General features: G+C 36.4%; 53 protein-coding genes, 1 pseudogene and 2 riboswitches (2 of these 56 running past the window's edge). Of the genes and pseudogenes, 25 read left to right on the top strand and 29 right to left on the bottom strand.

Annotation, left to right across the window (positions count from 1 at the left end):
- Together G7Y65_RS02350 and G7Y65_RS02355 are read left to right on the top strand one after the other, a co-directional pair.
- A protein-coding gene (locus G7Y65_RS02350) for a ketopantoate reductase family protein (RefSeq protein ID WP_137600348.1) crosses the window boundary here: on the top strand, positions 1–719 show its 3' portion. 208 nt of this gene lie to the left of the window's left edge; 719 of the gene's 927 nt are visible here — the last part of the coding sequence; its start codon lies off the left edge, out of view; its stop codon occupies positions 717–719.
- A gap of 82 nt (positions 720–801) precedes the next feature.
- Positions 802–1,305 carry a YbhB/YbcL family Raf kinase inhibitor-like protein gene (locus tag G7Y65_RS02355; protein ID WP_141926959.1) on the top strand — a complete coding sequence of 168 codons (504 nt, stop codon included), beginning with the start codon at positions 802–804 and terminating at the stop codon, positions 1,303–1,305.
- A 61-nt stretch (positions 1,306–1,366) separates the two neighbouring features.
- Here G7Y65_RS02355 and G7Y65_RS02360 read toward each other — a convergent pair whose 3' ends face one another.
- Both G7Y65_RS02360 and G7Y65_RS02365 read right to left on the bottom strand, forming a co-directional pair.
- On the bottom strand, positions 1,367–2,359 hold the full coding sequence (locus G7Y65_RS02360) for a D-2-hydroxyacid dehydrogenase (protein ID WP_042492240.1): 993 nt from the start codon (positions 2,357–2,359) through the stop codon (positions 1,367–1,369).
- Between the two features lie 19 nt (positions 2,360–2,378).
- Positions 2,379–3,551: an aminotransferase class I/II-fold pyridoxal phosphate-dependent enzyme gene (locus G7Y65_RS02365; protein ID WP_081839280.1), complete on the bottom strand. Its 1,173-nt coding sequence runs from the start codon at positions 3,549–3,551 to the stop codon at positions 2,379–2,381.
- Positions 3,552–3,973: 422 nt separating this feature from the next.
- Between G7Y65_RS02365 and G7Y65_RS02370 the strand changes: the two genes are divergently transcribed.
- The gene (locus G7Y65_RS02370; RefSeq protein WP_042492245.1) at positions 3,974–4,570 is read left to right on the top strand and encodes a sugar O-acetyltransferase; all 597 of its coding nucleotides are present in this window, start codon (positions 3,974–3,976) and stop codon (positions 4,568–4,570) included.
- A gap of 91 nt (positions 4,571–4,661) precedes the next feature.
- Here the strand turns inward: G7Y65_RS02370 and G7Y65_RS02375 are convergent, their stop codons facing one another.
- The 3 genes from G7Y65_RS02375 to G7Y65_RS02385 form a co-directional block, all read right to left on the bottom strand.
- Positions 4,662–5,267 (bottom strand): sugar O-acetyltransferase, encoded by a 606-nt coding sequence (locus G7Y65_RS02375; protein WP_042492246.1) that lies wholly within the window; start codon positions 5,265–5,267, stop codon positions 4,662–4,664.
- A 151-nt stretch (positions 5,268–5,418) separates the two neighbouring features.
- Positions 5,419–6,516 (bottom strand): SLC13 family permease, encoded by a 1,098-nt coding sequence (locus tag G7Y65_RS02380; RefSeq protein ID WP_042492249.1) that lies wholly within the window; start codon positions 6,514–6,516, stop codon positions 5,419–5,421.
- Positions 6,509–6,691, bottom strand: coding sequence for a hypothetical protein (locus G7Y65_RS02385; protein WP_042492251.1), 183 nt, complete (start codon positions 6,689–6,691; stop codon positions 6,509–6,511). The genes G7Y65_RS02380 and G7Y65_RS02385 overlap by 8 nt, the downstream gene beginning before the upstream one ends.
- Before the next feature lie 446 nt (positions 6,692–7,137).
- Here G7Y65_RS02385 and G7Y65_RS02390 point away from each other — a divergent pair, with 446 nt between their 5' ends.
- Positions 7,138–8,736, top strand: a complete 1,599-nt coding sequence (locus G7Y65_RS02390; protein ID WP_042492254.1) for an APC family permease — start codon at positions 7,138–7,140, stop codon at positions 8,734–8,736.
- 101 nt (positions 8,737–8,837) lie between these two features.
- On the opposite strand, the gene G7Y65_RS02395 is transcribed toward G7Y65_RS02390, so the two are convergent.
- Entirely contained in the window at positions 8,838–9,434 is a 597-nt protein-coding gene (locus tag G7Y65_RS02395) for a TVP38/TMEM64 family protein (RefSeq protein ID WP_052348378.1), read from the bottom strand.
- Positions 9,435–9,573: 139 nt separating this feature from the next.
- Here G7Y65_RS02395 and G7Y65_RS02400 point away from each other — a divergent pair, with 139 nt between their 5' ends.
- The 3 genes from G7Y65_RS02400 to G7Y65_RS02410 all read left to right on the top strand — a co-directional run bounded on the left by G7Y65_RS02400 (position 9,574) and on the right by G7Y65_RS02410 (position 12,916).
- Positions 9,574–10,536, top strand: coding sequence for a 2-hydroxyacid dehydrogenase family protein (locus tag G7Y65_RS02400; protein ID WP_137600344.1), 963 nt, complete (start codon positions 9,574–9,576; stop codon positions 10,534–10,536).
- Positions 10,537–10,756: 220 nt separating this feature from the next.
- Positions 10,757–11,905, top strand: coding sequence for an aminotransferase class I/II-fold pyridoxal phosphate-dependent enzyme (locus tag G7Y65_RS02405; RefSeq protein WP_042492260.1), 1,149 nt, complete (start codon positions 10,757–10,759; stop codon positions 11,903–11,905).
- 15 nt (positions 11,906–11,920) lie between these two features.
- Positions 11,921–12,916, top strand: coding sequence for a D-2-hydroxyacid dehydrogenase (locus tag G7Y65_RS02410; RefSeq protein WP_206222673.1), 996 nt, complete (start codon positions 11,921–11,923; stop codon positions 12,914–12,916).
- A 220-nt stretch (positions 12,917–13,136) separates the two neighbouring features.
- Here G7Y65_RS02410 and G7Y65_RS02415 read toward each other — a convergent pair whose 3' ends face one another.
- A complete protein-coding gene (locus G7Y65_RS02415) occupies positions 13,137–14,444 on the bottom strand; it encodes an NCS2 family permease (protein WP_137600343.1) in 1,308 nt (435 codons plus the stop codon).
- Between the two features lie 263 nt (positions 14,445–14,707).
- On the opposite strand from G7Y65_RS02415, the gene G7Y65_RS02420 reads away from it, so the two are divergent.
- Positions 14,708–15,391: a DUF6198 family protein gene (locus G7Y65_RS02420; protein ID WP_137600342.1), complete on the top strand. Its 684-nt coding sequence runs from the start codon at positions 14,708–14,710 to the stop codon at positions 15,389–15,391.
- Between the two features lie 56 nt (positions 15,392–15,447).
- Here G7Y65_RS02420 and G7Y65_RS02425 read toward each other — a convergent pair whose 3' ends face one another.
- Genes G7Y65_RS02425 through G7Y65_RS02435 form a run of 3 tightly spaced genes read right to left on the bottom strand, consistent with a single transcriptional unit; the run spans position 15,448 to position 17,249 of the window.
- On the bottom strand, positions 15,448–16,161 hold the full coding sequence (locus G7Y65_RS02425) for a hypothetical protein (protein WP_042492268.1): 714 nt from the start codon (positions 16,159–16,161) through the stop codon (positions 15,448–15,450).
- Positions 16,161–16,868 carry an ABC transporter ATP-binding protein gene (locus G7Y65_RS02430; protein ID WP_042492270.1) on the bottom strand — a complete coding sequence of 236 codons (708 nt, stop codon included), beginning with the start codon at positions 16,866–16,868 and terminating at the stop codon, positions 16,161–16,163. Before G7Y65_RS02430 ends, G7Y65_RS02425 begins: the two co-directional genes overlap by 1 nt.
- A 9-nt stretch (positions 16,869–16,877) precedes the next feature.
- Entirely contained in the window at positions 16,878–17,249 is a 372-nt protein-coding gene (locus tag G7Y65_RS02435; protein ID WP_042492271.1) for a GntR family transcriptional regulator, read from the bottom strand.
- 127 nt (positions 17,250–17,376) lie between these two features.
- Between G7Y65_RS02435 and G7Y65_RS02440 the strand changes: the two genes are divergently transcribed.
- Positions 17,377–18,075: a ribonuclease H1 domain-containing protein gene (locus G7Y65_RS02440; RefSeq protein WP_042492274.1), complete on the top strand. Its 699-nt coding sequence runs from the start codon at positions 17,377–17,379 to the stop codon at positions 18,073–18,075.
- 231 nt (positions 18,076–18,306) lie between these two features.
- Here G7Y65_RS02440 and G7Y65_RS02445 read toward each other — a convergent pair whose 3' ends face one another.
- Entirely contained in the window at positions 18,307–19,125 is an 819-nt protein-coding gene (locus tag G7Y65_RS02445) for a Cof-type HAD-IIB family hydrolase (RefSeq protein ID WP_042492276.1), read from the bottom strand.
- 37 nt (positions 19,126–19,162) lie between these two features.
- Complete coding sequence (locus tag G7Y65_RS02450; RefSeq protein ID WP_042492277.1) at positions 19,163–20,506, bottom strand: TrkH family potassium uptake protein; 1,344 nt, start codon at positions 20,504–20,506, stop codon at positions 19,163–19,165.
- Positions 20,507–21,241: 735 nt separating this feature from the next.
- Here G7Y65_RS02450 and rlmH point away from each other — a divergent pair.
- Positions 21,242–21,721 (top strand): 23S rRNA (pseudouridine(1915)-N(3))-methyltransferase RlmH, encoded by a 480-nt coding sequence (gene rlmH, locus G7Y65_RS02455; protein WP_042492279.1) that lies wholly within the window; start codon positions 21,242–21,244, stop codon positions 21,719–21,721.
- Positions 21,722–22,161: 440 nt separating this feature from the next.
- A complete protein-coding gene (locus G7Y65_RS02460) occupies positions 22,162–23,031 on the top strand; it encodes a formate/nitrite transporter family protein (protein WP_081839282.1) in 870 nt (289 codons plus the stop codon).
- Between the two features lie 96 nt (positions 23,032–23,127).
- On the opposite strand, the gene G7Y65_RS02465 is transcribed toward G7Y65_RS02460, so the two are convergent.
- On the bottom strand, positions 23,128–23,265 hold the full coding sequence (locus G7Y65_RS02465) for a hypothetical protein (RefSeq protein WP_155982497.1): 138 nt from the start codon (positions 23,263–23,265) through the stop codon (positions 23,128–23,130).
- Between the two features lie 201 nt (positions 23,266–23,466).
- On the opposite strand from G7Y65_RS02465, the pseudogene G7Y65_RS02470 reads away from it, so the two are divergent.
- Positions 23,467–25,221 (top strand): annotated as a pseudogene (locus G7Y65_RS02470) (thiamine pyrophosphate-binding protein).
- Between the two features lie 54 nt (positions 25,222–25,275).
- On the opposite strand, the gene G7Y65_RS02475 reads toward G7Y65_RS02470, so the two are convergent.
- Genes G7Y65_RS02475 through G7Y65_RS02485 form a run of 3 tightly spaced genes read right to left on the bottom strand, consistent with a single transcriptional unit; the run spans position 25,276 to position 27,666 of the window.
- The gene (locus G7Y65_RS02475; RefSeq protein WP_141926962.1) at positions 25,276–25,845 is read right to left on the bottom strand and encodes a DapH/DapD/GlmU-related protein; all 570 of its coding nucleotides are present in this window, start codon (positions 25,843–25,845) and stop codon (positions 25,276–25,278) included.
- A gap of 54 nt (positions 25,846–25,899) precedes the next feature.
- On the bottom strand, positions 25,900–26,910 hold the full coding sequence (locus G7Y65_RS02480) for an alpha/beta hydrolase (protein ID WP_137600453.1): 1,011 nt from the start codon (positions 26,908–26,910) through the stop codon (positions 25,900–25,902).
- A gap of 21 nt (positions 26,911–26,931) precedes the next feature.
- A complete protein-coding gene (locus G7Y65_RS02485) occupies positions 26,932–27,666 on the bottom strand; it encodes an SDR family oxidoreductase (RefSeq protein ID WP_137600338.1) in 735 nt (244 codons plus the stop codon).
- Positions 27,667–27,757: 91 nt separating this feature from the next.
- Here G7Y65_RS02485 and G7Y65_RS02490 point away from each other — a divergent pair, with 91 nt between their 5' ends.
- A complete protein-coding gene (locus G7Y65_RS02490; protein ID WP_042492289.1) occupies positions 27,758–28,162 on the top strand; it encodes a MerR family transcriptional regulator in 405 nt (134 codons plus the stop codon).
- 27 nt (positions 28,163–28,189) lie between these two features.
- Here G7Y65_RS02490 and G7Y65_RS02495 read toward each other — a convergent pair whose 3' ends face one another.
- The 6 genes from G7Y65_RS02495 to G7Y65_RS02520 form a co-directional block, all read right to left on the bottom strand.
- On the bottom strand, positions 28,190–29,416 hold the full coding sequence (locus G7Y65_RS02495; protein ID WP_042492291.1) for a dicarboxylate/amino acid:cation symporter: 1,227 nt from the start codon (positions 29,414–29,416) through the stop codon (positions 28,190–28,192).
- A gap of 1 nt (position 29,417) precedes the next feature.
- The gene (locus G7Y65_RS02500) at positions 29,418–30,605 is read right to left on the bottom strand and encodes a Zn-dependent hydrolase (protein ID WP_165314520.1); all 1,188 of its coding nucleotides are present in this window, start codon (positions 30,603–30,605) and stop codon (positions 29,418–29,420) included.
- 13 nt (positions 30,606–30,618) lie between these two features.
- The gene (locus tag G7Y65_RS02505) at positions 30,619–31,389 is read right to left on the bottom strand and encodes a thiazole synthase (protein WP_165314521.1); all 771 of its coding nucleotides are present in this window, start codon (positions 31,387–31,389) and stop codon (positions 30,619–30,621) included.
- 10 nt (positions 31,390–31,399) lie between these two features.
- Positions 31,400–32,050 carry a sulfur carrier protein ThiS adenylyltransferase ThiF gene (gene thiF, locus G7Y65_RS02510; RefSeq protein ID WP_042492298.1) on the bottom strand — a complete coding sequence of 217 codons (651 nt, stop codon included), beginning with the start codon at positions 32,048–32,050 and terminating at the stop codon, positions 31,400–31,402.
- A gap of 16 nt (positions 32,051–32,066) precedes the next feature.
- Positions 32,067–32,264: a sulfur carrier protein ThiS gene (thiS, locus tag G7Y65_RS02515; protein ID WP_042492300.1), complete on the bottom strand. Its 198-nt coding sequence runs from the start codon at positions 32,262–32,264 to the stop codon at positions 32,067–32,069.
- Between the two features lie 44 nt (positions 32,265–32,308).
- Positions 32,309–32,397: riboswitch (TPP riboswitch) on the bottom strand.
- 95 nt (positions 32,398–32,492) lie between these two features.
- Positions 32,493–32,584, bottom strand: a riboswitch (TPP riboswitch).
- A 70-nt stretch (positions 32,585–32,654) separates the two neighbouring features.
- The gene (locus G7Y65_RS02520; RefSeq protein ID WP_137600336.1) at positions 32,655–33,491 is read right to left on the bottom strand and encodes a DUF368 domain-containing protein; all 837 of its coding nucleotides are present in this window, start codon (positions 33,489–33,491) and stop codon (positions 32,655–32,657) included.
- 177 nt (positions 33,492–33,668) lie between these two features.
- Between G7Y65_RS02520 and G7Y65_RS02525 the strand changes: the two genes are divergently transcribed.
- Positions 33,669–34,193: a GNAT family N-acetyltransferase gene (locus tag G7Y65_RS02525; protein WP_042492304.1), complete on the top strand. Its 525-nt coding sequence runs from the start codon at positions 33,669–33,671 to the stop codon at positions 34,191–34,193.
- Between the two features lie 387 nt (positions 34,194–34,580).
- Here G7Y65_RS02525 and G7Y65_RS02530 read toward each other — a convergent pair whose 3' ends face one another.
- Both G7Y65_RS02530 and G7Y65_RS02535 read right to left on the bottom strand, forming a co-directional pair.
- Positions 34,581–35,942, bottom strand: a complete 1,362-nt coding sequence (locus G7Y65_RS02530; protein WP_042492306.1) for an amino acid permease — start codon at positions 35,940–35,942, stop codon at positions 34,581–34,583.
- A 290-nt stretch (positions 35,943–36,232) separates the two neighbouring features.
- Complete coding sequence (locus G7Y65_RS02535; RefSeq protein ID WP_042492309.1) at positions 36,233–36,901, bottom strand: potassium channel family protein; 669 nt, start codon at positions 36,899–36,901, stop codon at positions 36,233–36,235.
- Between the two features lie 207 nt (positions 36,902–37,108).
- Between G7Y65_RS02535 and G7Y65_RS02540 the strand changes: the two genes are divergently transcribed.
- The 5 genes from G7Y65_RS02540 to G7Y65_RS02560 are packed head-to-tail and all read left to right on the top strand — an operon-like array spanning position 37,109 to position 44,663.
- Positions 37,109–41,383, top strand: coding sequence for an NEAT domain-containing protein (locus tag G7Y65_RS02540; protein WP_141926965.1), 4,275 nt, complete (start codon positions 37,109–37,111; stop codon positions 41,381–41,383).
- Between the two features lie 4 nt (positions 41,384–41,387).
- Positions 41,388–42,173, top strand: coding sequence for an NEAT domain-containing protein (locus G7Y65_RS02545; protein WP_165314522.1), 786 nt, complete (start codon positions 41,388–41,390; stop codon positions 42,171–42,173).
- Positions 42,174–42,179: 6 nt separating this feature from the next.
- Positions 42,180–43,040 carry an ABC transporter substrate-binding protein gene (locus G7Y65_RS02550; RefSeq protein WP_165314523.1) on the top strand — a complete coding sequence of 287 codons (861 nt, stop codon included), beginning with the start codon at positions 42,180–42,182 and terminating at the stop codon, positions 43,038–43,040.
- An 8-nt stretch (positions 43,041–43,048) separates the two neighbouring features.
- A complete protein-coding gene (locus tag G7Y65_RS02555; protein WP_042492317.1) occupies positions 43,049–43,990 on the top strand; it encodes a FecCD family ABC transporter permease in 942 nt (313 codons plus the stop codon).
- Positions 43,977–44,663, top strand: a complete 687-nt coding sequence (locus tag G7Y65_RS02560) for an ABC transporter ATP-binding protein (RefSeq protein WP_042492320.1) — start codon at positions 43,977–43,979, stop codon at positions 44,661–44,663. The genes G7Y65_RS02555 and G7Y65_RS02560 overlap by 14 nt, the downstream gene beginning before the upstream one ends.
- A gap of 148 nt (positions 44,664–44,811) precedes the next feature.
- Here G7Y65_RS02560 and G7Y65_RS02565 read toward each other — a convergent pair whose 3' ends face one another.
- From G7Y65_RS02565 to rpmH, 5 genes are all read right to left on the bottom strand, one after another.
- Positions 44,812–45,615, bottom strand: a complete 804-nt coding sequence (locus G7Y65_RS02565) for a sugar phosphate isomerase/epimerase family protein (protein ID WP_042492321.1) — start codon at positions 45,613–45,615, stop codon at positions 44,812–44,814.
- 415 nt (positions 45,616–46,030) lie between these two features.
- Positions 46,031–46,660 (bottom strand): signal peptidase I, encoded by a 630-nt coding sequence (lepB, locus tag G7Y65_RS02570; protein ID WP_042492322.1) that lies wholly within the window; start codon positions 46,658–46,660, stop codon positions 46,031–46,033.
- Between the two features lie 141 nt (positions 46,661–46,801).
- Complete coding sequence (locus tag G7Y65_RS02575; protein WP_042492325.1) at positions 46,802–47,635, bottom strand: YidC/Oxa1 family membrane protein insertase; 834 nt, start codon at positions 47,633–47,635, stop codon at positions 46,802–46,804.
- Between the two features lie 26 nt (positions 47,636–47,661).
- A complete protein-coding gene (gene rnpA, locus G7Y65_RS02580) occupies positions 47,662–48,018 on the bottom strand; it encodes a ribonuclease P protein component (protein ID WP_042492326.1) in 357 nt (118 codons plus the stop codon).
- Between the two features lie 109 nt (positions 48,019–48,127).
- On the bottom strand, positions 48,128–48,262 hold the full coding sequence (rpmH, locus tag G7Y65_RS02585; RefSeq protein WP_002828338.1) for a 50S ribosomal protein L34: 135 nt from the start codon (positions 48,260–48,262) through the stop codon (positions 48,128–48,130).
- A gap of 691 nt (positions 48,263–48,953) precedes the next feature.
- Here rpmH and dnaA point away from each other — a divergent pair.
- From dnaA to gyrA, 6 genes are all read left to right on the top strand, one after another.
- Positions 48,954–50,366, top strand: a complete 1,413-nt coding sequence (gene dnaA, locus G7Y65_RS02590; RefSeq protein ID WP_042492330.1) for a chromosomal replication initiator protein DnaA — start codon at positions 48,954–48,956, stop codon at positions 50,364–50,366.
- Positions 50,367–50,567: 201 nt separating this feature from the next.
- Positions 50,568–51,698, top strand: coding sequence for a DNA polymerase III subunit beta (dnaN, locus tag G7Y65_RS02595; protein ID WP_042492332.1), 1,131 nt, complete (start codon positions 50,568–50,570; stop codon positions 51,696–51,698).
- 196 nt (positions 51,699–51,894) lie between these two features.
- Positions 51,895–52,128: a S4 domain-containing protein YaaA gene (gene yaaA, locus G7Y65_RS02600; RefSeq protein WP_042492335.1), complete on the top strand. Its 234-nt coding sequence runs from the start codon at positions 51,895–51,897 to the stop codon at positions 52,126–52,128.
- On the top strand, positions 52,128–53,267 hold the full coding sequence (gene recF, locus G7Y65_RS02605) for a DNA replication/repair protein RecF (RefSeq protein WP_042492337.1): 1,140 nt from the start codon (positions 52,128–52,130) through the stop codon (positions 53,265–53,267). The genes yaaA and recF overlap by 1 nt, the downstream gene beginning before the upstream one ends.
- A gap of 23 nt (positions 53,268–53,290) precedes the next feature.
- A complete protein-coding gene (gene gyrB, locus G7Y65_RS02610; protein WP_042492338.1) occupies positions 53,291–55,237 on the top strand; it encodes a DNA topoisomerase (ATP-hydrolyzing) subunit B in 1,947 nt (648 codons plus the stop codon).
- A gap of 44 nt (positions 55,238–55,281) precedes the next feature.
- Positions 55,282–57,671, top strand: the 5' portion of a protein-coding gene (gene gyrA, locus G7Y65_RS02615; RefSeq protein WP_137600332.1) for a DNA gyrase subunit A. The gene runs 190 nt beyond the window's last position; the window shows 2,390 of its 2,580 coding nt (coding positions 1–2,390); its start codon is at positions 55,282–55,284; the stop codon falls past the right edge of the window.

Below are 57,671 nucleotides of genomic sequence, written 5' to 3' on the forward strand. Positions count from 1 at the left end.
ATTTGATCTTATTGTTCACCAAAGCCATGCAGCTTGAAGATATGTTGCAAAAGATTTCTCACTTATTGGATAAAGACACAGCAATTCTTTGCCTATCTAACGGTATCGGTAACCTAGAAACAATCCAAAAGTTTGCACCAAAGTCACCTTTATTAGTGGGAACGACCCTATGGACTAGTGAATTAGTAGGACCCGGTTCTATCATTTTAAATGGTTCAGGTTATATTGAATTCCAGGCAATTGATAATGTTTCACATGAAACATTGAACGCGATTAATGACGCATTAACTAATGCGAAATTAAATCCGCGCGTAAGCGACAATGTTTTATTATCAATTTGGAAAAAAGCTTGTCTTAACAGTGTATTAAATACTTTTTGTACCTTACTAGATTGCAAAGTAATGGATCTAAACATGAGTCACTATGTGCCTACTTTAACAGATAAAGTGGTCCTTGAATTCGAAGCAGTAGCGAAAGCCAAAGGTATTCCACTAACTGAAAAGCTTGCCTTAACGACAATTAACGCCGCCCTTGCACCTGATCAAGCCGGTGATCATTATCCATCAATGCATCAAGATATTGCGTCTGGACGACGTACCGAAATAGATTATCTAAATGGCGCAATTGCTCGTATGGGTAAAGAACTAAATATTCCTACACCTGTTAACGAATTAATTACTGAATTAATTCATGCTCGTGAGGATGTTACTTTAAATTAATTAAACAAAATAATCAATCTCACAATTAACAATCATTATTATGATAAATTGACTTTAGTAAATAAGGACGGAGGCTATTTTTATGAAAATTCATGTATCCCTAGATGATAATCATTTTTTACCTGATAAATATGCAAAATTTGCACCCGCAGAAAACCGATTAGATGATACACCAACAACCAACTTTCCAATTAAAGTGACTGACATACCAACTGGTACTCGGTCACTTGCGGTTGTTTTTGTTGATTATGATTCAGTTCCAGTGGCAGGTTTTGTTTGGATTCACTGGTTAGCTGCTAATTTACCTGTCGCAGATATTCCAGAAAATATAGCTCACAGTGACATTTCATACGTACCAGGAACCAATTCAAAGTATGCGCAATATCATCAAGATAATCCAGCACTTACACAAGGATACGTTGGACCAATGCCTCCTGATAAAACACACGATTATACATTAAAAGTATTTGCGCTAGACGATCAATTGGATTTGACACCCGGTTACTTTTTAAATGATTTCAGACGAGCTATTAACGGTCATGTATTGGCAGATGCTTCATTAGATCTACCTGCTCGTAGTCGCTAATGTTTCACATGAAACATAATCAAAAGCCTAATCTCTTTTACGAGATTAGGCTTTTTCTATATTATCCAACTAAGTGTTTACAATTACCCTCCGTAATGATTGCTAAGGTATCGTCTAAACTAATATCAATCATATTTTGTACAGCAATATTTGTATAAAAACCAACGTGTGGTGTAATAATAACATTATCAAATTCACGTAATCGGATTAAATTTTCATTAGGTAATACTTTACCTCGTAAGTCGAAATTAAAGAACGTTTCTTCACCAACCATTGTGTCCAGTGCTGCCCCACCAATACGCTTATTTGCCAATGCCTTAATCAACGCATCAGTATCCACAACTGGTCCACGACATTCATTTACTAAATAAGCAGTTGATTTCATTGATGACAAAGCATCTGCATCAATTAAATCTATTGAGGTTTCGTTTAAATCCACATGCAAACAAATAACGTCAGCTTGTTGCAACACCTCTGTTAATGATTTAAACGTTAAAATATCATCTAAGTCATGATTAGGCTTAATATCATAAGCAATGACGTTCGCTCCTAATGCATGAAATAATCCTGCTGATGTACCTCCAATACGTCCAGCACCAATAATACCAATTGTTAGCGAATGAATTTCGCTACCTTGTAACCCGTCCCAGCGAAAATCTTGTTCACGCACACGTTGATCCACTAATTCTTGTTTCCTAATTAAACGCATCGTATGTGTCAAAGCCAACTCTGCTACTGAACGTGGTGAGTACGCAGGTACATTACTAACGACTAAATCATTTGCTTGTGCTGCTTTTAGATCAATTACATCGTAGCCAGCTGTTCTTGTGGTAATCTGTTTAACACCTAAGGCATGCAAACGTGGGTAAACATCTGCTTCAATTTGACTACGTTGTTGAATTACTAAACCATCATATCCGGCAACTTGTTCAACCGTATCGGAATGTAATTCTGCTTCTGACATTGTAACATCGATATCTGGATGTCGTTGCGCCCATGCGTTGATTGCAGCTCGTTCATCTGGTCGTACACTCAATAATAATATTTTTGTCATTTTATCTCCTAGTTTTGAATTATTCTGTACGTTGTCGTGCAACATAATTTTTCAAATTAGTCATACCTTGCTTAATTTCAGCCATACTCGTTGCATAACTCAAACGTAAGTAATGCTCACCACCTGGGCCAAAATATGAACCTGGTACTGCAGCAACTAATCCTCTTTCTGCTAAATCATAAGCAAATTTTTCATCGTCTTGTTCCAAATCTGGTGCAATTTTTGTATAAATGTAAAATGCGCCTTCTGGTTTAACCGTTATAAACCCTAAATCATCTAATGTCGCCAAAATATAATCACGACGTGTACTATAGGCATCTCTCATAGGTAACGCATCATCTTTTCCTTGCCCCAAAGCTGAAGCCGCAGCATCCTGAGTCACCGTTGCTGTACTTGTAATCGTAAATTGATGAATCTTACTTAATTCGTTAATTAATGATTGTGGTGCACACAATAAACCAATTCGCCAACCCGTCATAGCATGTGATTTAGACACACCGGTTACTAAGATTGTTTGTTCTGGTAAATAAGCACTTAATGACGCATGTGGTTGATCATAATGTAATTCACTATAAATTTCATCACACAATGCAAAAATTGGCTTATCACGTAGTACATCTGCTAAAGCTTTTAACTCTTCTGGTGAGTACACAACACCCGTTGGATTACTTGGATAATTCAAAATAACCATCTTAACAGCTTCACCTTCACGGGTAATCGTTTCTGCTAATAACTCAGGTGTTAGTTTAAATCCTGTCGCTGCTGTATTAACCAATACTGGTTGCCCACCAGCTACCGTAACATCTGCAATGTATAAGGGAAATGTTGGTGTTGGAATAATAACTTTATCACCAGGATTTAAAACTGACACAATTGCAGTATAAAGTGCTTCTGTTGCCCCTTGCGTCACAATAATTTCATCCGGTGTATAGTGTTGTTGATATTTATTTGCCAAAAACGTACTAGCATTTTCACGTAAAGCTAATGTACCGTTTGCTGGTGCATAATGTGAATGATCATCATGAATACTTTGAATTGCTGCCTGTTTAATATGTTCTGGTGTATTAAAATCAGGCTCCCCCAATGTGAAGTTAATAATATTTGGAATTTGTTGTGCAAAATTTGCAAAATTCAAAATATCAGAAGCTTTAACACCTGCTAATTGTCGATTTAAATAGTTTGTCATTTCCATTATGTTTTACCTCTTTGGTTATTTTCATTACAACAAGCGCCAATAATACAAAAAAGACCCACCAGATAGAAATAATCCGGGGGTCATCCATAACCAAATATAATTCCCCTACAGATTTTTCCTAAACCTGCAGGATCTTTTAAAGCCACTCTAAATAGCTTTCATTTCCCACAGGTGCAAACATGTGTTTCGTGTTTGCACCTGTATTAATGTGATGCAAACACTACATAAAGAAACGAAAGTAATAACGCCAACTATTTACTTGTGATATACGATGATTTTTCATAATATAACTCCTTCGGCTTTAATTGTATTCTCATAATAATCTAATTTAAAATCATTTGTCAACCTATTTGTTATTATTTAGCCAGCAAAGATAATTATGCTATGCTAGTTATACTTATAATTTTGGGGGATATATAATGAATTTAGATGAAAAATTCACCTATATGGCCACGGGTAAAACATATAATGATTTGGATCCAATCCTAGTGGCCGAGCGCAAGCAATCTACAAAGCTAACCAACGAACTCAACCAAGAAACAGACCCAGTGAAAAAAGAGCAACTAATCCGTCATTTATTTGGAAGTGCCGGTCTACAACCTGATATTAATCCAAATTTCCGTTGCGAATTTGGTCGTAATATCCATGTGGGCGACTATTTTTATGCCAACTATGATGCGGTCATCTTAGATGGCGCTAAGGTCACCATTGGGAATCGTGTTTTATTTGGTCCAAAGGTCGGTTTGTATACAAGCAACCATTCATTTGATGCTCATGAACGTGAAATTGGCGGGTGCATCGCCAAACCAATTACGATTGGCAATCGTTGCTGGTTAGCCGCCAACGTTACGGTCCTACCAGGGGTCACCATTGGCGATGATGTGATTATTGGTGCTGGTAGCGTTGTGACACACGATATTCCAAATAACGTTGTTGCAGCTGGTAATCCTTGCCGCATTTTACGAAAAATTACCGATACAGATAAAACTGGTTTTGTTGGTAAAGATTTTATTTAACTCGTGATAATGAAAAAAGTAGTAACTTGCTGATAAATCAGGCAAGTTACTACTTTTTTACGCTAGATTACTTTCATACTCCAACACTTTATCATTCATAACGAATTGGTTTAGCAGGATTACCTGCAACAACCGTATTGCTAGGTATATCATGCGTTACAACGCTTCCAGCACCAACAACGACATTATCGCCAATCGTCACTCCTGGTAAAACAATTACCGAGCCACCAAACCAACAATCATCGCCAATTGTAATTGGCAAATCATACTGCCAACCAGCCCGACGCAACACTTTATTTCGTGGATGATGATTAGGGGTGTACAACTGTGTATTTGGTCCTAAGAAGCAATTCTTTCCAATTGTAACTTTACCAGCGCTTAAAATAGTAAAATTTAAATTGATAAAGGTTCCCTCACCAATATACAAATTATTCGGGTGTTCAATATTAGTTATCGGAAAATAAAACTCAACATCATTGGCTATATTAGGTGCTAACGCATGTATTTGGCGCAACGCCTCTTGCGTGTCAGTAACAGCTATCTGATTAATTCGTTGAATCGCTTGTGTACTTGCCTTAACAATCGCTTGTATCTGCGGTTCTTTGGCATATTGATACCAATCGCCATCAGCTACCTTTGCAAATATATCCTTCTTTGCCAAAGTTTCAATATCGGGTTCATCTAATTTTTTCTGCATTTCTTTCTCCGACTCATTAAAAAGCCAAAATCTCCCCCTAATTATACCTGTTTTATCCTCAATTTAATAGCAGTAATCAGTGACCATTATGCTTTTTTGCATATAAAAAAGGATTTGATATACCCATCAAATCCTTAAACTGTTTTATTAACTAAATGCCGAATAATACTAATAGTACGACAGCCATAACAAAATTTAAAACCATAAACAATCGCAAAAAAGCAGCTGATGAATCAGGTTCAATTTGGCGATAAACACGGTAACCAATTAAGTTAGCCATCGATGCAATCATCGTTCCCAAACCACCAATATTTGTTCCTAAGAATAATTCGTGTGCATGATCTGTAAATGTTGAAATCAAAATTGTTGACGGTACATTTGAAATGACTTGACTCAACAAAAAACTTCCAAACAACACATGCGACGGTGTATCAAATAGTGAACTAACTAAATCCTGTACGATATGTATGTTTGCTAAATTATTTGTGGCAACAAAGAAGAAAAAGAATGTTGTTAATAAGCCATAATCAACCATTGTAAATATTTTATGATTATAAATAAAGAATATAACTAACATGATTGGAACCACAATATTAAATGGTAACCAACCAAAAATTGTTACAATCAAGATAACGCCAGTAATAATCAAAAACGTCATTGAACGACTTTCAATACGTTCTGCTGGTTGTAAATTAATTGATAACGGTGTTGATTTAATAAATCTTGTAATAATAAACATCAAAATTAATGATGCAACTGTCAGTGCGCCTGACCATTTAAAAAATTCACCAACACTAACACCATAGTGTCCAAATAAGTATAAGTTTTGCGACTTACCAAATGGGAACAAAATCGCTCCTGAATTGGCAGCCATAATAATTAAAGTCGACCCAATGATCTTTAATTGATTAGATAATTCAGATGCTAAACGTAAATAAATTGGCATCAGCGTTAAGATTGCAATATCATTTGACAATAACATCGCACCAAAAAATGATAATAGCGTCACACTTGTCATTAACGCTCGTGTATGATGACTTCTACTAACTAACCAGACGGATACAGCATGTAACACACCTGCATTTTCTAGTAAGCTTACCCAGATCATCATCGTCATTAAACTAAAAATGGTGTGCCAGTTAACAGCACCGAAGTCTGGTACCACAAAAAAAGACGTTATCACCGCCAATGACATACTAACAGTAAACATGATGTCACTTTTGAGGTACGTAAAAATACGATTAATCATGCAGTTTCTTCTCTTCCTCAATTGCCTTACCGTTAGCATTTGCTAGCCTAATTATTTCATACGATTTAGCTGCCATTAAAGATGTTATACCAGCTGATAATGTCATAGCTGGAATTAAGAGTACGGCTAACTTTGATGTTGTGATTGCCTCATCAAGACGTTTTTTAAAAATCACGGCTGTTCTCCTTAATCAGATTCCCAAAAAAATAATACAGACACAAGTTATATTATCGAAAAATATAGACTAATACGCAACAAAATTCTCGTAACATAAGGTCAATTAATCATTAAAATTCAGCCATATTATTTACAAAATTCAAATACTCTTAACATTTAATCGTTTAAAGTTCGATATATAGCGAACTTTTGTAACATGCATTAATTAATTCGTTAACAATTCGCTTGTAATAATCTTTACAATCAATTTGCATTTTATTTATGACGTATCCTCAAAATATATATCATGAACACACTATTTTTTTCAAACGCTTTCACACGTTAATCAATAAACAAGTATTCGTTACGTATTTATTTTAAAGATAAAACCATGTAGTATTTTTCGGAATTTGGTATTATTTCATAAATTTGTTATAATAGTGGCTATTATCAGAAGGAGGACTTATGAAGTCAAAGAAAACAAAAAAGATTGGCTTATTTCAACTTGTCATGCTGACTCTTGGATCATTAATTGGTTCAGGTTGGCTATTTGGATCTTGGGAGGCAACCCGTGTTGCTGGACCAGCCGCAATCATTTCATGGGTAATTGGTGGTTTAGTTATCGCTTCAATCGCCTATAACTATATTGAGTTAGGAACAATGTTTCCTGAAGCTGGGGGTATGAGCCGTTATGCGCAATACTCACACGGACCTTTACTAGGCTTCATCTCTTCCTGGTCAAACTGGGTATCTTTGATTGCATTAATCCCAATCGAAGCTGTTGCAGCTGTTCAATATATGAGTTCATGGCCTTGGTCATGGGCTAATTGGACAAACCAATTTTTTAGTAACGGTGAAATTACAACATCAGGGCTATGGCTCGTTTTTGCTTTTATGTTTGTATTTACCCTAATTAATTTTTGGTCAGTTACATTATTAACACGCTTCACTAATTTTATTTCAATTTTTAAAATTGGTATTCCGGCCATTACGATTATCATGTTGACACTTTCAAGTTTTCATCCTGGTAACTATGGCCACTCAATACATGAATTCATGCCCTATGGCTCTGCGCCTATTTTCTCAGCAACGGCAACAGCAGGAATTATTTTCTCATTTAACGCCTTTCAAACTGTGATTAACATGGGAAGTGAGATTAAAGATACTAAGAAAAATGTCAAACGCGGTATTTTCTTATCACTATTAATCAGTGGTGTTATTTACGTTCTTATTCAAAGTGCATTTATTACTGCTATTGATCCAGCAACCTTAGCAAAATATGGTTGGCATGGTATTAACTTCAGTTCACCATTTGCTGATTTGGCTATTCTATTAGGTATTCATTGGTTATCTGTTTTACTATACTTAGATGCCTTTGTCTCACCCGTTGGAACTGGTGTCTCTTTTGCCGCCTCTACTGGTCGTGTCCTATTCGCTATGGAAAGCAATAAACACATCCCCAGCTTTTTAGGTAAACTTAGTGGTAAATTCCATATGCCACATGCTGCGATGTTAACAAACCTTGTGATTAGTATGCTAATGGTTTCTGTGTTCCGTTCTTGGTCAACACTTGCAACTGTTGTCTGTGCTTCAACATTAATTGCTTACTTAACTGGACCAGTTACAACCGTTGCTTTTAGACGCTTAGCACCTGATTTCAAACGGCCTATTAAATTACGTTTCTTATCAATTATGGCGCCACTTGCTTTCGTATTAGCTTCATTAGCTATTTACTGGTCAATGTGGCCAACCACAGTGGAAGTTATTCTTGTCATCATGTTAGGTCTACCAATCTACTTTTATTATGAATATAAAGCCGAGCACAACGATACCCTTAAAGCGTTTAAATCAGCTTTGTGGTTGATTGTTTACTTAATCTTTATTTCAATCATTTCATTTATTGGTAGTCATGAATTTAACGGCATTAACTGGATTCATTATCCTTGGGACTTTGTTGTCATTATTATCATCTCATTAATTTTCTATTACTGGGGTGTCAAAAGTGCCAAAGTATTCCCAGATTATTACCAAGCTGAAAAGTTAAATAAAACAGTAAAAGAATAAACAAATATTTTTAATATAAATAAGCCACCAATCTACCAAATTAAAATGGTTAGGTTGGTGGCTTATTTGTCTCTATAAGTAACTTAGATGCCGTCTATCTTTTAACTACCTAGTATTCTCAACAACCAATCTGCACCGTACAACATCCCCAAACTATAAATAAAGATTGACAATGGTTTACCCAACAATAAAATCATGATAAATTCTCGCCAGGTCATTTTAGTTAAACTTGTAAGGAGTACCAAAGCATCATCTGGTGCTACTGGTGAAAAAATTAGTAACGCAAATGTCCAATGCCATCCCTTTGAATCCAGACGGCCAATGTATTTATTTAACGTATCCTCACTGACGAAAACATCAATGATACGACGACCATAACGTCGTCCTAACCAAAATAAAATCATTGATCCCAGGACAATCCCTACATAATTATATATAAATCCTAACCAAGGCCCAAACATCACAACCCCTGCAGCTAGTGAAACACCACCTGGTAAAATAGGTACCACAACTTGAATGATTTGCACAAAAATAAATATAATGGGCGCCCAGATACCATACTTTTTCAAAACATTAATCAAAGTATTTGTATCGTTAAACATCCCAATTTGATATAAACGAACAATTAACCAACCTAATAAAATCAGCATAATCACTGATAATATTTTTATTAAGAGTCGTATATAACGTTTGTTCATGTTATCCCCCAAATGTATTTTAAAAGTCATTGTATCTAAATATTACTAAAAAATCCAGAAAACTAACAGTTAACTTATTTGAAGTTTCTGGTAAATAACGAGATAATGTAAGCGTAACCAAAACACAAAGGAGACTATCATGAGTAAGGTTTATTTATCAGCAAAGTTGCCTAAAGTTGCCACACAAAAATTAATTGATGCTGGTTTTGAAGTTACTGTATATGACGGTACAAAACTCATTTCACACGAGACACTATTACAAAATGTTGAAGATATTGATTTTTTGATCACACCACTTTCTACTAAGGTTGACCGTGATATCATCGACGCTGCACCCAAACTAAAATTAATTGCTAATTTTGGGGCTGGTTTTAACAACATTGATACAGCTTACGCTAAAGAAAAAGGAATCGTTGTCACCAACACACCAAAAGTATCGACTAATGCTGTTGCTGAAGTCGCAATCGGCCTTATTTTATCACTGAGCCATCGTATTGTTGAAGGCGACAAAAAAATGCGGCGTGAAGGTTTTCCAGGTTGGGCACCTTTGTACTTTTTAGGCAATGAAATCGCTGGGAAAACCTTGGGAATTGTTGGCCTAGGAAATATTGGCCGTGATATTGCTCGTAAGGCAAATGCTTTGGGGATGCATGTTCAATATTACAAGCGCAATCCACTATCTGATCCCGAAGAACGCTCAGAAAAAGTTACTTATGCACCCTTAAATACATTAATAGCAACAAGTGATTTTATTGTCATTAGTGCGCCACAAACTGATGAAAATTATCATCAATTTGCGATGAGTGCTTTCAAAGCAATGAAGTCGACAGCTGCTATTATTAATGTTGGTCGTGGTCCAATTATTGATGAAACTGCTTTATTAGAAGCACTTAACAATGATGAAATTGCTGGTGCTGCTTTAGACGTTTACGAAAACGAGCCAGACGTAAATGATGGTTTGAAGTTATTAAAGAACGTCATCTTAACACCCCATATTGGCAATGCTACCGTGGAAGCTCGTGATGCAATGGCCAAAATTGTAGCCGACAACGTTATTTTGGTTGAACAAGAAGAAGTCGCTAACTTTATTGTAAATCCTTAACGCACACTAATTTAACGATTTATTTATCTTAATGATAATAAAAAACCACTAACGCAAACTGAAGTGTACCCCGAAAGTTAAAGTAAAAACTTAACTCTCGGGGTATTTTTATGATTTTTCAAATAAATCACGATAAACCACACCATATAACATTATCTGTACATCAGTCATAATACATGTATAATAACATTAAAATAAAATGAGAAAGCAAGGTGTTCATATGCCACGTAGTCTAGCTAATTTATTTAGTAAACCATCCGAAAATATTATGTCAGAAATTGGCAAAACAGCTGCCCTAATGACAAATGTCATTGATTTATCAATCGGGGATCCCGATATGGTAACTGCTACCCCAATACTAACTGCTGCTAAAGATAGTTTAACCGCAGGTAATACGCATTACTCAGCTAGTGATGGTGACATCGAATATTTGCAAGCCATTGTTGACTTTTATCAAGAAAAATTTGATTTGTCTTACAAAAAAGAAAATGTTCGCGCTACAGTTGGGGCCGGACATGCAACCTTTTTAGCTTTTGGTGCCATTATTAATCCCGAGGATGAGGTCATCATTTTTGAGCCCTACTTTTCACCTTATAAAACCCAAGTAGAGGCTAACGGCGGTAGAGCAATCATCGTTACTTGTGAGGCTAAAAACGGCTTCCAGCCAACTAAAGAGGCCATTACAGCGGCAATTAGCGATAAAACAAAAGCAATTTTAGTCAACACGCCTAATAACCCGACTGGTGCTGTTTATGATCAGGAATTACTTCAAACACTTGCTAATCTTGCTAAAGAGCATGATTTTTATTTGATTGCTGACGAAGTTTACTGGCCATTTGTTTATGGTGATCATGAATTTACCCCGCTTGAAAAGCTGGCTCCAAACCACACCTTAGTCACAGGGTCATTATCTAAAGTTTTCGCTATGACTGGTTTTCGCATTGGCTACCTAGCCGGTCCTGCTAATGTCATTGCCGCCGCTGGTTTATTAAATGAAGGCATTACATTTTCGGCACCTAGTATTTCACAAACAGCCGGTACTTATGCTTTAAATCACATTGATGATTTTACACCTGCCCTTAAAGAAGAATTTGGTAACCGCCTCAATTACGTTGCTGCTGCTTTAAATAAATTACCATGGCTAAAGATATTACCTGTTGCCGGTAGTATTTACCTCTTTGCTGATATTTCAGCCAGTGGCATGGATGATGTAACCTTCAGTAACTACTTACTAGAACAAGTAGGTGTCTTAGTTATTCCTGGACGGGCATTTGGAGATGCTGGTCGTGGTTATATTCGCATCGCTGTTACACAAGATATGACAACATTAGAAGCAGCAGTCCGTGCTTTTGAAAAACTAACTTTTTAATTAGAGGAAATGCTAATGATCAAAATTTTAATGTATAACATCATGGATGATGAAAAAATTGTCGTTACCGAATGGCTAAAGCATCATCATGATGTCCAAATTGATTGGAATACTGTCACCCTTAATCCTGATACGGTTGATTTAGCTAACGGATATGACGGTATTTCAACTGAGCAAGACAATCTTATTGATGATCCAATCGTATATGAAAAATTGCATGAATTTGGAATTAAACAAATCACACTTCGCATTACTGGCTACGACACTATTAATTTACCGTTAGCAACTCAAAATAATCTAAAAGTCACCAACGTCCCTGCATATTCACCACGTTCAGTCTCTGAAATGGTCTTAGCCCAAACCATGTGGTTATTACGCAACTTGCACACGACGCAACAACGTGTGCAAAATCATGATTTCACCTGGGATGGTCTTCAATCTCGTGAAATACACGATTTAACCGTTGGTATTATCGGTGCTGGTAAAATCGGTAGTGAAGTCGCTCGCATTTTTAAAGCGCTTGGTGCGACCGTACTTGCTGCTGACCCTATTCATCGGCCTGAACTAAACAGCGTTTTAACCTATGTTGATCATGAAACAATCTTCAAAACTGCTGATATCATTACAACACATACACCATTACTTGATAGTACTTATCACCTATTTGATGCAGCTGTTTTTCAACAGATGAAACCTAGCACTATTTTTATCAATGCTTCACGAGGCAGTGTTGTTGATACACCTGCATTAATTACTGCTCTAGAGAATCACACGATTGCTGCCGCTGGATTAGATACAATTGAAGGTGAAGCAGATATTTTCAGTAATGATTTTTCAACTACTGATTTTAATAATGCCTATTTGAAAACTATCATGGCCTTACCTAATGCCATTATGACACCACATATTGGTTTTTACACAGATAATGCCATTCGCAATATGGTCGAAATTTCATTACACGACATGCTCACAATCATTGCCGGAAAAACTAGTGAACATGAATTAAATTAGTCATCTGATAGCTTCTATTAGTCATGATTCAAATTACCTTGTATAATGTACTTATTGATAAGAAAGACTATTCTACGTATTAACCACTAAACGGTCGCACTACCCGTTTAGTGGCTTTTTTAATAAATGAGATACGACATGCATTAAAAACACTATAAAAAAACGATAGGCATCTTCTAAAAAGACACCTATCGTTTTTTTAATGTTTCACATGAAACTATTATCCATTTGTTTGTAGAATAATAACAAACAAAATAAATAGCAAACCTAATCCGTACATAATTGGATGAACTTTTTTAGCACGACCCGTAACGATCATCAACAATGGATAAACAATAAATCCAAGCGCAATACCATCAGAAATTGAGTATGATAATGGCATACCAATAATCGTTAAGAATGATGCAGCAGCAATTGGGAAATCATCCCAATTGATTGCCTTAAAGTTACTTGCCATTAACACACCAACAATAATCAAAGCGGCTGCTGTAACATTAGATGTCACAACAACCAATAATGGTGAGAAGAATAACGATAATAGCAAGAACAATCCAGTAAATACTGAAGTTAGTCCGGTACGACCACCAATTGCAATTCCAGTAGATGACTCAACAAATGCTGTAGTTGGTGACGTTCCTAGTAGAGAACCACCCAACATACCAATTGCATCGGCCATCAAGGCTTTACCGGCACGTGGTAACTCATTGTTAACTAAGAAACCACCTGAACGGGCAATTCCAATCAATGAACCAGCTGTGTCAAAGAAAGCAACTAACAAAAATGTTAAGATAACTGGCACCATTTCCCAGGTAAACACATCTTTCAAGCCAAAGATTGCTTGACCAAAGGTTGGAGATAAGCTTGGTACACTAGCAACTAGTGATGAAGGCAATGGAATCAAACCAGTGAACAAGCCAATAATTGACGTTGCCACCATACCAATAAAGATAGCGCCTGGAACTTTTCGAGCATATAGTGCAAAAGTAATTAACACACCAACAATGGTTAGCAATACTTTTGGATCACTCCAGTCACCCCAACCAATAATTGTTGATTTATTAGCAGAAATAATACCACCATCAACCAAACCAATCATGGCAATGAACAAACCAATACCACCTGCAATCGCAGCTTTCAAATCAGCCGGAATCGCATTAATGATAATCTCGCGGATTTTAAAGACTGTTAAGATCCAAAAAATCACACCAGCCACAAACACACCAGCTAACGCAGTTTGCCATTTAACACCCATACCGATAACAACACTATAAGCAAAAAAAGCGTTAATACCTAGGCCAGGCGCAATCGCAAATGGATACTTTGCGACAACACCCATAAAGACAGTTGCAATAGCACCAATTAGTCCTGTTGCAACAAAGACGGCATTCTTGTCCATCCCCGCTGCGCCAAGAACTGAAGGGTTAACGAATAAAATATAAGCCATTGATAGAAACGTTGTTAAACCAGCAAGTAACTCTGTTTTAACAGATGTTCCAGATTCAGAAAGCTTGAAATAACGTTCAAACATGAAATCAGACCCCTTAATACATAATTCAATTTTTAAACAACTTTCCTATTGTAGTATAATTAACCATTAAAAATCAAAGTTTATCTTATTTTTTTCGTAAACGGCTTATTTTTCCTGACAAAAAACGAACTTTAATTCATTTTTCACGAACATTGAGTCATTGGCTGTCATTAGTTAAATAATTCTCTTCAAATCCAACAGTCAGTCTTAGTAAAGTTTGTTAGAATGAAAAAGAGAACGTATTTAACATTTAGGGGTATTTTATGTATAACAATCATGGCCAACTAAGAAAATTATCTTCAGCAGAGCTTAGTATTTATTTTATTGCAGGTTTAGTTTTTAATGCTTTTGGTAACGGGATTACCGTTGCAACTAACATGGGATCAGCACCTTGGACTGCATCTGCAGCTAATCTTGCTAATGTTACTGGTATATCAATCAGTATTTTTTTATTTATTTACGGTGTTATCGCCACCGTTGTTACTTGTGCATTACAACGCGCAATTGATTGGCCCCATATTTTCGGTAACCTATTATTTTTAATCGCTTTTAGTAGCGTTATTGGTATCGTTTCAACACAATTTTCTTCATTACAGCATTTACCACTGGTATGGCGTATTATTATTGACTTCATTGGTATTATATTCATTGCCATGGGGGTTTCCATAACCCAACGTCTGCAGTTTATTTTGCATCCAATGGATGATTTAACTAATCTTACTCGTTTTATGTTTTTCAAGGGTAATGCTGCCATCTCACAAACTTTCAATTTCTCATTTCCAATGGTTATTTCACTGATTGTCTGGTTAGCTTCTGGAGAAATTGTGGCATTAAATATTGGTACCCTCTTTTCATTTTTCTTCCAAGGATTATTTGTTGGCTATGCTGATCGCTTTATTTTTAGTCATTTAGATCATAAATTAACACACATTGGTACAGTTAATTAAATTACACAAAAAAACATCTCACTAAGTCACATTTTGCTCAGTGAGATGTTTTTTCATTATTTTGCTTCATTATGATATCTTAACAAGTACCAAATTAATCCTAGCATACCAATATCAGCAATAATATCTGTAATCCAGCTATCAGGTAACCATGATAACCCATAGCCCAAAATAAAAATCATTAAAATCAGGCCGAATATTTTTGCACGTTGTTGCCATTTATCACCGACAAAACCCATTAACCAATTATTCGTTACAACGGCTAAATTCACAAATAAATATAAAAAGATTAACCCATCAAAAAATTGACCGACATGATACAGCGTAACAGAGGTTAAAACGTCCATAATATTGTCATGATAGTCTGAATTCATCAACCATTCCAATCCTAAAAAGACAATTCCAGTAACCATCATGGCAAACACATTCACAATAAACCGACCAACCAAGTTCCAAATCATTAATTGATCAATACGTGCTGGTAGCAAAACATATTTTGATTTATTCCATGATTTAGAAGATGAAATAAACATACGCACACCCAAAACTAAAACAATTAAAAATGCTAAAAGGCCTTCAAAGACGATAACACGATCTTTAAATGCGGCAATACCGCCACCATCATTTATTAACGTATTATGCGGTACAAAAGGTAATAATTGCCAAATAATAATTAGTATTGCGACCACTGCACCAATTCCAGTAATGAATAGTACATGATTCATTGAATCTTTAGCGAAGATTTTAAAGAGACGTGTATTTTTTAACATTATTCACGCCCTCCATTATCCTCAATATAAAGTTGCGTATAGTATTGTTCTAACGACAAGCCTTCTGTTTGACGAATATTTTCAACAGATTGGTAGGCCAATAAACGGCCATCTTTTAGGATAAGCGCATCATCAACTAAACTTTCAATTTCTTGGATATAATGTGTTGACACCAATACCGTCGCATCTTCTGGAAGCCAGTGTAACAATGACTGCATAATCTTTTTGCGGGCTAATACATCAACACCCCCAAAAGGTTCATCTAACAAATAAACTGAGGTGTCTCGTGAAATAGTCAAGGCAATCAGTAATTTTTCAATCATTCCAGTAGATAATTTAGCAATCCGCCGACTACGATCAATACGCATAAATTTAATCAATTCTTCCATACGGTCTTCATTAAAATCTGGATATCCCATTTTAAAATAAGCCACAACGTCACTGACACGATCATAATTATTAGTCCAACTCAATGTTGAAACATATGACAATTTCGACTTAATCGTTGCACCCATAACACCATCAATCATAATGTCTGAATGTGGATTGGGTTCAATCAAGCCTGCAATTAACCGCATTAACGTTGTTTTTCCAACGCCATTTTCACCCAATAAAGCCACTGTGCGGTTCTCTGGAATAGTAAAGCTTAATCCTCGTAGTATAACATGCCGGCTTTTTGTATAATGTAAATTATTAACCTGTAACATTATGCCTCCCTATGGTTGTGTTTCTTCATATTTAGCGATAGCATGAGCCACTAGTTCAGGTATTTCATTAACTTGCGCAACGTGTATCACATTATCAATATATTGTTTGGTCATATCAATTTTTTTATCTGCTTTTATGATGCTAATTTTCGTTGGATCTTCAGTAACAAAATTACCTTGACCGCGCTTCGTAACAACTAAGCCATTTTCAACTAATTGGTTAATCGCATTTTGCACAGTTCGCGTACTAACAATTAATGTTACAGCTAAATCACGTACCCCTGGTATTTTACGACCAGCTTGATACGTGCCTTCCATAATTTGTTGTTCTAGCCAAGTTGCAACTTGTAAATAAATCGGTTGATTCGAACTAAATTCCATGTTAGCTCCTTTCAGTGTTGCACTGTTATACTACACTAAAACAATATTAACTGTCAACTTGGCAGTATACCAAAAAATACGTTATGATTAAGTCATAAAATTCATGATTAAGGATAGCTGATTTACTATGAAAACTTACGCCATTGTTGGTAATCAATACGAAGGTCTTTACACAAAACCTTGGTCACAAGTCCAAGCTTATACACGCACAAAACCTGCACCAAAATTTAAGGGGTTCGCGACCAAAGCTGAAGCACAAACTTGGTTTGATGCGCAAATAGCTGTTCAAAATGATCAATCACGTCAGTACACAACTGCGTATAATGGTCAGTTTAAAGCCGACCCTCATCAATATTATATTTTCACCGATGGTGGTAGCCGTAATACTGGTAACGTAGCTGGTGGTCATGTCAAAGCTAGTGATAAAGCTGGTTGGGCAATTGCTATTTACCACGGTTCTAACCTAACTGATCCGATTTTCACCGACAGTGGCGCCTATTTTGGACGCACAAATAATGAAATGGAAATTTTAGCCCTGATTAATGCGCTTTTACAGGCAGGTAAAGTTTCAGATCCCATTACGATTGTCAGTGATTCAAAATATGTATTAGATAGTGCCACAAATTGGATGTATAACTGGGCAGATAATAATTGGCGCAAAAGCTCTGGTGAAATTGCTAATCTAGATGCTTGGCAACAGATTTATGCGTTAATACCACCGCTTGCAACACGTTTATCTTTCATTTGGGTAAAAGGTCATGCTACAAGTCACGGTAACATTACTGTTGATCAACTATTAAACGACGCTATGGATAACTTATCATAAACTACCAGCCAGCTAGGCTGGCTTTTTTTATACTTAATTGTGAATTATTTCACTATAAATATCAAGGAAAATTTATCTACATTTTAAAAGGGGAAACAAAATATTAACACATTTAATTTTCAATCGAACTTTTTCTCCAACCACCTCATTACATCGTGTATATTTATACATTTTATGCAATTAAAAAGCCAACCTTGTTTTAACAACAAAGCTGGCTTTTTACAAAATTATTTAAATTAACGTATCAATCGTTTTCAATACACCATCATGATTATTATCATCAACAGCTAACGGATAAAGGGCTTTTAGCGTTTCATCACCATTAATCATTGCAAATGGGCGTGCTGCAGTGGCTAACATTTCGGCATCATTTAAGCCATCACCAAATGCAGCCAAATTTTCATTTAATTTAAACCCATAATGACTAGCTAACACCTGCAAACCATTCGCTTTATTAATCTTAGGGGCTACGATATCAACTGAACCATATCCAGATGTTGTCACATGGCCACGATCGTCCAAAGTTAAGCGCGCTGCATCAATAAATTCTTGCATTTTATTTTCTTCATACGTAATCGTTACTTTTAAAATTGCCTCATTAATTTGATCCACCGAATCAATTAATTTTAAATTCGGATAAAATTTAGCTATTTTAGCTTTGTGTGCTAGATTAATACGTGCTTGTGATTTCAACATATAAGGTTGTGTTATCCCCGTAAAAACTGCGCCATGTATCGGTTGGAAAGGTAGTGCGTTAACAACTTCCATAATGACAGCAACATCTTTTACATGTAGCCCAACCATTTGAATAATTTCTCCAGCAGCCGTTCGGACAACTGCGCCGTTATCGGCAACTAAATCATATTGACCCGCAAAGGACTTAAATATTGGATCCACTGATGCAACATCACGACCACTTGCAACTACAAAATGACCATTTTGTGCCAATAATCGATTTAAAATAGCCGTAAAATGTGTTTTATGATAATGCTTTTTATCATTTAAAAACGTGCTATCTAAGTCTGACGCAATCATTTTAATTTCTGTCATACTTTAAACTCCCATCATTTACATCTTTTTCTTTATTCTAGCCAATAATGACTTCTTCAGTCGGGTATTGGAATTTACGTGGCTTGTCACGAATATTCATGACAGAAAACATAACTGTATACAAACCAACACGACCGATAAACATGACAATCATAATCACAACTTTTCCAAATTCTGTCAGATGAGGAGTTAGCCCCAAAGAAAAACCAGTCGTTGAAAATGCTGAGATTACTTCAAAAACAATGTATTCTAAACCTTGTCCTTTCGGTATTGTTTCAGTAATCGTTAACAACAATGAAACAACTGCCACAAAAACAATTGAGATAACCGCTAACATCATCGCCTTAATCACAATTTTTTGACTAAAACGTCGGCCGCCAAAGTTCACTTGCTCTTGACCACGTAACGCCGCCATTGACTGCATCCATAAGATACCTAGTGTTGTCGTTTTAATACCACCAGATGTCGATCCTGGCGTTCCACCAACAAACATTAAAAAGGTAATAATCATAATTCCCGCAGCAGATAAATTAGATAGCGGTATGACCTCTAATCCAGCGGTTCTTGGTACAACTGCTAAAAACAAACTATCCACGATACGATTACCAAAAGAGGTGGTCGTCATAAGTGGTGCTAAAATTTTTTCAGTAATAAGGAATAGAACAAAACTGATACCTATCAACCAACCAGACACGTGAATGGCAACTTTAGTATGTAAGCTGACGCGTCGTTGTTTGTAAAACAATAACAGATCACGCCAAACTAAGAAACCAAGCGATCCAGCTGTAATCAGCAACATCCAAATAATCAAAATATACGGATCATTTTGTAAGAAAGAGACTGGTTTATCAAAAAATGTAAAACCAGCATTTCCAAATGATGAAATCGATGAAGCCACACTGAGATAAATACCTTTGGTCAGACCAAAGCGTGGTATAAAATCAGGTAGCATCAAAAATGCGCCAATTAATTGAATAATGGCTGACAATGAAAACACATATGATAACACACTTTTAACATCAGCTAAATTTCTAAGATTTAAGGCCTGCTGCGCCATTAAACGGGCTTTCAAATCCAAACGTTGGCCGGTAAGCGCAAATAACAACACTGCAAACGTCATAAATCCTAAAGCACCAATCTCTATCATAATAAGCAAGATAATCTGACCAAATAATGACCAAGTCGTCGCAGTATTAACAACCGTTAATCCCGTTATGGCCGTAGCTGAAACTGCCGTAAATAATGCATTCATAAAGTTAACATGTACACCTGGTTGTTGTGATATCGGCATCCTTAATACAAAAGCACCAACAAATATAATAACCAAAAATCCCAGCGTTAAAATCTGTGGTGGCGTTAATTTGCTAAATATTTTTTTCATAATTAAGTATCTCCCAACATATTTACATTATACAGGAGGAACACAAAAGTTTTTCACAGATTTTTGTGGACAAATGGAGGAAAAGTCCACGTATTCCACCGTCATCTGTGGATAACCTGTTAATAACTTACGTTTTTTCCAAAGAAAACCTTGTTAAATCAACCAATACCTCAATGTGGATAACCTGTTTAAAAGAAGCAAATAAAGCAAAACACTATTAAATTAGGGTTTTAACTTAAAATTAGGTTAAACCTTATTAAATTTTAGGCTTTTAATAAAATTTACCATACTTTTTCAAAAATAATATGTGTTTAAATCGTTTTACTATTATTAAATCAACTAAAAAAGGGGAGATAAATTGCTAAAATCGAATATTTTTCTTTTAAACAAGTTATATATTTTGTTAATAAATCACAAATATGAAATCTAGTCTGTGCATAACTTTTTATAACTATTCTTATATTAGGGAAAATTCATTTAATGTAGCGTTTACAAATACTGTTATGATAACTTTTTAAAAGTTATGCACAGACATAACACACAACTGTGTATAAATAGGTAAAAATGTTAACGTAAACCTTTAAAAGGTCTGATATAATAATGTTTATAGTTGTTTTAAAACCTGTTAGTAACTTGTGGATAACCTTATTTTTAATATGATTTTCGCTATTTATCCACATTTAAACAAATAAATTTTAAAAATCAATTATTTTTTATAGAAAGGCGAACAAACAAATGAACATAAAAATTATTGGCGTTGGTAAGCTAAAAGAAAAATATTTAAAGGATGGCATAGCTGAATATACTAAGAGATTGCATAAATTTGCAAAAGTATCCATTATTGAAGTACCAGATGAAAAAGCACCTGAACAACTTTCGCAAGCGCAAATGGACCAAGTCATGGGTAAAGAAGGCGAACGCATTCTAAGTAAAATTAAAGATAAAGAATATGTGTTTGCACTAGCTATCAAAGGAGCTGAACGTTCTAGTGAAGAACTTGCTGCTGAAATTGAACATTTAACCGTTCAAGGAAAATCAGATTTAACATTTATCATTGGTGGTTCTTTAGGATTATCACCTGAAGTTTTAAAGCGTGCCAATACGCAAATTAGTTTTGGACGTTTTACTTTGCCACATCAATTGATGCGTCTTGTCTTAACTGAACAAATCTATCGAGGATTTATGATTAACGCCCACACACCATATCATAAATAAATCTATGATCCATGCCAGCATACCGATAATTATACCGGTATGCTTTTTTATACTATTTTTCTTCACAATGTTCACAGAATATTTCTTGAATTACGGCATATAACAGCGTAATGTAAGTTCGTCGACGAAGATGTATACCATTACATCTTTTATTTTTATGTTCATAAAATGATGTTATGAGTGAGTACATTACAATTTTAAATACATCAGAAATTCTTTATTAAGCTCGATAACTTTGGAAAAAAGGTTTGTATAATCACGGCATAATCCGGTATGGGCTAGATTTCCCGTCTTTTTTAATTAAATAACTTTTACCAAATAAAGAGCAGCTGTAACATCTACGCAAGTTACAAACTACTATAAAGAATATCTATTATTTAACATGCTATGTTTCTCAATAAACCCTGAAATTCAAAAATTGCTAGAAAAGAGAAAATAACATGGATATACCTCAAACAAGAGATAACACTGTGAAACCACCTGTCGCTGATACCATCCATAAGCAGGAGTCTTCCGTTAAAAAATCACCACTATTTAGCAAAATAGATGCTGCTTTAATGAACAAGGTCGCTTTGTTTCAAACAAGTTATGCACGTTACGCTGCGCGGGCAATGCTGGCAACCTTGTTTTTAACTTTAGGAACGGCTGCCGCATTCGGAACAGCTCTACAAGCTGAAAAGATCTTACCCGGTTCTGGTAAATTTACCTTTGCTTTTATGTTTAGTTGGTCATTGGTTATGATTATCTTCATGGGAGCCGAACTAGGAACATCCGACATGATGTTTGTGACTGTTGGGGTCTACCGTAAAAAAATTAATTTTTCAACCGCCGTTAAGGTTTTAGGAACAACATTATTATTTAATTTAATTGGGGGAATTTTATTTGCTTATCTTATTTCATTGACCGGACCGTTCCAAGATTTACCAACAAATAATTACCTATTTGATGGTATTGCGAGTAAACTAAGTAAACCCTCATTGCAAATTTTTGTCGAAGCCATTTTTGCTAACATTATCGTTAATACAGCCTTATTTATGAACTTACGAATGAAAGATGATGCTGGTAAAGTGATGGCTATTATTTTTATCATCTTCATCTTTGCATTCTTAGGATATGAACATGTTATTGCTAATTTCCCAGCATTCTCACTAGCTTTCTTCGCCTCACATGGCACAATTGCTGGTATGACTCTTGGAAGCGTGCTACACAACTTATTCTTTGCCTTAATTGGTAATTATGTAGGTGGTGCGTTAATCATTGGCATGACTTATGCTTGGATGAACAAGACTAAGACAGATTATGTTGATTAACAAATAAAACAATCGATATTTAAAAGGCAAATAAATGTAATTTTTATATTTTAAAAACGACAGTAAATATTTACTGTCGTTTTTGTATACGTATACCTATTCTTCAAAAAATAAATTGTCATCAATCACGACAATTGTTTTCTCTCGCACACCCATTTGATTGTCGTACAATAAATCCATTAATTCTTCACTGATAATATCATTCGTTGTTCTGATTTCAACCCATACATCCATATACTGTGACACAGTGTAAAAGTTTACAAATAAAACAGAAACAAAATCCCGAATTTACTCCAAAAATATAAAACAGTCCTTTAACTTACAAAAAGTAAGTGATATACTAATCATTGTTCACAAGTTGAACAAATATCAATTAATAAAAACAAAAGAACGATTTTATACCGCTCCGTTTAATGTGAAAAGAGGTATCTATTCATGGCAAATATGACAGCAGGACAAGCATTAGCAAAGGTATTAGAAAAATGGGACGTAGATCACGTCTATGGTATTACGGCTGATTCTGTTAACAATATGGTTGACGGTCTATATCAAGAACGTGAAAACATTAAATATATTCAAGTGCGACACGAAGAAATTGGGGCTTTAGCTGCTTCAGCAGATTCAAAGTTAACAGGTACAATTGGCGTAGCATTTGGATCAGCTGGTCCAGGTTCCGTTCATCTATTGAATGGATTATATGATGCCAAAATGGATCATACGCCCGTATTAGCATTAGTTGGTCAATCTGCTACGGGGGTAATGAACACTAATTTCTTCCAAGAAATGAACCAAGACCCAATCTTTGCTGACGTGGCAACTTTCCATAAGCAAGTTGTCAGTGCAGAACAGATTCCTCAAGTAGTTGATGAAGCAATTCGATCAGCATACGCAACGCGTTCAGTTTCAGTTGTTATCTTGCCTGATGATTTATCGGGTCAAAAAATTGACTATACAGAGCGTCAAACCAAGCCTTATAAGCAGCATCAACTAGACTTAGCTATGTCATCTGCAGATGTGAACCAAGTGACTTCGGCTATTAAAAACGCTAAACGTCCTATTATGTGGCTTGGTAAAGGAGCACAAGGGGCTCGTGAGTAAGCAATTGCGGTCGCTGAAAAGTTTGGTCTACCAGTCCTATCAACTGCTCCAGCAACTGGTATTTTCCCAACAGATCATCCTTATTACATGGGGGCTCGTGGTCGTCTTGGGACTAAATCAGCGTTTGAAGTCAGTCAAACAAGTGATTTGATTCTATTCGTTGGAACCAACTATCCATTCGCTCGTTTCATGCCACAAGATAAAACATTTATCCAAGTAAACAACAATTTAGCTGACTTAGGTAAGCAATTTGATGCGAATATCACAGTCCTAGCTGATGCCAAGCGTTTCTTATCTGAATTAGCTAACACTAATTATCAAGCAGAAACGACGCCTTTCTTAGCAGCTGCTAAGCAGGATCGTCACCTTTGGCTAGATTGGTTAGACAAACTAGCTAAAGATGATAAAAACGGTTTACGGGCTGAAGGTGTCTTACAAGCAATTAAAGAAAATGCTTCAGATGACGCTATCTTTGGTCTTGATGTTGGTAATAATACGGAGTGGTCAATTCGTCAATTACCACTTAATAAGGGACAAAAATTTACGATGTCTGCATGGTACGGAACCATGGGATTCGGGCTACCAGCAGGTCTAGCTGGTAAATTAAGTTTCCCAGACAAACAAGTTTGGTCAATTTCAGGAGATGGTGGTTACGCTATGGTTATGCCTGATTTACTAACTGAAGTGAAGTATAATTTGCCTGTTATTAATGTTGTCTTAGAAAATCGTGCCTTTGGTTACATTGCACATGAAAAAATTCAAGCTAACCAAGCACCTTATGGTATTGATTTATTAGGTGCAAATTGGGGTGAGATGGCTAATAACATGGGGGCAATTGGCTTTACTGTTACTAATTTAACTGAATTACACGAAGCGATGACTCAGATTAATGAACTCCAAGCACATGGTAATACCAAACCAATCGTCTTGGATGCTAAAATCCAAAATATTGATCCTATTGATACTAGCTTTATGCCACTTGAAACAAGCACTTTTGGTGAAGACATGGTCAATAATTATCGTGAAACATATGACTTACCAGTTGATGGACAACCCGCATTTAGTGACATTTTAAAAGACTTTGAAGCATAATTATCTATTAATTAAATAAAGCAAGCTGCCAATTAGTGGTAGCTTGCTTCTTTTTTAATATTCCAGATGTTTAACAAACTTAGCAGGGGTGCCTGCAACAACTGTATTAGCTGGTACATCCTTGGTAACCACCGCACCAGCAGCAACGACTGAATTTTCACCAACCGTAACACCGGCTAAAATGGTGGCATTAGAACCAATCCATGTATTATTTGCTAATTTCACAGGTTGTAGATGCAAAGTTCCTCTATGTTTTGGATTTAAATCATGATTAATCGTTGCAATGACAACGTTATGACCAATTAAACTATTGTCACCAATCTCAATTTTACCCTGGTCTTGAAAACGGCAACCTGAGTTAATAAACACATTTTTTCCAACAACAATATTTTTCCCAAAATCTGTTGTAAAAGGTAAAAACAGTGTAAATGCTGAATCAACTGTTTTGCCAATAATCTGAGAAAATTGGTCTCTGATTTCATCATCCGTGTAAACACCTGTATTTAAAGTCATACACAAGCGGCGTGTTTCTGACGACACGTCATTCATTGCACGATTAAGTTCTGAATTTGCAGGTATAACGTGATCTGTGTCCATCTTATTTATTAATTCTTTTATTTCCATATTATACCCCTAAAATTTCTCAAATTATCTACTAGCGCATCAAATAAAGAAAATTTATTTTAAATTACCTTTAAAGAATGATTCAAATTTATCAAAGGGAATTAATGTCATTTGATCATACAAATCCACATGTGTTGCATTAGGTACAATAACTAATTCCTTAGGTTCGTGCAAGTATTCATATGATTTTTCTGCCATATGGCGAGAATGTGCTTTCTCACCGGTTACAATTAGTGTTGGTCGAGGAGCGATTTCAGAAATTTTCTGCTGCAAGCTAAAATTATAATAACTCCAAGGACTCGTAGCTGCCCAAGCACCATTTGAATTAACTGATCGAGGGTGGAAAGCCCGTTCCTTATAATAGTGGAAAAAGTCGGTAGTTACTGGATCTGCATCTTCATCCAATTTATCTGGCAATATACTTGTCAAATGAATAGGTTGGTCATTCTCATCGAAAGGTAATTCATGTGGTCCGACTTCGTGAGTATTATTTTCAGCATCATGCCAACGTTGTTCTGCTAAATAATCACGTTCAATATCTTGTTGCTTTAGCGTCTTAGAACCATCTATACCTTGCCACATTGATTCACCCATATCGTACATAACACTGGTCGCAACGGCTTTAATACGTTTATCAATTGCAGCCGCAGTAAGCACATGACTACCAAGCCCACAAATACCTAAGGCACCAATTTTTTCACGATTAACATAATCTTGCATACCAATAAAATCAACAGCAGCTGAAAAATCTTCTGTAAAAATATCTGGTGATGCCATGTTACGGACATTTCCTGAACTCTCGCCAGTAGTAGATTGATCAAATGCCAAGGTAACAAAACCGCGTTCTGCTAAAGTTTGTGAATATAAGCCACTTGATTGCTCCTTAACAGCCCCAAAAGGTCCTGATATCACAATTGCTGCATATTTATTTCCCTCTTCGAAATTCAACGGCTTATAAAGGTGACCAGCTAAAACAAAACCGAATCTATTTTGAAATGTCACATCTTGCACATCTATATTTGGATTTACTGCAAATACACGTGTATCATTTAAAATTTTAGTCATCATATTACCTCTTTCATATAATTAAACCGGTTGTTTGATAGGTCGAATAATAATTTCATTAACATCCATGTTGTCAGGCGTATCAATTGCATAAGCAACAGCCGTCGCCACATTTTCAGCAGAAAGTCCAATTTCCTTTTCGTTTTCTAGTTCTGCTTGTTGCGTTGCTTCATCAGTAGATGATTTATATAATTCCGTTGCTACAGCACCAGGTGACACGATTGAAGTACGAATGCCATCATTATGATGTTCCTGGCGCAAACCTTCCATAATTGCTCGTACCGCAAATTTTGACCCATTATAAACTGCTAAATTGGGTACAACGACATGACCAGCTACCGAATCAGTTGCAATAATATGCCCAAATTTTTGCGATTGCATGATTGGTAAAACAGCCGCAATTCCATTAAGAACACCCATAACATTAACATTCAAAATATTTTGCCACTCATTACGAGCACCCTTAATTAAAGGATTAATCGGCATAATACCTGCATTGTTAAATAGGACATCAATTTTTCCAAAATGTTCAATTGCCGTTTTTACTAAATCATTAACTTCATCAAAATTAGTGACATCGACTTTTTGTGTGATGATTTCTGCTTCAGAATATTTTTCCTTTAGCTCATCTAATTTATCTACACGTCGTGCACCAATAACTAACTTTGCATGTTGTTTTGCTAAATTTGCAACTGTTGCAGCACCAATACCACTTGAAGCACCTGTAATAACAATCACCTTATCTTTAATTGACATATATTCGTTTCCCCCTTGGTTACATTATATGATACGATTACTTTAAACCCTAAACCTGACTTTAGGTCAAACAATAAGGAAGGTAGTAATTATGACAACAGTCTACTCGATTGGTGAGGTTGCTAAACAATTCAATCTTTCAATCTCAACTATCCGTTATTATGACAAAGAGCATTTAATCCCAAATTTACAAAAAAATACAGCAGGGACAAGAGTTTTCACACAAGAAAACTTGGACACCATTAATATCATTGAATGTTTAAAGAAATCCAATATGTCGATTAAAGATATTAAGACTTTCATTGAATGGTGTGAGACGGGGGATGAAACACTTCAACAACGCCTTAATATGTTCCAACAACTACAGCAATCAGTTCAAGAGCAAATGGCTGAACTCCAAAAAACACTAGATACCATTAACTATAAATGTCATTACTATACACAAGCAGTTGCCGATGGTACTGAAGAATACGTAAAAACAGGTCACAATGTTTAAATTGCAACCTGCTTTTTTGTATGACTTTTAATTTTCAATTGATACGGACACTTGTGATAGTTCATGCTCATCTGCCGCAATCATAATCGCAGTTGTTGTGTCACCAACGACATTTAAAGTTGTTCTAAAAATACCCGCAAACCAGTCGATACCAGCCAATAAAGCAATGCTTTCAAGTGGTAAACCAAGGGCAGGGACGATAATCGTTAAAGCAACTAAGCCACCACCTGGAACAGCGACAGTGCCTAAACAGGCAACAATTGCTAATAAAACAATTTCTAACATCATCAAAAACGAAAGTGACAAACCATAAAATTGCGTCATCGTAACACAAGCTAAAGCTAAATACATTGCTAATCCATTACTATTTAATGCCATCCCCAACGGCAACACTAATTCGCTAATTTCTTTCCCAACACCCAATCGTTTTTCAGCATCATGCATTTCGACTGGTAATGAAGCAGCAGAAGACGTGGTCGTCATAGCAATCAATATAATATTCGCAAAACCATGTAGGACCGCATGCAAAGACATATGTGCTCGCAGCATAATCATGGTAAATAGGCCCATTAAAAATAGTAGCGTGCCTAACCCAAATATGCCTAAAAATTTGATTAAAGGTATTAACACCTTTAATCCGTTATCAGCTGTCACTGCTGCCATTAAAGCACCGATTCCTAGTGGCGCTAACCGTAAAACAGCTTGAATTAATGACACCAATAATTGATTTAACTGCTGCAATCCCGTAAGAATAGCGTCATATTGCTGACTAGTATTTGCCTTACTTAATACCACTCCAAACAACAAAGCAAAGATGATCACTTGAATCGTGTTACCTTGTGTTAAGGCTTCAAAAATATTAGTTGGAAAAAATCCCAATATCATATCAGTTAATGCAACTTTATTTTTAACAATGTCATCAGTCAGAGGTGCATTAAGTGTTAAATGTAGTCCCATACCCGGATGGAACAAACAGCCTAGAATTAAACCAACTAGGGCAGCAATCACGGTTGTAATCGTAAACCATAATACGATTCGCATACCTAAACGGCCTAATTGCTTGATGGGTAATTTACCAATTGCCGCAATAACCGTACAGAAAACCAAAGGGATTACTGCCATTTGAATCAACCTTAAGAAAATATCGCCAATAATTTTAATATCGGCAATCTTAGATCTTAAAACAGCACCCAAGATGATGCCTAATACCGCACCAATAATAATTTGCGTTGTTAGACCTAATTTTATTCTCATTTCATTCACCATTTGCCTGTACAAATAAACTGTTTGCCAGCAACGATACACCCATTAGTAAGTCAGCCGATTTTGTATATTCAGTAGGAGTATGACTAATGCCAGCCTCACTAGGGACAAAAATCATCGTTGTCGGTACAAACGAACTCATAATTTGACTATCATGACCAGCACCAGAAAATAATGTTTGATATGAATAATTCATTTGGGTTGCCAAAGCTGCATTTTGCATACGTAAATCATCTGACAATCGCGTTGCAGATACGCATAGTGTTTCGATAACACTTGTTCGTTTAGACTGTTCAAGCAATTGCAGCATCTGTGTCACAAAAGCCGTTAATTGATCATCAGTATTTGCTCGGCAATCAATGGTAAAGCGGCAACTTTCAGCAACAACATTGCTGACATTGGGTGAGACATGTATTTCACCAATCGTAAACGTTAAATCTTCTGCTGCTTTAGCTGCTAATGCATATAACTTCGCCATTAATGCACTAGCCGTTGCAATCGCATCCTGCTGTTGTATCATTGGTGTTGTACCAGCATGATTGGCTTGCCCATGTACTGTCACTTCATATCGTTTTTGTGCAACGATACCGGTTACTAAACCGATTTTTTTGTGACTTTCTGCCAGACGTGGTCCTTGTTCAATGTGTAATTCGGTAAAAGTTACGGGCAGTGACACGCGCTGGGTTTTAACATGAGGTAGTTGCTGCAATTGTGTAACCGCTAAACGTCTCGCTTCGTCAAACGTTATCCCTTGTTTATCTGATATTACTTCCGTCTGTAATGTACCCGTATAATATTTTGAACCCGTAAAAGTAGCTGGAAAACGGCTACCTTCTTCTTCACTAAATGAAATTAATCGTAGCGGGTGTTTTGGTATACCATGTTGCTCATAAATTTGTTGAATAGCACAAAAGCCACCCAAAACACCGTATAAACCGTCATAACGGCCACCATGTTTTACTGTATCCATATGTGAACCAGTTGCGACAGGCCGGTCATTCATTTGTCCAGGAAAATCTAAGTAAACATTGCCATAATCATCGACCGTTGCCGTTGCACCGTTACGTTGACCTAATAAAATTAATGCTCGTTGATTGGACAACCAGTCTTGGTTATATACAAGTCTATTTTGATTATGTTGATGAGTAAACTGATTCAATAAATCTAACAATTGTGACATTCTAATAACCTAGCTACTTACTAATTCCCAAAATAGGGGATGATGCAGCTGCTTTTTTATCTAAGACACGACCAGGCTGGGCCAAATAACCTTTACGTCCTGCTTCAACAGCTAACTTAAAAGCTTCTGACATCAATGGAATATCACCAGCCGTTGCCATTGCTGTATTTGCCATCACTGCAGCTGCACCCATTTCCATGGCTTCAGTCGCTTGGCTCGGACGACCAATACCAGCATCGACAATAATTGGCACGTCAATTTCATCAATCAAAATTTGAATCAAATCTTTTGTTGCTAATCCTCTATTAGTACCAATTGGTGCACCTAATGGCATTACCGCAGCTGCACCAGCTGCGACTAATTTACGAGCTGCATTTAAGTCAGGTAACATGTATGGCAAAACAATAAATCCTTCATCAGCCAATACCTGTGTTGCCTTAATTGTCTCTTCATTATCTGGTAATAAATATGTCTTATCAGGGACAACTTCTAATTTAATAAAATCACTACCACTCAATTCACGTGCAATTCGGGCCATACGAATTGCTTCTTGAGCATTCGTACTACCAGATGTATTAGGTAAGATAGTAACATCATCAGGAATATAATTTAGAATATTTTCTTCTTGCGTATTCGTACGACGAAGTGCCATCGTAATAATTTGCGCACCGGCATGATGAATTGCTGAATCAATTAATTCATATGAATACTTACCAGAACCCAAAATAAACCGTGAGGAAAAATGGTGTCCACCAAGAATTAGTTCATCATTATTTTCAGTCATTATGTTTCTCCTATTCTGACAATACGGGTTGGTTAGTCAATAAACGTAAAATCGCATTCGCTTCATGTCCGGCACATACCATAACACGTGGTGCCATCAATCCTTCCATGCCTTTGCTATAGCCATCCCCACAAATATAGACATTTGGTAATGGTTGCTTTGTTTGTATTTCATTGGTAAGATGCAACCCAGCCATCCCATTCCCCATAACCAATGGCTTATCAGGATAATGTTTTGTTGCACCTTCCAATAACATTGCCTTTGCTGTTGGATTATCAAATGCCTCACAGATAATATCAGCATCTGCAAATAATTCAGCAATGTTCTCTGATGTTATCTTAGTTTGCACCGTATCTATCTCAATAAATGGATTAAATTCCAATAAATTTTGCTTTAACGCCGTTACTTTTGGTAAACCAATTTGACTAACTTTATACTGTTGCCGGTTAAGATTACTCATTTCAATCGTGTCAAAATCAATAATTGTTAAATGACCAACACCACTACGAGTAAGGGCGATTGCAATATTAGAACCCAATCCGCCAGCACCTGCAATGATTACATGCGCTTGTTGTAATTGCTCAGTTGTACCAGCAACATTACGTTCCTTCATTCCCATAAAGAATTCTTTGACGTCTACGCCTTGAAACTTTGGTATCATTTCATCGTCCTCTTTTCTAACCACCACCTACAAAAGAAATTAATTCAACCTTGTCATTTTCAACCAAGATTTTTGTATCTAATTGATCACGATGAATAATTTCACCATTTAATTCAACAACAACATTTTGCATCATACTTGTCTTAGCTTTTAGTAAATCGGTTAAAGTTTTACCAACCATTTGATCCATTGGTTTACCATTTACATTAATCATTAAAAAATGCCCTCCTTTCTGATCATGAAAGAAGGGCATTTGCACATAGTCAAATATCGCTCTTCCTTCGATCGCATTACCGACATCAGGTTCATGGGTATTTCTCAGCCTTACGGCACCCCAGACGATGATTCTTTAGATTTAATTTTTACCAATCGCTCTATACGATCCGAATAAAATAAAAAAGGTAGTCTCTTTGCATACACAAAAAGACTACCCATTAATTTCTATAAATGGACTGTATCTTCCTGCGCAGGTATTAACCAAATCAGGTTCAGTGGGTATATTCTCAGCCATATGTGGCACCCCAGATACGTTAATTAACTTAACTACTTAACAGTAGCACGTTTTTTTTATTAATACAATCCTTTCAAGTAAGCGGTTCCATAATTAAATTGTTGTTGGTTTAACTTTTTGTTCCAGATTTCCCATCCACCAACCAAGCCAAGTTCCCAACGCTAACAAGGCAATTGCAAACAAGTAGTGCCAAATCGTAAATCCGGTATAGTCCAACGGCACAATCATGACGGTAGAAGCCATGACAATTCCAAAAATAGCATGGAATAACTTTGCATAAGCCACTTTGAACACATATGCCATCACTTTTGCAAATACTAAAACGATAACTAATAAGCCAACAATCAGTGGGACCAGTACTGATAAATCACCTGTTTTAATACCATCACTCATTCCTTTATATAATCCTAGGTAAATCAGAAAATTTGATGGACTTAGCCCTGGAACTAATAAACCTAGTCCAATCAAGCCACCTGATAATAACCAAGCACCTGTACTAGGTGTCATGGTCGAAAATAGGGGCTGTCCAAACCATAAGAATAGCAACATTAGCACACCAGTCATAACCATAATACCTAGATCAGCTTTAGAACGACCATGTTTACCAGCTTCTTGCCACAAAGTTGGAATCGTTCCTACAATGGCCCCAATAAAGAACCAACGTGCCACATTTTCTACTTCACCCAACATAAAACTAATCACAAAGGAAAGTAGAAAAATACCAATCACAGCGCCAATACCAACTGGCAGGAAGAATAAGAAATTAGCTTTGAAATTTTTGAATGGATTAGCCATGAATAATATCATACGTTCATATAAACCAAACACAGCAGCTAAAGCACCACCACTGATTCCTGGTAAAATAAATCCCGATCCAATTAATGCGCCTTTAACAGCACGGAAGATAGTATCTCCTGGTCGTTTTTGCATTGATTATAGCCTCATTTCATTTATCATTTTGTTGATATTTATATTATTTCTCTTCATTATATCTGATAAAGGCTTATAATAAGTTAAAAAATAGACTTTTATTAACTTAATGACAAAATTCTTTTTTAAGTTCTTTGCTATAATGAATTACAAAATATTTTTATGGGGGAATATCATATGCCTTTAACTTATACACGTCTAGCTCAACCAGAGGATGTTGATGCTATTTTTAGTATTATTCAACAAGCGGTTGCATATCTAGGTAGTCAAAATTCACCACAATGGCAGGGCACGGCCGAACCAAAACGCGATGAATTCATTCATGATATCCAAAAGGGGAGCGTTTATGTTTTAATTTATAATCATGCTATAGCCGGCATTGGTAAACTAGTACCCGGTCCAGAGCAAGCCTATGAAAATATTGATGGTTCGTGGCTAGGGGATGAAAAACAATATATGACACTACATCGCATTGCCATCGATGCCAACGTTCGGGGGCAAGGATTAGCACATCAACTAATTCATGATTTAGTTTTGCTATCCTTAGATCATGGTTACCGAGATATCCGTATTGATACACATGAAATTAATCAAGGTATGCAAAAAACAGTTAAAAAGGCCGGCTTTGATTATCGTGGTCATGTGTTAATGCCCGTGCCAAATGGTGATCGATTGGCATTTCAACTTTTATTGACTGATTAATATTTTTGAGAAAAAAATAACCGTCTTAGCTTGGTAGAGCTAACGGTTATTTAAACACAATCTAATACCGTTTTAAACGGCTCTACGAAAGAAGTCTTGTGGTAAACAAGGCTTCTTTTATTTATAGGCATATTATTTAAGCGATAGTGCTAGTGTTATGCAAATTATTTAATGTTATTTATACCATCCTGAAAACCAGCTATAAAACTCATAATAAAATTATTAATCACTGGAACGAAATATAAAATCAAAGTAAATATAATAAGCAAACCCACGTAATGTTTTTGAAACCGTCATTTTTGCACCTATTAGTTGCAGTCCTGTCACAACAACCTTTCTATAAAAAAAGGTGGTACAAAATATTTTGTACCACCTTAATATCATCATCTATTTAAGCGCATCATGTTGCTTAGACCACAAACTATAACCACCAACTAACGCAACAAAAAATACAATTGTTGCAACCACTGACCATCTCGTTGACCCATCAATTGTCAGAATAATCAATATAATCAGGAAGAACAAAATAGTAGCATAACTAGTTGCTGGGAACCATGGCATTTTGTATGGATTGTTTTTTGATGCTGCCGATTGCTTATATTTAATATGAGCAATCATAATCAAAATCCAAACAAAAATAAAGCTCATTGTTGCAACACTTGTGATTAGTGTGAAAATTTTTGAAGGGAAGAAGTAATTCAACAAAACAACAACTAAAAAGACAACTGCTGATGCTAACATCCCTGTTATAGGGACCATATTTTTTGATACTTTTGCCAATGATTTTGGCGCTTGCTTATTTTTAGCTAATACATATAAAGTACGTGATGTTGAAAAAATAGCTGAATTGGCTGCTGACAACGCTGCTGTCAACACCACGAAATTAATTAATGTTGCTGCAAATTTAATACCCATCCCTGCAAAAACTTGAACAAAGGGCGATTGTGTCGTGTCAATTTGATTCCAAGGATAAACTGACATGATAATACCAATCGCACCAACATAAAACAAACCAATTCTAATCGGAACTGAGTTAATGGCCTTTGGTAGATCACGCTCTGGCTTTTCAGTTTCACCAGCAGTCAAACCAACCATTTCAATACCAGTAAAGGCGAAGATAACCATTGGAAATGCCATGACAAATCCTTGCCAACCAGTTGCAAAAAAGCCACCGTGTGATACAAGATTTGTAAAACTAGCCGTATTACCACCTGTATGGAAACCAGTTAAAATCAAACCGATACCGACAACAATCAAAGCCAGAATTGCAAAGACCTTAATTGAAGCAAACCATGATTCAAGTTCACCAAACCACTTTACATTAATTAAATTAAAAGCCACCAACACAACAATAACAATCAATGGCGTCACCCATTGTGGTAACGTTGGAAACCAATAACGTAAGTAAATACCACTTGCTGTTAAATCAGCCATCGCTAAACTTGACCAACTTAACCAGTATGCCCAACCAATCGCAAACTCCCATTTATTACCTAAATAAATGCGAACAAAGTCAATAAATGACCGTATTTTGGTGTTAGACAACAATAATTCACCAACTGCTCGCATCATGAAATAGGCAAACAAACCTGTGATTGCATAAGCTAAAATAAGGGCAGGACCAGCTGCTTTAATTGCTGAACCTGAACCTAAAAATAGTCCTGTTCCAATCGCACCACCAATAGCAATCATCTGTACATGGCGTGCTTTAAGTCCACGTGATAGCTCACGCTCCGCATCATTATTCATAATATATACCTCACTGCATGAGGACAAAAAAATGCCCCCATGCCAAATTAAATTTGACATAGGGACGTTTGATAACGCGGTTCCACCCTAATTCTTAGTCACTGACTAAGCCACTTAATTACAGGTAATTTTCATCCCTCCAAAAGCGCCATTACTAGCTTACAATCATTTGCTTTCATCAACCGCAAACTTTCTAAAATCATGTTTATGACTAGTAATCTCTTTTTTCTTCGAGATTGAAATTAGTATGGTTAACTATATGCTGTTTATCATTATTAGTCAAGAAAGCATTATCTAATTTTGGCCACCAACGACTCAAAATGTTTAACATCTTTTGTTGCACCAACTACTGTTAAAACATCCCCAATTTGAATTATTTCATCTGGATCTGGTGTAATAACAACACGATCTTGTGAGCGAATAGAAATAATTGTTAATCCATACTGCTTACGAACATCAAGTTCTGCAATTTCTTTATTCGCAAAACGTAAATTACCAATTTTAATTTCACCTAATGAATGTTTATCTCCCAAGTCAATAAAATTAAGAAGGTTGGGGGTCATCAGTTGTTCAGCTAACCGATGTGCCATTTCACTTTCCGGACGGACAACTTGATCAGCACCAACTTTATCTAACACACGTGCATGTAGATTATTCTCAGCTTTTGCAACTACATGACGAACGCCCAAATCCTTCAATAGAATAGTTGTTAGAATTGATGCTTGTTGATTATGCCCAATCGCGACAACGACATGGTCGAAACTAGCCAAATCCAAATCGCGTAACGCATCTTCATCTTGCGCATCAGCAATGACAGCATGTGTGGCAATATCCATATAACTTTCTACTAAATTTGGATCTTTATCAATGACCAAAACTTCTTGATCAGCATTAATTAACGACTCTAATAACGAACTACCAAAGCGGCCTAAACCAACAATTGCATACGTTTGTTTCATATCCATAACCTCTTAATTTTTCTTCTATTTATTTTATCACTAATCACATTTAAACTGTGATGACAACTGTTGCTTGATAAACCTAAAAATAAGCTTTAAAATGGTCTATGTTCAATTGTGAACATTCTTTGAATTTTCAAAGAAAACTATCTATGTCCCATTTATCGGACAAACATTAAATTTTTTATAAGGAGATCATAGACAATTATGAGTACTTTTTCACGAACTGCAACATTGTTTTCAACAGTTGCTTTGGGAAGTATGCTGACAGCAACCACAGTATCCAGTGTCGATACCGTTATTCACGCTGCCGAAACAACGCAAACTGCTGCTCAAAAGCAAAGTTACAAACTACAAATTTTGCAAGGGGATAAAGATACCCCTTCAACAGCTTCACAATTTTATTTAGATACAATTTCATTAGAAAAGTTAGCTAATGGTGATTACTATGCCTACCTAACATCTAACACCCCAGCTAATCTAGGGGATGAACCGATTGCTAGTACAGATACCCAACACCAAGTGGTAAAAATGGGAACAAAGCAAAATAATGGTTACAATCAGACAGTTTATCGGATGACTTTGTCAGCTAATGAATTAGCGAGCGGCCAACCTATCAAAACGAATATTCACGTGAATATTCCAATGATGAACTATGACCATAACTATACAATTCGTCTAAATATCCAAGGATTTAAACCTGAACCTGTTGCAAGTTCACAAAGCACATCTAGTGCCTCAACTACCAACAGTTCAGCCGTAGCACCAAGTTCCAGTGTTGCTAATAGTGCAACAACTGAATCAAATGTTGCAAATGGTGTTTCACAAAGCACTAAGAACAACCCATCATCAACAACTGATACATCTAAATCAACTGTTGCCAAAACTGACTCATCACAAAATGATTCACAACAAGCAACTAGTGACACAGCCGCTTCAACAGTTAATAATTCACAGACGACTAAAAGTACTGTAGATGCAAAAGCTGATGATCAAATTCCCGCTGGTAAAGAAGTTAAAATGACAGCTGACCAAGGGATGGATAGATTCTTAAAGCCTTCTGCTTATATTAACATTAAAGGGGATTTGACCGACGTTACTTTGAGTCTTAATAGCGATAAAGTGATTAGTATGATTCCTTATATGATTTTTGATGGTCAAAAGAAAGATGTAACAAGTCAAAATATCACTTTCACCATCCCAACTAAGGACTTAGTAGCAGATAAAGATGGTAATGTAACGTTAGCTTCAACGACCCATGTCGATGCTGCAGGTCACGTCATGGACTATCCATCAAACTTGACGTTCAATATTAGTCAATTAATGCCTGCACAAAAGACATTCAAAACTGGCGACTACCAAATCGCCGTTAGTCCTGACAGTCAAATGGATCGTTTCTTTGCACCAAAGTTTAACGTTAAAGTTGGTGACGTTACCAGTACTGTAACTGTTACTTATCAAAACCCTAACATGATGGCAATGATTCCAAATGTAACATTTGATGGTCAAACAAAAGATCTAAATGGCAAAACTACGGTTGATTTTACCATTCCAACTAAGGACTTAACACCCAACAAAGATGGCAAAGTTACCATTGCATCATTCACAAGTGTACCAATGAGTCCACATAAAGGTTATGCATCAAACATAACTTTGGATATGAATCCTGCACTAACAAATCCATCAAATGACCAAACTGATTCATCAGCTAGCTCATCATCAGAAACACCAGTAAAACCTGATAAAGACATCTTGCAAGACGGCACTTATTCTATTAATTATAATGTCTACAAGTCAGGTACTACTGATGCTTCAACCATGGCTACTTACATGACTGAATCAGCTAAGGTAACCGTTAAGAAAGGCGAGGCTACCGTTGACTTTGCAACTAAGAATGATGCAATGTCAATGATGAAAGAATTTTCTATTAACGGCGTGAAAGCCCAAGCCAAAGGCGATTCTTGGATTGTCAAGCTACCTGTTAAAGATTTAACTAAGACAGCTAATGCCCAGATGACTATTTTTGTTGCTGCTATCAATTTCACAGAAACACCTAGTGCAGATATTGTCTTTGATATGAAGAGCGTTAAAACATTAGATAATGATGGTGGTGCATCATCAAGTTCTAGTGCTGCTTCTTCAAGCAAACCTAGTCAAAGTTCTTCTAGCGCTACTTCTTCAAGCAAGCCTAGCTCAAGCTCTTCTAGTGCTGCTTCTTCAAGCAAACCTAGCTCAAGCTCTTCTAGTGCCGCTTCTTCAAGCAAGCCAACCACACCAGCTAACCCAACTATTGAAAAAGACGGCAATTATTCTATAAACTACAAAATTTACAAATCAGGTACTACTGATGCTTCAACCATGGCTACTTACATGACTGAATCAGCTAAGGTAACCGTTAAGAAAGGCGAGGCTACCATTGACTTTGCAACTAAGAATGATGCAATGTCAATGATGAAAGAATTTTCTATTAACGGCGTGAAAGCCCAAGCCAAAGGCGATTCTTGGATTGTCAAGCTACCTATTAAAGATTTAACTAAGACAGCTAATGCCCAGATGACTATTTTTGTTGCTGCCATCAATTTCACGGAAACACCTAGTGCAGATATTGTCTTTGATATGAAGAGCCTGAAAGCATTAGATAATGATGGTGGTGCATCATCAAGTTCTAGCGCTACTTCTTCAAGCAAACCTAGCCAAAGTTCTTCTAGCGCTGCTTCTTCAAGCAAACCTAGCCAAAGTTCTTCTAGTGCTGCTTCTTCAAGCAAGCCTAGCTCAAGCTCTTCTAGTGCCTCTTCTTCAAGCAAACCTGAAAATAAGCCTGAGCAAAAACTAACTACTGATTTCAAAGACGGTACTTACAATGTTAATTACCATATTTATAAATCAGGTACTACCAATAACTCAACCATGTCTCAGTACATGACGACATCTGCTAAAGTTGTGATTAAGGACGGTAAAGCTACAATCAGCTTTGCAACTAAAAACAAAGCAATGTCGATGATGAAAGAATTCTCTGTTAATGGCGTTAATGCCAAGGCAAATGGTGATAACTGGACCGTCACAGTTCCTGCTAAGAGCCTTGCTAAGACATTAACTGCTCATATGCATATCGAAGTGCCACAAATTGGTCTAACTGAAGATCCTGATGCTGATATTAAGTTTGATATTGCTAAGGGCACAAAGCCTATCAATCCAGGCAAAGATAATGGTAAGAATGAAACGGATGGACATGGTAACGGCAATACTACTCCAAAGCCTACTAGTACCGAAAATAATAAAAAGCTAAGCCTTAAGAATAATGGTATCTACAGCATCAACTACCGTGTTTACAAAACTGGTACGCATGCAAAATCAACGATGCAACAATACATGACAGCTTCTGCAAACATTCTAGTTAAAGATGGTAATGCTACAATCAAGTTTGCAACTAAGAATGGTGCTATGTCATTGATGAAGGCTTTCTCAATTAATGGGGTTACTGCTCATAAAAATGGCAATGCTTGGCAAGTAACGCTACCTGTATCTTCACTTCGTCAAACAATAAAAGCACATATGACAATCTTTGTGCCATCAATCAATTTCACGGAACATCCTGATGCTGATATTGTCTTTGATTTGAGTAGTCTAAAAAATAGCAATGCTAAAACTACTGATTTTACAAAAACTAAAACAGACAATACAACACCAACTAGTGTAAATGGGGCAGTGTCATTACCAACTGGTCATCAAAATGCCATCAGAAATGCTGTTTTGCATCAACTAACTATTTTGCATGGTAATAACAACAGTACATCTGTTGCTGCGCAATATTTCTTGCCTACTATTCAATTAGTTCACAATGCTAATGGATCATATACTGGATATATTACGACACATACGCCTGTTATGATGGGACGTAACCCGATTTCATTTATGGATGGTAATCACCAAGTACAACTTGTTAATACTATTAAAACTGGTAGTTACTATCAATCAACTTATCGACTATCATTATCAGAAAATGAAATTAAAGCACCGATTGCAACAAGTATCCATGTTAAATTCACAGCACCTTTGAATTATGATCATATCTATACTATTCGTTTAGTTATTGGTCGTATCTTAAATGATGCTAGTGAAGCAACACAACCAACAACTGGTTTACCAGATTCTTCTAATCTCACAACTAGTCCACTAAATTCAGATGTTTCACATGGAACATTTACTACTGATTTTAATAGTAACGCTATTACTGGTACATCATTTACGCCTTTAAATACAACAAATGATGACTCTCAAAATAACGAGAAAAAAGCCAATACTATCAAGCCACATACTAAGAAAAATAGTAATGCAACACAAGTTAATAAAGATGCTCAAGCTGACTCTAAAAGCAACAATACGACACAACGTAATGTCTTAATTGTTGCTGGTGGTATTTTAGCTGCTGCATTAGGTTACATTGGTGTCGCCCTTTTGACTAATTTCTTTAAGATGAGGTAGACAAATGATTAATAATAAATCTCTTCGTTCATTACTTGGACTATTTGCCATGATTTTTTGTATGTCTGGTATGCAAACAGCTGTACATGCGGAATCTTATAATGTTCCCATGCAAGTATTAGAAAATGGCTCATCTAATACTTCTTACGCAGCAGCATACTTTTCGCACGCTGCCACAGTCACACCAAATGGTAATAATACTTATACCGTAACGTCAACTGTTACAACCGGTAAGGATCTTGGTAACTATCCTGTTCAAGTACTAAATATTGACGGCGCTGGCGCAAATGTTTCACGTAGTCAATCTGGCAATTCACAAACCATTACGTACAGTTTCGTCACATCAAACCTAAGTGCTCGTCATAACGCTGCAATTAAGGTTGATGTTAACAGTATTAATTATCACCATAACTACATTGTTGGTTTAGTATTAGATGCTTCTAAAGTACCTGCACCTGCTGCTAGTTCTTCAAGCACTCCTGCATCAACTTCTAGCCAACAAGCAACTAGTTCACAACAAAGTAATTCATCTGTTGCTGTAAGTAGTGCAAGTGAATCGGTACCAAGTTCAACTACGCAAAATGATGCAGATGCAACCAATACGAGTGTTGCAAATAGTAAATCTTCATCTTCTGCCAAAGTAACGTCAAAGTCAAAAACTAAGACGCAAGTTGCTAAAGAGAAACATGAAGATAAAGGGAAGCAATTACCCGTCGTTGCAATCGTTGGCGGTGGTTTAGTTTTAGGTATCATTCTTGGTCTTGTCTTTAATTTGAAGAAAAAGAAGTAAGTTACGATGCGAAAACAACAAAAAATATTATCGATTTTATTAGTCGTTTTATTAATCATTAGTGCCGGCTGGATCTGGTTAATGATGCGTCCGACCCAAAAAAGTGTCACAACAGATCGTATTGTTGCTACGACGAACGCGCAAGTTCAAGTATTTAATAAATTAGATGTGCCTTTAGTTGGTGTTGCAACACCAGGTAATAAGCAAACATTGCCAAAACAGTATCGTAATTTACCAAAGGTTGGTAACCACGTGGCACCTAATCTTGAAAAAATTGGCCAATTAAAGCCTGATTTAGTTTATCTTGATGCTGCAATTGCTGATGACTATCAACAAAAATTAAATAGTGACAACATTAAGCATCAACAATTAGATTTTAATAAATTAGCCGATTTGCAATCAGCTATCACAAAACTTGGTACAACCTATCATAAAGAAGATGCTGCTAAAAAGTTAAATGCACAGTTAGATATGCCAACTAAGCATCCCAAAAATCGACCCAATGTCTTGTTACTGATGGGGATGCCAGGTGGTTCATTCCTCGTTGGTACTCAAAATAGTTACGTTGGTGATTTGATTAATCGTGCTGGAGGTCATGTCATAGGTTCAGGTTCTAGCCCATTTGTTGCAATGAATGCTGAACAAATTGCACAAGCCAAACCCACTGTCATAATTACAATGGCACATGCAATGCCGAAAAATGTTTTTAAAAGCTTTGATAGTTTATTTAAACAATCCAATTGGCAAAGCATCCCCGCTGTTCAAGAAGGACACGTTTATCAGGCCAATGAACCAATCTTTAGCATGACAGCTAATCTCAATGCACCAGCTGCTTACAAACAGATTCAAACTTGGCTGAACAAATAGGAGGGCTAATGCAAAAATATTATCGTTTTATATTAGCTGGTTTAGTTCTTATAAGCGTGGTTATTGCATTACTGGTCGGTAGCACAACAATCAGTCTCGCAGCCGTTTTACATGGACAACCTGACGCTTGGCAATTAATTATTAATTATCGCTTACCGCGTATTTTAGTTGCCGTTATCAGCGGTGCCTTGATTGGTGTCAGTGGTTTGCTAATGCAAGTTGTATTACGCAATCATTTGGTGGATAACTCAATATTAGGGATTATGAACGGTAGCCAATTTTTATTAATGGCAATTCTCGTTATCATCCCCAGCATGCTCGATTTTAATGTCGTCATTGGTGGCATCACTGGTATTTTACTAACAATCGCTTGGTTCTTAGTTTCACCTAAAAATCAAGCACCATTACGTCTAGTTTTATTGGGAATTGCAACGGCTATGACCTTTCAAGCTCTAACAAACATTGCTAGTGAAGGTCTTGGTGTACCGCTACCGACATTAAGCACGGTAGATTGGTCACAAGTTATGCAATTAATCATCATGACCATTTTAGGTTGCTTATTACTCATCATGATTTGGCCAAACTTGAGATATTTTGCTTTACCAACACGTCAGGTAAAATTACTGGGGATTGCGGAACAAAAAACAACCTGGTTTGTTTTACTCGCAGTTGGTCTATGGACAGGTGCCTTAACAAGCTTGATTGGCATTGTTTTCTTCTTAGGTGCTATTTTGCCAGAAATTTCACGCTTCATGAGTCCGAACAAAAAAAGTCAGCATTTAATTTGGCCAACTGCACTATGGGGGAGCCTACTACTGCTAAATGCTGACACAATTGCACGAACGATTCTAGCACCAAAAGAGCTTCCAACTAGTGCAATTCTATTGGTTATTAGTGGCCCATTATTTGCTTTGATGTTAATAAAAGGGGGTTATCATGCTCGACATTAATCACTTGTCATTTAACCGTGATAATCATCAATTATTCCATGATCTATCAGTACAACTACCAGATCATCAAATCACAGCACTTATTGGTCCCAACGGTGTCGGTAAGTCAACATTAATTCAACTATTAACAGGTGAATTATTACCCACTTCAGGAACAATTAAAAACCGTCCTAAGCGGATTGCATTACTTTCCCAGCACAATCAGTTGTTTGAACCATTAACAGTTCGCGAACTGTTAGCATTAGCAAATGACACGTTAGATCCAGCAGTTATGCAAACATTACAACTGGATGCGTTACTTGATAAAGAAATGACTACGTTATCAGGTGGTCAGCAACAGCTTGCTTGGTTAGGCTTTGTTTTACAACAACAACCAGATTTGTTGATTTTAGATGAACCAACAACATTTTTAGATTTACATTTTCAAGAATTATTTCTAAAAACGCTCCAACAATTGCAGCAAGAGCGTCAAACAACGGTACTAATGGTGCTTCATGATTTAAATCAGGCCTTTCGTTATAGTCAAAACATTTGGTTACTACAACAGACAGGTAATTTAATTAGTGCACCAGCCACTCAGATGCATCACCAAGTAGACTTACTTTCTGACGCATTTAAAACGCCTTTACAACTCATTAAATCGGCTGATCAAGTCATTCTTCAGCCTAAGTAAAAAGAATGTGATGCAAGGGGTGTAACGTTGTTTTTGGCTTGCAGACGGTGCGCAGCGACCAAAATGGCGTTACATTAAGACTTCAATCTTGCTGAAAACGTTTAAGGCCCTAAATCCAAATAATGGATTTAGGGCCTTCTTTATTGTCTTATTTTTGTAGTGACAGCAAATAGTCATGACTTGCCAACATTTCTTGACAATGTTGCTGATCTGTCAAATTAATTTCATAAATGTGACTTGCTTGTGGATTTAATTCATCTAAAACACGTCGCCAATCAATTAAACCTTTGCCAAGTGTTAAACTATCATGGTGTTGTCCCATCGAATCTACTAAATGATAGTGCTTAATTTGTGATTTAAGGTGCTGTAAACTCTCTATAAGGGCATCATTATTACCATGTAACGAAATAAATGTATGACTCACATCATAGGCTAAAGGGAGGTTGGCCGCAATAATACGATTTTCAAATTCAACATCCCCATACGCATAAACTGGTGACGTACCATTTTCAAAAACCACATTGTCTGGTGCAATATCTCGCAATTGAGCCATTCTTTCAAAAACCACATCTTGTGCTTTAGCCACTGTTGACCAGTTCGTAACAATTTTAGGCAAATTATTTTTATAAGCGCCATGAATAAGTGCATAACCATCAACATCTTGTGCCAATTTAATTAATTTTATAGAACTCTGCATCACAAAATCATGTAATGCTGGATTAATCGTTGGATTTGTATATAATTCACAACGTTGATCGTGCCATTTCATTGGATGATGAAAAACAAGATGCGGCACTTGATCACTCACATATGACACCATTTTAATAAGATGTTGCCAACCTGTCGTTGTAAAATCCGTGTCTTCCAAATGAAATTCAAAGACATCTGGTTGATATTGTAGACGATCATCAATTTGTGTTTTATTCGTACTTGCCTTTAACCCTAACTGCATCGTTTACCACCCCCTTGTAGCATTAGTATACGCTGTTTAAATTTAACGTTCATTAAAATATATCAAAATGTTAGTGATAAAATCTAAGCGGTTCATAAACTAAAGAAGTAGGATGCAAATAGCCACCATTCATCGTGTACTACGGCATACCAAAACTTGACTTAGCGTTCTTTTTATAACTTCGTGGAAAAAAAATCACAACAATTAACCTAAAATAAAATCATCTATTATTTAGATAATAACAAATTCAAAAATAATCAAGAATACAAAAAATAATATCGACACTACCAATCAACAATGAAACATATTTTAAGTATCTTAGCTAAAAATAAAGAGAAGGCCAGAAAATCATGTCATTTTCTGGCCTTCTCTTTACTTAGCTTAATTTTTAACGTTTCATTTATTTCATTCGTAATTATTCAAAATATGATTTCCAAGCTGAATTAATATTATTCCGCTTTACTTCATTACCCCAGAATGGGACTTTTACAACACCTAAAACTTTATCATCATCAACAAACCCCCAGTAACGAGAATCATTTGAAACACTACGATGATCACCTAACACAAAGTATTTACCAGCAGGGACTTTAATAGTTTTATCACCTTCCCAGCCTTGGCGATTTCCTAATTGTGCCAATGAATTCCAGTTACCAACATCGTTAATCGTATTAGTTGCCTTTTGTTCAGCCTCTGAAATGTACTCTTGGTCAACTGTTTTACCATTAACCTTAATCACGCCATCAACAGCACTTACCGTATCACCAGGCATACCAATAACACGCTTTACATAATCTTTATTTTCTGTCGCTGAAGGATCTTCACCATAAGCATCAAACACAATGACACTACCACGATGAATTTTTGAAGTTTCAATTTTATCAGTTCGAAAAACAAAAACACGTTCATTACTTGTTAAATTAGGTTCCATTGATGAACCATCAACTTTAACCATCGTAAACCAATAAGTCCTTATCCCAACAGCAATCAGTAATCCTACTAAGATAGGAATCACCCAAGACAATATTTCACGAAATGCTTTCATGGGTACGCTCCTTATAAATATTATTAATGACTAATTTTACCATAATTCACAGCATAGAGTTTGGAAATTAAAAAGAGGTTAACATCTTTTTTTGCAATAAAAAAAGAATCAAGATTGTTCATCTTGATTCTAATCCTAAAATTAACGTTTATGATTGCGAATAGCTTTACGAATTGCTCGTTGCTTAGCACGCTCTGCTTCTTTCTTAGATTCTCGCTCACGTCGAATTTCAAATGGATTTTGAATCGTCCAAGTTTGTGCAACTTGGAATGCATTTGAAATAACCCAGTAAAGTGATAGGGCAGATGGAACAGAAATAGCAAAGAAGAAAATCATGATTGGCATAATATATGTCATTGACGTTGTCATACCATTCTTTTCAGGTTGACCCATCATTACCAAATATGAAGAAGCAAATGTAAATAATGCTGCCAGAATTGGCAAAATAAAGTATGGATCACGTTCTCCTAGTTGTACCCAGAAGAAAGTACCAGTTTCCAATACATTAGTCGTCCGAATCGCTGTATACAGTGCAATCAAAATTGGCATTTGCACAATAAGCGGGATAAAACTAGCAAATGGATTTACGCCAGCATCTTTATACAACTTCTTTTGTGCAGCTTGCATCGCTTGCATTGTTTCAGGATCACGACTTGAATATTTTTGTTGTAACTTCTTTAGTTCAGGCGCAATTTCTTGCATCTTACGCATTGAACCCGTTTGATAAACCATCAAAGGTAAAATCAATAAACGAATCAATACCGTAAAGACAATAATCCCAAACCCATAATTATCACCAAACCAGGCTGATACTCCTAAAATGGAACGTGAGAAGTTAGCAATGATAATACCACGCCAAAATCCACTTCCAGATACTTGGCCATCATACATCACGGCCGCTACAATCATAATGATTAATGCGATTAAGGCCGTAATTGCCGAACGCATGGTAAACATTTTTTTAGCAGTCTGCATTCGTTTTCTCCATATATAGTGTATTTTTATTCCGTTTCTTCATCGACAAACACATTTGCCAATTTAAAAACATGTTCTAAATTCTTTTTGATGATCGCCATGTCTTGATCATGTGCTGCTGGCCGCGCAATTACTAAAATATCAATATCCGAACGCATTTTTGGTTTAAATTCCAAAACACTTTGCCGAATTCGACGCTTAACCCACACACGCTCATGACCACGCAAACCCACTTTTTTAGAAATTGAAATTCCTAAGCGGAAGTGGGTTGGTTGTTCACGCGTCATTGTGTAAACAATAAACATTTTATTTGCGACCGAGTGATGCTGCTCAAAAACTAATTGAAAATCAGCTTCTTTTTTTACACGGTAACTCTTACGCATTTGTTTTTGCTCCAAATTTTTTTATGACAAAAGAAAACGCATGAATCAGCCAAAATAGCCGACTCATGCGCGATCATTATCAGTAATCCTAATAAAAGGCCTGACCTAATTAGGCTGACAATACCTTGCGGCCCTTTTGGCGGCGACGTGCTAGCACCTTGCGACCGTTGCTAGTGCTCATGCGCTTACGGAAACCATGCACACGTTCACGGTGACGCTTCTTAGGTTGGTATGTACGCTTCATATGAATACACCTCCCATTCGTAGTTAGATTTGGCCTGCGGTTGGCATGGCCAAACCACAATTCGTATTCAATTGTAACATTACCCCCAAATCAAAGCAAGAATATTAACTATTTAAACTGATTTTAATTCATAAGCAATGGACCATCATTTATTACCTTTGCAAAATCTTTACTTTTTATAAACGACAAAATTGTCTGAAAGTTTTCCATAATCTAACAGAGCGTTATGTTAATAAAGGCAGGTAATATAACAGAGCGTTATGTGAGTTTTCCCCACAATCCACAGTTTTTCCACATGTTCCACATATTGGTAAAACTCTTCGCCATTCTCCTTGTGGATATGTGTATAACTCTTATAAACATGAATACACCAAACCTAGATTGTTAACAACTACCTGTAAATTTCTTGTTTTTCCCCCAAGTTATCCACATTTTCCAGAATTCACTCTAAAATTTGTTTCACATCCGGTTGATAACTCATATTTAGATTTCCACAGCATGTTAATATCCCATTTTGTTATCTAAAACAGCTTAAATCGTTGCTATTACTGACATATTCCTTGTGGAAAACTTATCCACATACTGCTAAAATGAAATTTGATGAATTGTGCTACTTATGAAAATGAGCTCAGCAAACGTCCTGTGGAAAACCCACAAAAAGATATCTTAAATCCCTAAAGGAGGTTGCCAAATGGATCCTATCCAACTTTGGAATGCCATCAAACAAGAACTACGCAAGTCAATTTCGCAAGGATTCTCATTTACCAATTACGTGGATACACTTAATCCATTGCAATTAGTAGAAAACGAAAATAATACTGTTACTTTGCAATTGACAACTACATATGAACCAGTTGCATCAGAGTGGTTGGATACAAATAGTTCTTACTACCAAGCTTTTATGCAAGCTGCCATGACGGCAACATTGAATCTAACTGGTAAACCAACATTTATCATTCCTTCTGTCACTTATGTTTCACCAACACCAACGACGCTATTTGATCTACCCGATGATCAGGAAAGTGAAACAACGGAATACCAAAAAAATACCAATTTAGCTTCAGAATTTGTTACCCAATCAATTTTGAATCCTGAATTCCGATTTGAAACATTTGTTTCATCTGATGAAAATCGCGAAGCCTATGCAGTTGCTCAAGCTGTAGCCGATAAACCTGGTACACAATGGAATCCTTTACTAATCTATGGTGGTGTTGGTTTAGGAAAAACCCATTTAATGCAAGCAATCGGCAATAAAGTTTTAGAACGTACGCCAAATGCTAATGTTAAGTTCATTACAACTGAAGATTTTATTAATGATTTTACGGAAGCTTTACGCCGTGGCCAAAAAGAGACCGAAGCTTTTAAACGTGAATACCGTTCAACTGATTTATTGATGGTAGATGATGTTCAATTCTTAGCCGGAAAAGAAAAAATTCAAGAAGAATTCTTTAATACTTTCAATGCTATTACGCGTGAAAATCATCAGATTGTTTTAACATCTGATAAGTTACCCAAAGAAATACCAGGATTAGAAATGCGTTTAGTAACCCGCTTTGGTCAAGGTTATTCAGCTAATATTACCAAGCCTGATCTACCAACACGTGTTGCTATCCTAAGAAATAAATCTGATCTTGAAAATCTAAGTATTCCTAATGATGTCATTGATGAAATTGCTGCAGCAGTTGATACAAATGTCCGTGATTTGGAAGGCGTATTTAATCAAGTGGTTGGAAAAATGCGTTTTTCAAATGTACCCATTACAGTTGAAACTGCTCGTACGATATTAGAAACGATGAATTTCAAACGCCAACGTGCGATTACAATTCCATTAATTCAGGAAGCTGTTGCTAACTTTTTCAATGTTACTGTTCAAGATCTAAATGGTAAAAAACGGAACAAAGAAATTGTTGTGCCACGTCAAATTGCCATGTATATCGCTCGCGAATTAACACAGGATTCATTGCCACAAATTGGTCGTGCATTTGGTGGTAAAGATCACACGACGGTAATGCATTCAACTGAAAAAATTGAAAATGCCATCGAAAATGATAGTATTTTAGCTGAACAAGTTCAAAAAATTCGTGAAGAATTGAGCAATGGATGATAATATCGTTTGTGAATAAACGACAAAATGGTTTGTACTTATCCACAGGGTTGTATACATATACCATTTCTTGGTACATTGGTATATATAAGAGTTATCCACAATATTCACACCCCTTATTATTATTATTATCTTTTTATTTATAATTAAATAAGTCATTACGCACTTCATAATTATGATTTTGTACATTAAGGAGATCTAATGGAATTTACAATTAATCGAGCAGCTTTTATAAAAGCAATGAATAATGTTAATCGTGCTATTTCATCACGAACATCAATGACAATTTTACAAGGAATTAAATTAGTTCTTGATGAAACCGGTCTTGTTTTAACTGGATCAAATACAGATATCTCAATTGAAATATTAATTCCAGTTAATGATGATGAAGCTAATTTACAAATTGTTGAATCTGGTGCGATTGTTTTACCAGCCAATTTCTTTTCAAATATTGTTAAACGATTACCTGGTGAAACATTTAAATTAACAAATACGTCAGGGCTACAAACAAAAATTCAATCTGAAAATGCAGAATTTGATATTAATGGGCAAGATGCTAGTGCTTACCCACATTTACCAGAAATTGAAGTTAGAAATAATTTAACTTTAGCTGCAGACACTTTGAATGAAATTATTGGTCAAACCGTAATTGCGGTTTCTAAGCAATTGAGCCAACCTATTTTAACAGGAGTTCATTTTATTTTAGCTAGTGGTAATTTAACGGCCGTTGCGACTGATCGTCACCGATTAGCACAACGTTCTGTCGGTTTTGATGATTCAGATGTTAATGCTGATATCATCGTACCTGGTGCTTCATTGTCACAACTACAAGCAATGTTGGATGATGTTGAAAAAGTTGATGTGCGCGTTGCTGAAAACCAAGTTATTTTCCAATTAGGTGAAAATACAACTTTCTATTCACGACTATTAGAAGGAAATTATCCTGATGCGTCACGTTTAATTCCAACTGAAAAGCGAACAACCCTAACAATTAATGCCCATGATTTGTTACAAACAATCGAGCGTGCTGCTTTGCTTAGTCATGAAGGTCGTTCAAATGTTATTCAATTTGCCATTACAAGTGAAAAGTCTTTGATTTCATCAAATTCACCTGAAATTGGACGTGTTGAAGAGCAAATATTTGCTGCTGAAACTGCAGGAGATGATTTGACGATTTCATTTAATCCAGACTATATGCGTGAAGCACTTCGTTCATTTGGTGATGAGCAAATTCAAATTGGTTTTAAGACCGCTTTGGATCCATTTACATTGGTACCAACAAATAATGAAACAAACTTTATTCAACTGATTACACCAGTTCGAACTTACTAAAAATATAAAAAAGCCGAAAAATGCTATTTTACGAAGAAAAAGCATTTTTCGGCTTTTTTATTTAAAAGTTATCAAACAACCTGAGAAGGGCTGTAGTGCCTTTTTGAGATTGTGGAAAGTTGAAAAAAAGCGTATAATATATTTAATATGAAATCGTGCAAATGTCGTTATTTTTAGCGATAGAAAGGACTAAACATTGGCAACAGAAGTGCAAATTCAAGCCCCATTTATTACATTAGGGCAATTATTAAAAGAAGAGAGCGTTATTGCAACTGGCGGTCAAGCAAAATGGTATTTGCGAGAAAATACAGTCTTGGTAAATGAGGAACCAGACGATCGCCGTGGTCGTAAGTTATATCCAGGAGATGTTGTTGCAATTCCATCAGGAGATCGTTTTGTAATTAATGGAACAGGTGCTAGTACAAACTAATGGAATTAATGTCGTTAGAACTAAACAATTTTCGAAATTATGATACTTTAAATGTCAATTTTTCGTCTGGTGTAAATGTCTTTTTAGGACCAAATGCACAGGGTAAAACCAATTTATTGGAAGCCATTTATGTTTTAGCTTTAACTCGTTCACATCGTACGTCATCCGATAAAGAATTAATTGGTTGGCAAGCAAAAGAAGCGCGGGTTGCCGGAACGGTAGCACGACAATATAGTGATGTGCCATTGTCATTAAAACTTACTAGTAAGGGTAAAAAAGCACGAATCAACCATTTAGATCAAGCTAAATTAGCTAATTATATCGGTCAATTAAATGTTATTTTATTTGCACCAGAAGATTTAGATTTAGTTAAAGGGGCGCCTACAATCAGGCGTCAATTTATTGATCGTGAGTTTAGTCAAATGAGTGCTAAATATTTGTATATTGCAAACCAATATAAAAGTGTTTTAAAACAACGAAATCGTTACTTAAAGCAATTACAAAGTAAGCAAGCAACTGATAAATTATATTTAGATGTTCTAACAGAACAATTAGTCAATTTTGGTAGTGAATTGGTTATGCGACGGAAAAATTTAATTGTTAAATTAAATGATGCTGCACAACCAATTCAAGCTGCCATTACACAAGATAATGAAAAATTACAAGTCCATTATGTTTCACAGCTTGATGTTAATCATTTACAAGATGTGACACTAATTAAACAAGAAATGTTAACGCGATTTGAACAATTGCGTGAACGTGAAATTATTATGGGGACAACCTTGTTAGGCCCACATCGTGATGATTTGCGTTTTGAAGTTAATCAGCATGATGTGGCTAGTTTTGGCTCACAAGGCCAACAAAGAACGACAGCATTAGCCATTAAATTAGCCGAAATTGATTTGATGAAAGAAGAGACAGGTGAATATCCAGTATTATTATTGGATGATGTTCTTTCTGAATTAGATACTAATCGGCAAACTCATTTACTAGCTGCTATGCAAGATAAGGTACAGACGTTTATTACGACGCCCTCATTAAGTGATGTAGCGCGACAATTAATTCATGAACCAAAAGTATTTCATGTTGATTCAGGACATTTAGTAGAAGCTGAAGATAGTGTTAGTAAAGATAACTAGTTGTTAAGTTTAAGGAGGGAATCATGGCTGAAGAAGATGTTTCACAAATGCATACACAAGCAGACGCCTATGACGCCAGTCAAATTCAAGTTTTAGAAGGATTAGAAGCGGTTCGTAAGCGCCCAGGTATGTATATTGGTTCGACATCAAGTCAAGGACTACACCATCTTGTATGGGAAATTGTCGATAATGGTATTGATGAGGCTTTGGCAGGATTTGCGGATCATATTACAGTAACTATTGAAAAAGATAATTCAATTACAGTTATTGATAACGGTCGTGGTATCCCAGTAGATGTACAAGCAAAAACTGGTAAATCAGCGCTTGAAACAGTATTTACAATTTTACATGCGGGTGGAAAATTCGGCGGTGGCGGTTATAAAGTTTCTGGAGGACTTCACGGTGTGGGGGCTTCAGTTGTTAATGCGCTATCAACAAGTTTAGATGTATTAGTTGTTCGTGATGGTAAAGGTTATGCGATGGACTTTGAGCGTGGTCATGTTAAAACAAGCATGCACGAAGTTTCCGTGGCGGATGCGCCTGTTTCACGTGGAACAATTGTTCACTTTGCGCCCGATCCAGATATATTCCGAGAAACAATAGTTTTTGATTACAAAACATTGATGAATCGTGTTCGTGAGTTGGCCTTTTTAAATAAAGGATTACGTATTTCGATTACGGATATGCGTTTAAGCGAACCAGTTGTTGAGTCATTCCACTATGAAGGTGGAATTAAAGAATATGTTAATTTCTTAAACGTCAATAAGGATGTCATTTTTAATGAGCCTATTTATGTTGAAGGAATGGAAAATGATATTGCTGTTGAAGTGTCCTTACAATATACGGATGACTTCCACAGTAATTTACTATCATTTACTAATAATATCCACACGTATGAAGGTGGAACACACGAAACAGGATTTAAATCAGCTTTGACACGTGTCATCAATGACTATGCACGTAAGAATAAGATTCTAAAGGAAAACGATGACGCGCTTTCTGGAGATGATGTTCGTGAAGGATTAACTGCAATTGTTTCTGTTAAACATCCTGATCCACAATTCGAAGGACAAACAAAGACTAAGTTAGGGAATTCCGATGCGCGTACAGCAGTTGATCGTATGTTTTCAGATACCTTTGCCCGCTTTATGATGGAAAATCCCAAAATTGCTAAGCAAGTTGTCGAAAAGGGGATTCTTGCGGGTAAGGCGCGTATGGCAGCTAAGCGTGCACGTGAAGCAACGCGTAAGAAGTCAGGTCTAGAAATTGCGAACTTACCTGGTAAATTAGCTGATAATACGTCAAAAGATCCTGAAATTTCTGAATTGTTTATTGTCGAGGGTGATTCTGCTGGTGGTTCTGCTAAGCAGGGTCGTGAACGATTAACACAAGCTATTTTGCCTATTCGTGGAAAAATTTTGAATGTTGAAAAAGCATCAATGGAAAAGATTTTAGCCAACGAAGAAATCCGCTCATTATTTACGGCAATGGGCACTGGTTTTGGTGGCGAATTTGATGTGACAAAGGCTAAGTATCATAAATTAATTATTATGACTGATGCCGATGTCGATGGCGCGCACATCCGTACGTTGTTACTAACTCTGATTTATCGCTATATGCGACCATTGTTAGAATCAGGCTATATTTATATTGCGCAACCACCACTATATCAAGTGCGCCAAGGTAAGTTTATTCAGTATTTGGATGCTGATGAAGAACTTGAAGCATTGTTACCAACGTTACCAGCATCACCAAAGCCAGTTATACAACGATACAAGGGACTTGGTGAAATGGACGCTAGCCAATTATGGGAAACAACTATGGATCCATCTGTACGTCGTTTGTTACGTGTTGAAATGGATGATGCGATTGAGGCAGATCAAGTGTTCTCAATGCTTATGGGTGATAAGGTTGAGCCTCGTCGCAAGTTTATTGAAGAAAATGCACAATACGCTGAATTAGACGTTTAGGTTCATTACTGTGTAAACATTTAAAGTAAGAGAAAGGAAATCAAATGGCTGAAGAAGAACAAAAAAACAGCCGCATTAAACCCGCCAAACTTGGCGAGCAAATGCGAACATCTTTCTTGGATTACGCCATGTCAGTTATCGTGGCACGTGCGTTACCTGATGTGCGTGATGGGTTAAAACCAGTTCATCGTCGTATTTTATACGGGATGAATGAATTGGGAGTTACGCCTGATAAGCAACACAAAAAGTCGGCACGTATTGTTGGGGATGTTATGGGAAAGTACCACCCCCATGGAGACTCAGCAATTTATGATTCAATGGTTCGTATGGCACAAGACTTTTCATATCGTTATATGTTAGTCGATGGTCATGGAAATTTTGGATCAGTCGATGGTGATCCAGCTGCCGCTATGCGTTATACTGAGGCACGTTTGAGTAAAATTTCTACTGAAATGTTGCGTGATATCAACAAAGATACGATTGATTTCCAAGATAATTATGATGGTACTGATCGTGAACCGGTTGTTTTGCCAGCACGTTTCCCTAATTTGCTAGTCAATGGGGCCAACGGAATTGCCGTTGGAATGGCAACTAATATTCCACCGCACAATTTAGGTGAAGTCATTTCAGGTCTTCATATGTTGATGAAGAACCCTGACATTACAATTGCTGAATTGATGGAAGCAATTCCGGGACCAGATTTCCCAACTGGCGCAATTGTGATGGGTAAGTCTGGTATTCGTAAGGCTTACGAAACTGGAAAAGGTGTTGTCACCGTTCGTGCAAAAACGGAAATTGAGACTGAAAAATCTGGAAAAGAACGTATTATCGTCAATGAGTTGCCATATATGGTTAACAAGGCCAAATTAATTGAGCGTATTGCTGAGTTAGGTCGTGATAAGCGTATTGAGGGTATTACTGGTGTTAATGACGAGTCTGACCAAGAGGGAACACGAATTGCTATCGAGATTCGTCGTGATGTCTCAGCTTCAGTTGTACTAAATAATTTGTACAAAAACACTTTGATGCAAACTGGCTTTAGCTTTAATATGCTAGCTGTTGAAGATGGTCGACCAAAGTTATTAAGTCTAAAAGAAATGTTAGTCGCATATCTTGCTCACCAACAAAAAGTGGTGCGTCGTCGTACGGAATTCGATTTGCGTAAGGCTCAAGCACGTGCACATATTTTGGAAGGGTTACGAATTGCGCTTGATCATATCGATGCAATTATTGCAATTATTCGACAATCACAAACATCAGAAATTGCTAAGCAAAAGTTGATGTCAGATTATGCTTTGTCAGATAAACAATCACAAGCCATCTTGGATATGCGTTTGGTTCGTTTGACTGGTTTGGAACGCGATAAGATTGAAAAAGAATATCAAGGTTTGTTGGCTTCAATTTCTGATTTTGAAGATATTTTAGCTAAGCCTGAAAGAATTGATGAAATCATTTATACTGAATTACTTGAAGTTCAAGATAAATTTGGGGATGATCGTCGTACTGAGTTACAAATCGGTGACGTGACAAGCATTGAAGATGAAGATTTGATTGAAGAAGAAGATATTATCGTATCGCTAACACATGCTGGTTACATTAAACGAATGCCACAAGCTGATTTCCGTGCACAAAACCGTGGTGGTCGTGGTATTCAAGGTATGGGTGTGAACAACGATGATTTCATCGATGAATTAATTGGCACATCAACGCATGACACGCTATTGTTCTTTACTAATTCAGGTAAAGTTTACAAGATGAAGGGATATGAGATACCTGAGTACGGTCGTACTGCTAAGGGAATCCCTGTCGTCAACTTGTTAGGCATTGAAAGTGGTGAGAGTATTCAAGCCATCATTAATGTTCGTGGTGATGCAGCTGAAAGTGAAGATTACTTATTCTTTACGACGCGTGAGGGTGTCGTAAAGCGAACACCAGTAAATGAATTTGGTAATATTCGTACGCATGGATTGAAGGCCATTAACCTTCATGATGGGGATGAATTGATTAACGTTTTGATTACTGATAGTTCACAAGATATCATTATCGGTACCCATGGTGGATACGCTGTTTCATTTAATAGCGAAGCAGTTCGTTCAATGGGACGTTCAGCCGCAGGAGTTCGCGGTATTACATTACGTCCAGGTGATTATGTAATTGGTGCGCAAGTACTAGTTGAGAATGGTCATGTTTTGATTATTACGAAGAACGGTTATGGTAAGCAAACACCTGTAGATCAATATCCAATTAAGGGTCGTGGTGGTAAAGGAATCAAGACCGCTCAGGTTACTGAAAAGAACGGTCCATTAGCTGGTTTGAAGGTTGTTGATGGTAGTGAAGACATTATGCTAACCACTAATAAAGGGGTTATGATTCGATTTACTGTTGATTCAATTTCTGAAACTGGCCGTGCAACGCAAGGTGTACGTGTTATCCG

Source organism: Weissella sagaensis, from assembly GCF_010306265.1.
Lineage (GTDB): Bacteria > Bacillota > Bacilli > Lactobacillales > Lactobacillaceae > Weissella > Weissella sagaensis.

What these genes read in the sequence shown, in the direction of transcription:
- G7Y65_RS02420 (WP_137600342.1), top strand. Translation starts at nt 14,708, where the DNA reads ATGTATAACAATCATGGCCAACTAAGAAAATTATCTTCAGCAGAGCTT.
- rlmH (WP_042492279.1), top strand. Translation starts at nt 21,242, where the DNA reads ATGAACATAAAAATTATTGGCGTTGGTAAGCTAAAAGAAAAATATTTA.
- G7Y65_RS02535 (WP_042492309.1), bottom strand. Translation starts at nt 36,901, where the DNA reads ATGAAACAAACGTATGCAATTGTTGGTTTAGGCCGCTTTGGTAGTTCG.
- dnaA (WP_042492330.1), top strand. Translation starts at nt 48,954, where the DNA reads ATGGATCCTATCCAACTTTGGAATGCCATCAAACAAGAACTACGCAAG.
- G7Y65_RS02565 (WP_042492321.1), bottom strand. Translation starts at nt 45,615, where the DNA reads ATGCAGTTAGGGTTAAAGGCAAGTACGAATAAAACACAAATTGATGAT.
- G7Y65_RS02400 (WP_137600344.1), top strand. Translation starts at nt 9,574, where the DNA reads ATGAGTAAGGTTTATTTATCAGCAAAGTTGCCTAAAGTTGCCACACAA.
- G7Y65_RS02540 (WP_141926965.1), top strand. Translation starts at nt 37,109, where the DNA reads ATGAGTACTTTTTCACGAACTGCAACATTGTTTTCAACAGTTGCTTTG.
- G7Y65_RS02495 (WP_042492291.1), bottom strand. Translation starts at nt 29,416, where the DNA reads ATGAGAATAAAATTAGGTCTAACAACGCAAATTATTATTGGTGCGGTA.
- thiS (WP_042492300.1), bottom strand. Translation starts at nt 32,264, where the DNA reads ATGATTAATGTAAATGGTAAACCAATGGATCAAATGGTTGGTAAAACT.
- G7Y65_RS02485 (WP_137600338.1), bottom strand. Translation starts at nt 27,666, where the DNA reads ATGTCAATTAAAGATAAGGTGATTGTTATTACAGGTGCTTCAAGTGGT.
- G7Y65_RS02440 (WP_042492274.1), top strand. Translation starts at nt 17,377, where the DNA reads ATGAAAACTTACGCCATTGTTGGTAATCAATACGAAGGTCTTTACACA.
- G7Y65_RS02475 (WP_141926962.1), bottom strand. Translation starts at nt 25,845, where the DNA reads ATGGAAATAAAAGAATTAATAAATAAGATGGACACAGATCACGTTATA.
- G7Y65_RS02560 (WP_042492320.1), top strand. Translation starts at nt 43,977, where the DNA reads ATGCTCGACATTAATCACTTGTCATTTAACCGTGATAATCATCAATTA.
- G7Y65_RS02435 (WP_042492271.1), bottom strand. Translation starts at nt 17,249, where the DNA reads ATGGAATTTAGTTCGAATCAACCGATTTATTTACAAGTTGCAACTTGG.
- lepB (WP_042492322.1), bottom strand. Translation starts at nt 46,660, where the DNA reads ATGAAAGCATTTCGTGAAATATTGTCTTGGGTGATTCCTATCTTAGTA.
- G7Y65_RS02465 (WP_155982497.1), bottom strand. Translation starts at nt 23,265, where the DNA reads ATGGATGTATGGGTTGAAATCAGAACAACGAATGATATTATCAGTGAA.
- G7Y65_RS02480 (WP_137600453.1), bottom strand. Translation starts at nt 26,910, where the DNA reads ATGACTAAAATTTTAAATGATACACGTGTATTTGCAGTAAATCCAAAT.
- recF (WP_042492337.1), top strand. Translation starts at nt 52,128, where the DNA reads ATGGAATTAATGTCGTTAGAACTAAACAATTTTCGAAATTATGATACT.
- G7Y65_RS02505 (WP_165314521.1), bottom strand. Translation starts at nt 31,389, where the DNA reads ATGACTGAAAATAATGATGAACTAATTCTTGGTGGACACCATTTTTCC.
- G7Y65_RS02410 (WP_206222673.1), top strand. Translation starts at nt 11,921, where the DNA reads ATGATCAAAATTTTAATGTATAACATCATGGATGATGAAAAAATTGTC.
- G7Y65_RS02405 (WP_042492260.1), top strand. Translation starts at nt 10,757, where the DNA reads ATGCCACGTAGTCTAGCTAATTTATTTAGTAAACCATCCGAAAATATT.
- gyrB (WP_042492338.1), top strand. Translation starts at nt 53,291, where the DNA reads ATGGCTGAAGAAGATGTTTCACAAATGCATACACAAGCAGACGCCTAT.
- rpmH (WP_002828338.1), bottom strand. Translation starts at nt 48,262, where the DNA reads ATGAAGCGTACATACCAACCTAAGAAGCGTCACCGTGAACGTGTGCAT.
- G7Y65_RS02415 (WP_137600343.1), bottom strand. Translation starts at nt 14,444, where the DNA reads ATGTTTGAACGTTATTTCAAGCTTTCTGAATCTGGAACATCTGTTAAA.
- G7Y65_RS02430 (WP_042492270.1), bottom strand. Translation starts at nt 16,868, where the DNA reads ATGTTACAGGTTAATAATTTACATTATACAAAAAGCCGGCATGTTATA.
- G7Y65_RS02425 (WP_042492268.1), bottom strand. Translation starts at nt 16,161, where the DNA reads ATGTTAAAAAATACACGTCTCTTTAAAATCTTCGCTAAAGATTCAATG.
- G7Y65_RS02380 (WP_042492249.1), bottom strand. Translation starts at nt 6,516, where the DNA reads ATGATTAATCGTATTTTTACGTACCTCAAAAGTGACATCATGTTTACT.
- G7Y65_RS02450 (WP_042492277.1), bottom strand. Translation starts at nt 20,506, where the DNA reads ATGAAAAAAATATTTAGCAAATTAACGCCACCACAGATTTTAACGCTG.
- G7Y65_RS02550 (WP_165314523.1), top strand. Translation starts at nt 42,180, where the DNA reads ATGCGAAAACAACAAAAAATATTATCGATTTTATTAGTCGTTTTATTA.
- thiF (WP_042492298.1), bottom strand. Translation starts at nt 32,050, where the DNA reads ATGATACCAAAGTTTCAAGGCGTAGACGTCAAAGAATTCTTTATGGGA.
- G7Y65_RS02375 (WP_042492246.1), bottom strand. Translation starts at nt 5,267, where the DNA reads ATGCAGAAAAAATTAGATGAACCCGATATTGAAACTTTGGCAAAGAAG.
- G7Y65_RS02355 (WP_141926959.1), top strand. Translation starts at nt 802, where the DNA reads ATGAAAATTCATGTATCCCTAGATGATAATCATTTTTTACCTGATAAA.
- G7Y65_RS02500 (WP_165314520.1), bottom strand. Translation starts at nt 30,605, where the DNA reads ATGTCACAATTGTTAGATTTATTGAATCAGTTTACTCATCAACATAAT.
- rnpA (WP_042492326.1), bottom strand. Translation starts at nt 48,018, where the DNA reads ATGCGTAAGAGTTACCGTGTAAAAAAAGAAGCTGATTTTCAATTAGTT.
- G7Y65_RS02520 (WP_137600336.1), bottom strand. Translation starts at nt 33,491, where the DNA reads ATGCAAAAACGACCAGGAGATACTATCTTCCGTGCTGTTAAAGGCGCA.
- G7Y65_RS02525 (WP_042492304.1), top strand. Translation starts at nt 33,669, where the DNA reads ATGCCTTTAACTTATACACGTCTAGCTCAACCAGAGGATGTTGATGCT.
- G7Y65_RS02555 (WP_042492317.1), top strand. Translation starts at nt 43,049, where the DNA reads ATGCAAAAATATTATCGTTTTATATTAGCTGGTTTAGTTCTTATAAGC.
- G7Y65_RS02530 (WP_042492306.1), bottom strand. Translation starts at nt 35,942, where the DNA reads ATGAATAATGATGCGGAGCGTGAGCTATCACGTGGACTTAAAGCACGC.
- G7Y65_RS02575 (WP_042492325.1), bottom strand. Translation starts at nt 47,635, where the DNA reads ATGCAGACTGCTAAAAAAATGTTTACCATGCGTTCGGCAATTACGGCC.
- G7Y65_RS02545 (WP_165314522.1), top strand. Translation starts at nt 41,388, where the DNA reads ATGATTAATAATAAATCTCTTCGTTCATTACTTGGACTATTTGCCATG.
- G7Y65_RS02445 (WP_042492276.1), bottom strand. Translation starts at nt 19,125, where the DNA reads ATGACAGAAATTAAAATGATTGCGTCAGACTTAGATAGCACGTTTTTA.
- dnaN (WP_042492332.1), top strand. Translation starts at nt 50,568, where the DNA reads ATGGAATTTACAATTAATCGAGCAGCTTTTATAAAAGCAATGAATAAT.
- G7Y65_RS02460 (WP_081839282.1), top strand. Translation starts at nt 22,162, where the DNA reads ATGGATATACCTCAAACAAGAGATAACACTGTGAAACCACCTGTCGCT.
- G7Y65_RS02365 (WP_081839280.1), bottom strand. Translation starts at nt 3,551, where the DNA reads ATGGAAATGACAAACTATTTAAATCGACAATTAGCAGGTGTTAAAGCT.
- G7Y65_RS02490 (WP_042492289.1), top strand. Translation starts at nt 27,758, where the DNA reads ATGACAACAGTCTACTCGATTGGTGAGGTTGCTAAACAATTCAATCTT.
- G7Y65_RS02370 (WP_042492245.1), top strand. Translation starts at nt 3,974, where the DNA reads ATGAATTTAGATGAAAAATTCACCTATATGGCCACGGGTAAAACATAT.
- G7Y65_RS02360 (WP_042492240.1), bottom strand. Translation starts at nt 2,359, where the DNA reads ATGACAAAAATATTATTATTGAGTGTACGACCAGATGAACGAGCTGCA.
- G7Y65_RS02395 (WP_052348378.1), bottom strand. Translation starts at nt 9,434, where the DNA reads ATGAACAAACGTTATATACGACTCTTAATAAAAATATTATCAGTGATT.
- G7Y65_RS02390 (WP_042492254.1), top strand. Translation starts at nt 7,138, where the DNA reads ATGAAGTCAAAGAAAACAAAAAAGATTGGCTTATTTCAACTTGTCATG.